The organism is Flavobacterium sp. 22659 (assembly GCF_052044235.1).
GTDB lineage: Bacteria > Bacteroidota > Bacteroidia > Flavobacteriales > Flavobacteriaceae > Flavobacterium > Flavobacterium johnsoniae.
In genome coordinates this window covers 1-57,671 of sequence record NZ_JBQEMU010000005.1, presented here as the reverse complement: position 1 = coordinate 57,671, position 57,671 = coordinate 1, and the positions used below count along the sequence as shown (strand labels likewise).

The window sequence follows — 57,671 nt, the reverse complement described above, 5'->3', positions numbered from 1 at the left end:
TCAGCAAAATTAGAGAAAGTAGCCGCAACGTATACTAAATATATGAAAGATTTAGGAATGGATACTTGTTGGAATAAAGCACATTTATTTGCTCAGGCAAGAGTTGAGTCCGGTTTAAGTTTAGAATTAAAAGAGGGGGAAGGGTTTAATTATTATTACGAGAGTTTATCAATTTTTAAAGCATTTCAAACCAAAGAAGGGAAAGAAAAAGCAAAATTATGGGGTAGACCAACAGTCAGGCCTAAAAAGCCGGGAGTTTCGTTAGAGGATCAAAAAAAAATAGCTAATTGGGCATATTCTCCTCCAGCAAAAAAAGCAAAAGAAATAGGGAATACTGAAGCAAATGATGGTTGGAATTATAGAGGTAGAGGATTAGTCCAAGTAACAGGAAAAGGTTTTTATGAGTATTGTAATTTATATACAAAAAAAAATAGTTTAGATGTTGTTAAAAAACCAGACTTAATAGGCGAAAGCATTGAGTTATCTATATTGAGTTCTATGATTTTCTTTAAATGGAAGAATTTAAACACGATTTCAAATAAAACACATGATGTTATAAACAAAATTTGCCCTAAAGTTGGTAATGATGTGGCTCTTAAAGATGAAAAAGGTAATCCTTCATCAAATCATAAAGAAAAGCAAAAGGCATTTAATGATATTACATCGAAAGCTTTTAAAATTGATAATTGTAAATGGGGAGAAAAAGTTGAAATTCCTAAAACAAAAGGTAAATTTTCAACATATGATAACGAATACTCGGCAGATTCAAAAACTGCATATATTAATGTTATCGTTCCTAAGGATAGAAGAACTGAAGGCTTATTCGTGTTCTTTGATGATACTGAAATAGTACTGAAAGGTTATGCATTAGCGATGGGAACTGTTAACGATAATTTTTTCGAAAGAAATGGAAAAGGAAGTACACCAACTGGACTCTGGTCTTCTTCTTATTCGAAAACTCATATTGGTGAAGCGAGTTATGGAGATAATGGTTTAATTCATATAAATGGAATTACTGGAGATGCAAAAAAAGCCACCGCGCCAGGAAAAAGAGATGGAATTGCTATACATAGTGGACATACAACGAAGGTTGGAATAAATGATAATGGTCCTTTGATGGTTACTTATGGATGTGTTAGAGTATATAATGCTGATATGAAAAAATTAGTTGAAAATTATAATACAATTAAAGGTAAAGGAAAAACAATTTATGTCTATGTTGAAGAAGTAGATTCTATGGATGATGTGTATAAAGATTATGATATGGTTGCTGATCCAAAAGACAAAAAAAGAAATTATAGTAAAAATGCAAAACAATAATGCAATGAAAAGAACAATTATTTTATTTATGATAACAATGCTAGTTATTAGCTGTAATTCTCAAACAAAGGAAAAAAAAATGGAAGTTAAAGGATCAATAAAGAAAAATGAAGATAAGTTATATTCTGAATATATGCCATTAATGAGAGATTTGCTAAAAAATAATAATTACAAGTTCTTAGAACATAGTGTATTTAAAAACAAAGTTGTTGAATATTTCGGAGTTGATATTGATAATGCAAAATTCAATGATGTTTATTTAGAAAGTGGCCTTGGATACACAGCTTTAAGTAATGAAGGATTTATAGATACTTATCAAGTTGATAGAGGTGTAATTGATGGAGCTGGAGATGCTTTTGCAGATATTTTAAAAGATGGACTGAATAATGATTATAATATTGATTTTATAAACTACAATAAGGTTTTATTTAATGATGATTTATCTGCAATATCAAAAGTAAACTTAGATAAAGATAAAGTTGAAGATATTGTTGTGTATTTAAATTATGAAAAAAACAATCTTTTAAATAATTCATTTGTAAAGAATATAAAGAAGGTTGACAATTATAATGAAAGTTTTAAATGGCATCTTTTATGGTATAATAATAAAACAAAACCAGATGTAATTAGAAAAAAAATATTGCAAGATATAGCTAATAAAAAGCCTGATTTTATTTTTGATTTAGCTTATTTTCTGAATAACAATTCTAATAAAATTAAAGAGAAAATAGATGGTTCATTGATTGATACCACACTAGCTTTTTTAATAGAAGTTGAATTACAGCATTATGAAGATAAGGATTTGAATGATAATAAAGGTTACAGCTTACTTAATAATTTTTATATTCAAAATCCTAAGATGTTAGACAGATTTAAATCTCAAAAATTTTATGGATATCCATTAATTGACAGTTATACTAAAAAGTACTTATTGATGTCAGAAGAAAATGAGATTTCTTATGGTAAAGTTATCGATCCTGATGGCTACACTAACGTGAGAAAAGATAAAAATAGTACATCAGCTATAATTGAAAAAATTAAATCAGGCGAAAGAGTTGAAATATTAGATGATTCAGAAAATTGGTGGCTGATAAAAACAAATTCTGGAAAGAAAGGATATGTTTATAAAACCAAAATTAAATCTGAATAATATAAAAAAGCATATATGCTCCTTGACATATTGAAAAGAAAAGCCCCAGCTAGTAGGAGTTTTACGCTTTTGTTAGCTGAGGGAATTAATAAATGGAAAATTTAATGAAAAAAATAATAAATCCTATTCTGCTTTTTTTTGTGTTATTTTTTAATTCTTGTAATTCAGAAAAGAAAGAAAACATAATAAAAGATCAAATGAAAAAGGGAACACTAATAGACGGGATAACTTTAGATAATTCTATATTTAGTAATAAAGACATTGACCTTAAGAAATATAAGTTCAATGGGATATTAATTGAAAACATTAATATAAATGATTTATTAGATAAAAATTATAGAGATGATTTTATTAAGTTTTTATTAATCACAAAAAATGAAGATGATAGTTTTAAATCGACTTTGGTTTCTCAGTTGTTGATTATTAGGATGATACAATTGTCTGATACTGATGCTTTTTACATATTATCTGAGATTTCAAAAAATGATAGCGTATCTTATAACGGAATAGAATTATATCAAGAGACTTTATTGAAATTCTTCATTGAAAATCCTATGTTCTATATTCAACAAGGAAGTAAATATAATGATTCAACGATTATTAAAAGTATTTCAAATTCATTAGATGAATTTATAGCAGATGAAAATTTTTTTAAAGATAATATTGCTAATATTAATTTAGAAAGTCAGCAGATGTTGTTGTATCCAGAAAAAGAAAAAGAATTTAATGCCAATTTCAAAAATACATTAAAAAAATTACCTAAAGTTGAAGCTATATTTTCGCCTTCTTCTTATACAGCCTGGGAAAGTAAGACAATTTATTTTACAAATATCTATTCTTTATTTACTAAGGCAGTTACTCAAAAATTGACAACTCGAGAAAATTTGTATTATAAGTCATATATATTACCTATTTTGAAAAAGTACACCAGTTTAGGCTATGTTATTAATGATTCAGATGGGTATACAAATTTAAGAAAAGACAAAAATGCATCTTCTGAAATTTTACAAAAAATAACTACGGGAGAAGAAATTATTGTGTTAGATAATTCTGGTGATTGGTGGTTTGTTGAGTCAAAAGATGGTAAAAAAGGGTATGTATATAAAACTAAAATTAAAGAAGAATAATTAGTAATAAAAAGAGAAAAAGCTCCTTGACATATTGAAAAGAAAAGCCCCAGCTAGCAAAAGTTTTAGGCTTTTGTTAGCTGAGGGAATTAAAAATTATAAAAAATAATTATGAGAAGTTTAATGATTTCCATTTTAGTTGTTTCTATTGTGAGCTTTAGCTCTTGTAATTCTCAGACAAAAGAGAAAGGAAATGAAAAAAATGAAATAGAGATGTTTATCAATGTTTTGAATAAATCGAATTATAAAAATACCAATGAAAATTTTGAAAATGTTAATAAAGACATTATTGGTATTGATAATCGTAATTTGAAAGAAGGTTATAATGACATTAACATTCTTGGTGAATCTATAGACTATCAAATATGTAAAGAAGGGAAATATATTAAAATAGGAGAAGATATTTTACCAGATATAGATAAAATCAAAGAAGATATGCTTATAAGTTATCCATATATGAAATCTCTAACAAATTTAAATAAAATTATATATTTAAATGATATGGCTTCTACTTTAGGGACTAGTCTAAAGGATATTGATTTGGCAAGAGATATAGTTGTATTATTTAATTACGAAAAAAATGAATCTTTAATAAAGAAAGTTTCTGATAATATTGGAGATTGGGATGATTTTTCAAATAATTTCAAATTATCAATGGTCTTTTATAATAGAGATCATACTATTAGAAAAAAAAATCTTAAATACCTTTCAAAAAAACAAGAACTTATATATCACTTAACTTTTTATTTAGCCGATAATAGAAAGAATATAATGAATACCAATAAGTTATCAACGGAAAAAATTGATGAAGCTATTGCATATTTATTAAATCTTGGTCTTGAAGGCAAATCAAATACTGATATAGATACAGATAATGATATGTCATATAGACTTTTAAATAATCTTCTTGTTTCTCATCCTAAAATTATTAATTCTTTCGAAAAAATAAATTATTACGGACATACTGACTTAGCTTTTTTTACAAAAGTATTTCGTACAACACAAAATAATAATGATCAAAATTCAGAAATAAAAAAATATTACATCCAAGATTCTGATGGTTACTCTAATATAAGGAAAGATAAAAATAGTAACTCAGAAATAGTTGGTAAAGTTAAATCTGGCGAAGAAATAGACGTATTAGATGATTCTGGAAATTGGTGGTTTATCCAATCTAAATCAGGTAAAAAAGGATATGTTTATAAGACTAAAATAAAATCGGAATAAAAGAAAATAAAAACAAGCTCCTTGACATATTGAAAAGAAAAGCCCCAGCTAGCAGGAGTTTTATGCTTTTGTTAGCTGAGGGAATTAATAAAAGATAAAAGAAGATGAAAAGAATAATTTTTCCTTTGATAATTCTATTACTGATTTCTTGTAAAAAGGAAGTAATAGTTGATAAGGCAGTAAACAAGACAAAAGATACTCTAAGTATTAAAGATATTAAGTTTGTATCATTTGGAGATAAAATAATTTCACAAGATGATTTTATTAGCCAGATAAAGAATAGTACAGATATAGCGTATACAAGAAAAAATCTATCGAAAATTAAATTTGATTATGATCAATTTAATGAGTGGGATTTTAATACTATTGAGAAGAAAAATATTGGAGATATTAGTTTACAGCTAAAAAAGGAAAAAGTAGATAATTCAGATGCCACTATTTGTGCTCACATTAGTCTGTCAATTTATAAAAACAATAAAAAAGCTGACAAAATTATTATTTATAAAAACGAGAATTATTCTGAAGCATTAGTTGTAATAACGCGTTTATTTTATATAAATTCTAATTTAGATTTATGGTTGTTGGAAATTAATGAAGATGAAGAAGGTATTAATTTTAATTCTTGGAATCAATATAGGATTGATAAAAAGAATGGGAAAATTAATTTAATTAAGAGTATAAAAAATAATGAAATTTATAATGAAGAAAGTAATATTTAATTTCTTAATGGTAATAATATTGATTTCTTGTAATGATAAAAAACCAACAAATCATAATAATGTTGAAAAAAGAAATTACTCTAATAGATCAATTGTAGATAATGATAAAGAGAAATTAAGTAACAATTCCTGTTTAATAGATTCATTGAATATGATGAGTACAGAATATGGAGGAATTAAATTTTATACTGAAAATGAGTTAAGAGGCGCTGGTGTAGTTCAATTATCAATTGATAAGGATTTTGAAATTTTAAATTTAGATAAGACTGTATATGGCAGTATAAAATTGAAAAATAACACAGAAGAACCTTTTAATATTAAATTCCCCAAAATGGTTATTGCTAGAGAAATAATTCCAAACATAGAATATAAAATATTTTGTTTCGATGCAGAACAGCCAGAAACTGATAATGATTTTTTAATTATTTATATAAATAACGAAAAAAGATTAGTTAGTAAGAAAGACTGTAAATATAAATTTCATTCATGGGAAGCATATATTAAAACAGCTTTTATTCATCTTACTTTAAAAGTTGAAAACAGTTCAAAAGAGGAACAAAGGTATTATTATGAAGCTTTGAAGATTAAAGGAGACTCTATGCAAATCAAATCAGTTGCAAAAACATCATGTGATTATATTCAAGAATATAAAGATGTTACAAAATGGATAAAGTGGAAAGAAAATTCATGTAAACTTATCATGTTTGATTTCTGTTACTAAATACAGAAAAACAAAAAGATAGCCATAAAACGTTTCTGGTTTAAAAATTTAGTCCATGATAAAAGCTTAAAATCCGGCTCAGTGCGCGAAATTGTTACTATTTAACCCGAAAAAGCTTGTTATAATTGATGAAATCAAAAGAATAGCACATAAAAAAACTAACCATACTAAAAGAGATAAACAAAACACTCTCAGTTCAAAATAAAAAATATAGAATTATGATAGAAAAATTAAATCATTTTCCCGTAAACTGGATTGATGGGATGAAGATAAATAAGAGTCATTTTTTATCTATTCAGGACAACGTTTCTGAGTTGGTAAATGATGCAATTGGTATTCATACCACGCCTATAAGTTATGGTCTGCTGGATTCTGGAAACCAAAATAAAGAGGCCACAAAAATCACCTTAGGTATTGATAATCACAAACTGCTTCGTGTTCGTGTAGAAGAATGCCACGCCATAACACCAAACGGATCCAGAATTGAAATCAGTAAAAGTAATACTGATACATTAGACCTTCAGGTTCCGTATCCGGAAGATACTTATGAAATAAAAGACGGCGAACAATTGGTTTTATTGGCTTGTATATCGGTTAATTCAAAAAAGAGAATCCCTTTTGGCGAACCTGATCCAGATGAAGTACCGCCAAGATATCCGTACACACAGCCAGAATATAAACTTCATTTAATTAAAGCCGAAGAATTCCGTTCAGGAATTGGATATGGAGGTTTCTATCTTGCTATTGGTAAAGTTCTTATTGGAGATACAACAGTTTTAGATGAAGATTATATTCCGCCTTCTGTAACAGTGGCTTGTCATCCAAAATTAGTAGATATACAAGCACAGATTGCACGTTCTTTTGGTCAAATTGAAATTTACTCGGTTCAGATTTCTCAAAAAATAAACAGAGGACAACAGGCAGGAGTTTTGCCTCAAACAGTAATGCAGCTGGCAGATAATACAGGATATTATTTAGGAAGCTGTTTAACGCAATTCCGCTGGTTTTCAATGCACCAGCATCCAGCTTCAATGTTAAGCACAGTTGTAGCGTTTGCCAGAGTGATGAAGAACTTTATCGATTCAAAATCGGGAGCTGGAAAAGAAGAGCTGCTAAATTATTTTGCCGAATGGTGTGATATTTCACAAGGAGATCTTGAAATAATGTTTACTACACTTATTAATGCAGGTTACGATCATGTACATATCGATAAAACTGCTACGCTTGTAATAAATGCTTTAACCAGAATAGAGAAACTATTCGAAACACTGAATAAACTGGATTACATCGGTAAGAAAAAAGAAAACATCGAATTGTTTGTTGCTGAAACAGAGAAAAAAGACATCGTTCATAATCCAAAACGTCACGGTTTCTTTATAAAAGATTAAAAAAATAAAATAGTAATATAAAATTATGGAAGTATTAAATAAACAAGAACGCCAGAAAGCATTTATCGCTTTTTTAATTGCCTTTACCCTGACATTCTGTGTTATGCTGATTGCAGTTTCGTTCAACTTTTATATGCCCGTGGCAGAAAATAAAATGTTGAAAGCAGAAAATGAAATGATGAAAAGAGAATACGATTATCAAACTAATTTTTCGGTAAAAATTGACAGTATCAGAATGACAATCGACTCAATCAATTCACCAAAAGTTGATAATGATTTTCAGCAGCGTCTGGCAAATGTTATGATTGCGAATATCTATCAAAAAGTCCCAAAAGACACAACTGAAAACAAAAAATTATATAACAATGTTATTCTAGCCTACAAGAATATTATTGATTATAAAAAACAAATTAGAAGCCTTACACACAATTCGCACTTAATAGACAGTTTGAACCAGTCGGCAAAAACATACAAAGAAGAATTAGAAAAAGTAAGCAGAGATCTGGATGTATGCCGTCAGATTTATCAAAATCAATAATTAGAAATTTAGAGTAAAGAAATCAATAAACTAATCATTTAAAAATTTGAAATTATGTTGTCAAACTATGGAATTGGAGGTAATGAAGTAAAAATTGATGCAGATGAAGCGATCACTGCAATCCCTCAGAACAGAACACTTGTTGCTCAAAAATTAACAGTAGATGCTCCTGTAAAACCAGAATTGGTAGAAGGAATTACAAGTATCGAAAAAGCATTTGAACATTTTAAACCAGAAGTAAAAGTAAATTTTGAAACTGCTGATGGTGCAACTAAAGTTGAGCCTTTAAACTTTAAAAACTTAGGTGATTTTGGTATAAAAGGAATTACAACACAAAGCAGTTTTTTATCTGATCTTGAAACAGAAAAAGATCAATATCAAAAAATTATCCGTCAGTTAAAATCAAATAAGATTTTAAAAGCGGCTTTAGAAGACGGAGAAGCAAAACAAGCTTTGTTAGAAAGTCTTGGAGCACTGATCAACGAGTTAAAAGAAAACAAATAAGAAATTAAAATATTTTAGATATGTCAAGCAAAGAAGCATATAAAGGTGATCTTGATACAGCAGTATTAGAACCAAAAGCAGTTAAAGGAATTTCAATTGAAAAAAATGTTGAAAAACTGGCTAAATACGGCGGTTTTGATTTATTAGAAATGGCAATTGAAGGAGTTCAAAATCTTAATCCGGATAGAAAAGCAAGAAGAAAAATCTTTTTGGGTGAAGTAAACAAAGCAAAAGAAAGAGAAACTCTTTTAAAGACTTTAGAACTTTGGTCTTCAGTTTTAAGCAATAATGAAGCTTTGACTGATATGGTGGCACAAAGTGAAGATAAATGCAAAGAATCTGAAGCTTTACTTCAAAAAAACCTTGCTAAAGCTGTTGAAGATACAAGAGAAATTGAAGCAGCTTACAGAACACTGGCCTTATTCTTTAAAAACACAGAATCTGACAAAGTAAAAAATGTTACGATTGTAAATGCAGAATTAGATCAGTTAAAAGATCTTGACAATACTCGTTTTATTGATGCAATTCACTCAGAATTAGTTGATAATTACGATCGTTTAGATCTTAAAAACAACTATGGTATTTTGGTAATTCCAGGATATTTAGGATCTAATAAAGTAATTGAAAAATGGGCAAAAATTGCGCATGAAAACAAAGTAATGTTAGTTACAGATTTCGAACATCTTGATGAACCGGATGATGTAATGGAAATGTTTGATGCGGCTTCATTGACTGGAGGAGATGTTTATCGTTCTAACGTAATCATGACTTGTAACTGGCTTGTTGGCCGCGGCAGATTTGATCAAATTGGAGAAAACGAAGATTTACACGTTGCGCCTTCGGCTGCATTAGCAGGAAAAATATACAAAACATTAATGTCTCAGGTTACTGCAGGTAAGAAATTTGGAGGAATTAATGAAGTTGACGGAGTGAAATTTGATCTTAAGAAAAGCGAAATCGCTAATCTTGAAAACTTAGGATTAGTTCCGATGGTAAATGAATACGGAAAAGTAATGGCTTTTTCTGCTAAAACATTATTCAGCGGAGATAATTTAGGATTGCAAACGTACTCTGTAGTTCGTGTTTTTGATTATGTGACTAAAGTATTAATGGATTTCCTTAATCGTCGTGCTTTCGAAAACTTTACTGCTAAAACGCGTAAAGAGATTATGAATCAGATCGTTGCTTTCCTTGACGGAATCACTGGTCCGGATAAATTAATTGAGAATTTTGAAATCCGCAGATTTGAACAAGATCCAATTCAAAAAGACAGAATTTATATGGATATCCATATGAAACCTTATTTCCCTGCTAAAAACTTCCTTATCAAAATGGATGGTCACAAAGGTGATGATGGAACTGAATGGGATACAGATTACGAACAAAAATAATTGTACAGTAAAATCAAAAAAAGGAAACACGCTATATGTGTTTCCTTTTTTAAACAAAACATTGATCTTTTGAATGATCAAACCAAATAATTCAAATTCATGAACGTACTTAAAATTTTACTTTTAGTCGGTTTGTTTTCAATTTCAAATTCGATTAAAGCACAAAAAGTAAATCAAATTGATACTTTAAGCTGCCCTATAACGCAAAACGATTTATTGCTTTCAGGAAAGTTATTTGCAAGTGCGGCACCAATTTTACTTCGTGTTTATAATGAAGATTATGAATATGCTGTTTTTCAGTTAGGAAAAAGAAGAGGCAGTATTTATTTATATTTTAAAATTTTCACAGATAATGTCTGTGTAAAACAAGAACAGCCGTTGGAACTCTATTTTAAAAATGGAGAAATGTATATTCTTAAAAATACTTTTAAGGTAAATTGTGATGGAATCGCAGCCCTTGAACTTACGCGAAGAGACATAAAAAAATTAATGTCAAATAATATCAATACCATAAAATTTTTCACATTAAAGAAGGACTATGAATTTAGCCCGACAGAAGTTGATAATCAAAATATAAAGTTTTATCTGCACTGTTTAAAACTCTATAAAGTGAGGAAAAAAAGATAATTTTTTAGTCGAAAGAAACTCAAACAACTCTCAAGTATAATATCAAAAAAATCAAAATATGCCATTTCCGGAACTAAACCTTTCATTAGGACTTACAGATAACGACGGTTCTGTTTTTTATGCAGGAAGCGGAGAAGGAAAAGTGATTGTAAAAACAGATTCTGCGCTAAAAAAACACAGTATTAATATCATTATCTCTGAACAGCAGATTGGATCTGTGTATTTGAAAACTCATTTTGAAGGTGCCGAAATTCCTGCCGAAATTGAAGTGCCGACTTATCAAATGATTGTTACAGATGATAAAACAAACGAAAAAGAAATTTATAAAGTAACCCGTGATACTTTTTTCTATAAACAGCAGACAAAGAAAAAAGGATTGTGGAGTTTTTTTGGTCTGAAATTTTTAGCACCTAAAAACTTTCTTTTTGAAAACATTCCGTTTGAACCCCTAAAAGAAGAAATGGAAACCTATGACATTTCCAGATATAGGAAATTAAATAAAGATGAACTCACTTACAGCTTTCAAAAAGACGAACAAAACATTCAAATTTTTGCTGGTGATATAAATACGCTGAAAGTAGAAAAAGGAATCAGCTATTTTGTAATTGTAGATGAAAAAAAGGGACAGCGTTTCATAGGCGACATATTATACAGAGAGAAATTTCTAAAACTTACGCCTTCGGTAAAACTGCATATCATTAAGCGCAAACAGGTTTCAAAAGAAATGGAAACCGATAAAAAGGGACGTACAGACAGATTGATTTATATTTAATAAATACCAAAATATGAAAGGAGCATTTTACAAACTGCCTATAGACTTTAACAGCGTCATGCAAAAAAAGGAGCTGGAAAAAACATCAATAGAACACTCTATCGCACAGCAGATTATTTTATTGGCTACAACCACATTTGGAGAATGTAAGTTTGATGAAACGTTTGGCTCAAAAATCTGGGAGATTGATTTTGATTTGCTGATGAATGAAAATACCCTCAAAGAAATCATTTCAAAAACAATGAAACAATCGCTTCTTTTTCATGAAAAAAGAATAAAAGTAAATGAACTGAAGGTAGAATTATCTGAAACAATGTATCTGGTTGATGATGTGAGCAGAGCTAAAAAGAAAGTTGATATTATAATTGAAGCCACTATTAAAAGTACAAACAGAGATTTTGATTTTAGAGGCTATTTTTTCGTTGGGCCTTTATCATATAAATAGATTTTTAGTAATATTTTTATATCATTTTATTTGAAAATCACAGTTTTTAATTTGTTAAATACTTGATAATTTGATTCTTATATATTGTAAATAAAATTTTATTAAATAAATTATTATAATAAGATTTTATTTATATATTTACAGCATAAATAAATAAATTAATAATTAAAAATTTTTCATTATGTCGTTTTTAACATCATTAACAGTAGCAGGAAAAGATTACAAAGTATTAAACGTAAGTTATGATTTAGCTCAAGAAACAGATGCTTCTGGGCGTCCATCTACGGTAACACGCGGAGGAAGAATCATGATCGAAGTTGAATCAACTGGAAGTACTGAATTATTTGAATGGATGACTAACAATTTCGAAAGAAAAGACGGGTCAGTAAAATTCATCAAACGTGATTCAAATGCTACTTTAAAAGAGCTAAAGTTTACAGAGGCTTACATGGTTAAGTACAAAGAAAACTTTGATCATAACAGTGAAAATCCATTAACTGAAACTTTTATGATTTCTGCTCGTAAAATTTCGATGGGTGGAGGAGAATTTGATAATGCTTGGGTATAATCCTTTGGACTTTATCAATCTTAATTAAACAAAAGGGAGTCCGATAACTGGACTTCCTTTTTTGTTTTCTATTTTGAAATATCCGGTCTTCAATTCGTAAAGCACTGGATTTTCGCACTTCCTAAATTAATCATCTAAACAAATCTACAAATGAGTTTTTTATCTAAATTACATATAGACGGAGAAGAATATAATGTTCTTGAATTTAATATTGGTTTTAAACAAGAAATTGATACAACAAGTAAACCTACCGGTAATGCAAAAGGCGGGGTTATAAGAATGATTATTGAAGCAAGTCAGAATAGCCATTTTTTATCATGGATGTTAAATGGTGATTTAACCAAAGACGGAAAAATTGTTTTTTACAGAAGAGATGCTTTAAGTAAAATGAAAGAACTTACGTTTACTAAGGCATTTTGTGTCGGTTATGATGAACAGTTTACAAGCACTACCGAAATACCAATGAGAATTACTATGGAGCTAGTAGCAAAAGAATTGACTTTTGGCGACGCTAAATTCTCAAACAATTGGATTGCTTTAGATTAATTGTTTAAAAGCTAATTAAAAACCCCAAGGACATCATTATGGCACATTTTTCAGAACAAGTACATATAACTATAGGAAGTTTTACCCAAAACGTTGTTTATTATGATTTAAAGCTATCTCAAAAAATGGCCGATCATCATCATTTTTCTTTTGTTTGGCAATATACAGGTAAAGCCGTAATTAACCCGGCAGATCAGGCTAAGGCTCTTAGAAGCTATCTTGGAGACGAAGTAATTTTTACTTTTAAAAGTCTTACCGGGATCAGATTAATGAGCAAAGGTATAATTACTGAACTTTCATCGATTGATGTTGATGGAAGCCCGGCAGGATTACACGTTTCTGGTGTAAGCCACAGTATTGTTATTGATGATATGAAAAAATCAAGAACATTTAAAGACCGCAGTATGGATGATATCGTATTGGGGATTTTTGCTGAAGGACCGGGAGAATTTTATCAAAGAGATTCTATTAAATCGACTTATCTTAAAGAATTTAAAAATCTTTTACAATATAACGAAACTAGTTTTGAATTTTTAAAAAGAATAGCAGCACGTTATGGACAATGGTTTTATTTTGACGGAATGCGTATGCAGTTCGGACAGACAAAAAGCAGCCAGACCAAGCTTATAAATGGAGCTTCATTACACAGCTTTAAGATACAAGCTAATATGGCTTCACATAAAATTTCGCTGAACGGTTATGATTATAAAAATGTAGCAACTTTTCGTGAGTCAGCACCTAAGACTTCATCAGGTAGTAAAGACAGCTTTGCCGCTATTGTAGGTTATAATCAGGGAACTGTAGCAAATTCTGATTTAAATAATGGGGCTTATACCGCAAATGCCACAAACAAAGACGAACTTGATGAAATGATAAAACTGCAGACTGCGGGCAGTGATGCCAACAGTGTTTATTACAGCGGTATTTCTTATTTTCCAATTGGTCTTGGACAGGTATTTACAATAGTAAACCAAACAGTAGCACATGAATTAATTGCTATTGAAGTTGTACATCATTCTCAGGTGCATGGAAATTATTCTTGTGAGTTTAAAGCAATTCCTGCAGATGTGTCAGCACCACACTATACAAATGTATTTGTTTATGGCAAAGCAGAAACACAGCCAGCACAAGTAAAAGATAATAATGATCCTGAAGGATTAGGACGTGTAAGAGTAGAGTTTTATGGTGCAAGCGGTACAGCAGTTACAGATTGGATAAGAATGGTGCAGCCTTATTCTGGTTCAGGAAAAGGATTTTATTTTGTTCCTGAAATTGGAGAAGAAGTTTTAATTGGTTTTGAAGGCAATAACGTGCAGAATCCTTATGTAATTGGTGCGCAGTATAACGGACAAGATTCAAGTGGTTATGCAGATGCACAGAATAATATTAAAGCGATTCATACGAGAAGTGGTCATGTAATAAAATTCACAGAAGATGAGAGCATCTTAATTGCTGATAAAAATGGTAATGAGATACTATTAGATACTGTTGGAGGCAACATAACTATTACAGCAAACAACACCATTAATCTAAACGCACAAAATATCAATTTTAATGCTTCTCAAAATATTACTGCTAATGCAGGAATGAATATTACAGAAAGTGCCGGAGCCGACAAAATGAGCATTGTAGGTATGATGCTTAATACTACTGTTGGAGGTGATCATATGCTTAATGTTACAGGAAACTTTATGGAAAACATCGAAGGAAATCTTGAATCTCATACGGCTAAAGAAAGGCAGGAAGTTGGAGTTAAAGGAATTGATACAAGCAGTGAAGGAGGGATAAATAAACACTCTAAAAAAGAAATGCAAATTAACAGCGCCGAAAAATCTAAATCTTACTAATGTATGAGCAGGGTTAGATTAGTTGGAGGTACTATAACAAAAACTACAGGCGGCGATCACAATATATATTCTGATGGTAATATTGTGTATAATTCTGGTAAAGTTGTTACCGAAACAAGTGATGCAGGGATTACTTACGGAGAACCTAAAAGTTCTCCATCTGTTTCAAAATTACATTTCGTTGACGGCTGGTGGGCTTTGGATAGAGAAGGACAGAAAAAAATAAAAAGAGCAGTACCAGGTATGATAGTTTTTTTTCATTTAAAAACTAAAGAAATCCCTAATGGTAATGCAGTATTTTTATCCTTGTTTGATGAAGACAATCATGAAAAAGAAGAAGGTCCAAATAAAGATGGCAGGAAAGATAAAGATGATGCGATTAAATTAATTAATACAAAATCAAAAAAACAAGTTCTTGTTGCCAAAGTAACAGATAATAAAATAGTACAAGAAATAAACTTAACAGGTTTAGGATCATTAATTGCTGAAGAACAGGATAAATGTTTAGAACTTTATTTTCGCTGCAGTTATAAAAGTGAAAATGTTCAATATCCAGCAGACAGGAAAAATTATCTGGAAGTAGGTTCCATAGTCATTGACCGCTACAAAATGCCGGGATTAAACAGTGATGGCTCAAAGATTGCTGACGATATGACCTACGGAAAAGGTGTAAAGCATATTGGAGAAGTATATTCTAATGATGTCCTTGAAAAATTTAAAAAAGAGTATGAAGAGGGAGGTTTTGATAATCAAAAGCATGCCTCTTTTTCACATCAGGACAATGTCGAAAATAAAGCCAAATACAGCAAAGAGGAATGCTATAAGACTAGTTACAAAGTTAATATTCCAATTATAAAGAAATTAATTCCGGAAATTTCAACAGGTTTAGATGTACGGTTATTTGATAAACTTTCTACAGAGAGTTTGTTTTGGGATTTTGAGCAGACAGCAACTTTATATTTTGCTTCTGGCGAGTTACAAGGAAATATTGAGCGTATGATTGCTAAATTCAAAAAAAATGAAGGTGGTGTTTATGAAGATAGAATATTAACTAAATATGTAAGTGATAATCCGAATACAAAAAAATATTGTATGAATGTTGAGGATTATATTGCAGAACAGTTAAAGCAAAATGTCGCTGATTTGAAAAAAGCAGAAGATGCTAAACCTTATTTCGGAAGTCCTGAAACCATAACGAGAAATCGAAAAACGAAGAATAAAGAGTATTTTACTAAACCAATGTATTCTTATGACAATTTAAGTAATGTAACAGGTGGTTTAACTATTGCTTTAAATGATATTTGGGCTGCAGAAGTACTTTTACAAGAATTAAAATTTGATAAAGACAACTATACAGGAAAATATCAAGTAACTCTATGGGATCATTTTGGACTTGATTTACCCGATATGGAAAAAGTTTTTAATATTATACCAAGTGTTGGAGAAACTTTTGTAACATGGTTTGTTTTACAGCATTTAAGAGGATACAAGCCTTTTATCACTAAAATGACTTTTGAAAGAACATTTTCTGGTAATATAAAGGAAGGTAAAAAAGAAAGAACAGACAAAAGGAAATCTGAAGAACGCGTAAAAGCACAAAAATGGGCAGAGGAAGAAAGAGCAAAAATGATGAGGGGGCCAAAATTTTAAAAAAGAATGAAAAAACTATTTTTTTTAATAATCATAACAGCATTTTTATCTTCTTGCCAGGAGAAGAAAGTTACGTTTGTAAATTTAGAAAAACACAGCGGAGAAGGTTTTTTTGACAGAGGAGATCGCGAAGGAGAAAAATTTATTTATAAAAGCATTTTAGTAGAGAATGCTCCTCATGGAGATAAAGAAATACTAGATATGCTTATTAAATATAAAAATCAAAATTTGAAAGATGCTGCTATAAACAAAGATGCTTATTCATTTACTGTTTTTCTTTACGAGAAAAATAATTCTACATCCTATTTCATTGAAAATGCAGATGATCCAGGCGGACTAACAAGTCAGGTTTTACAAGATTACTATTCAAAAAATGGTATTGGAGAAATTACGATTGATAAATGCGGAAATGACAAAGATTGGACAGCCAAAATTTCGTATTTTGATATGCAAAGAAATGTAAAAGATACTATTTTATACAATTGTAAGAATGATAAAAAGTAAAATCGTCCATGAGTTTTAATCACTTTTAAAATAATTAAATCTCCCCAAAGTAAATATTAAATTAATTGAATTAAAATTTCAGACAGATCCATTATGAGCAGAATAAGATTAGTTGGAGGTACTATAACAAAAACTACCGGAGGTGATCACAATATTTATTCTGAAGGTAATATTGTATATAATTCTGGTCAGGCTGTAACCGAGACGAGTGACACAGGAATTAAGTACGGAGATCCGAAAGATGCACCTGTAAAAGAAGTAAATGAAGCTGTTAAAGAAATTGAACTAATAACTAAATTAGATCAAGGTTCTGCAAATGATAAAACAGGTACATTTCAGGATGGAATGATTTTTGGCAAAGCATATCATTTTAAAGTTAAAAGTTATGTCAAGGATTCTCCCAAGAATAAATTTGATATAAAATGGATGTTAAGATATCATAGTTTAGCAGATAATTCATGGAAAGAAATTCCATTATCACAAAAGGGAGAGAGTTTAAAAATCACTATGAATGAAGAGGATATGTGTGGACGTTTTATATATATCCGTGCTTATGTTAAAGATCATAAAACTGAGGCTGAACTGAAAGTATGGAAACATAACAGATTTAGATGGTTTGACAGAATGCAGGTCGAAGAAGAAATAAAGGATAGAACTGATAATAATCAACCTTGGAAAATAGACCAGGCAGGTACATCTTTATGTGGAATGGCATGTATTTTTTATTTGTTTGCAAAGGAACAGCCAGCACAATATAAAAAATTTGCCAAAGAACTTTTTAGAACAGGTATTTCCTCAGTAAACAATTTCACAGTGAAACCTGATACTGAGATTTTAGAGAAAATGGTTAATAAATCAGGTTTTCCTATGAAAACATCAAATATGCCGGCAGTCGACTACATAACTATGGCTTCAACTAGAAATACAGATAATCCTAAATATAAGGGAGGAGATGAGGAATTTCAGGCTATTAATTGGCCTCCTTTAATGACTAAATTATCCGAAAAATTTCTTGGCTACAAAGATGTATATTCAAAAGGAATTTACAATCCGGTAAAACCTTTGGCTTATACAACTTTCGATATTCAAAAGAAAATTGATGATATCAATGAGCAATTTAATGCAGGTTATAAATTAATTTTAATGATAGATTCTGATCTAATTAGTGATGTGTGGGACGTTTCAGCACTAGACTTACATTGGGTAGTTTTAGAATCTCCAATAACATGGAATTATATTCCTGGTTTTTTTACTCCGAAGCAAGACGAAATAGATTTTAAAGTTTATACATGGGGAACAAATCCAAACGGAGCTTCTCGATATTTAAAAAAAGTAATATCTTCTTCCCATTTTATGAATAATTATAATGGTTATATTAAATGTAAATAAATGAAAAAAATAGTATCAATTTTATTAGGTGTTATTATTGTTTTTTTTGTTTTTCGCTACTGTTTTTTTAAAATACAAGATTATACAAATAGTAATCGTTGTAATTCATCTCAATTTATTGCAGATGGCGGAAGAATTTATATTTCTTTTTATAGAAATATAAGTAAAACGAAAATGGTAAAAAACTTTCAAATAATCTTAATTGGCAAAGATGGAAAAACTAAGAAAGTAGAATATAAAAGAATTAAAGATTCAGATAGTAAATATTACATCGAATCTAAAATTTTAAAATCGGATACTCTCATAATTGAAACAGAAGGAGATAAGAAATACAAATTTTTTGATTTTAAAAATACTGCATCAAAAATCAATGCAGGAAAGAATAGAGGCGAATATTATTGTAATCTTTATTATAAGGGTATTCCTTTTAACAAAGATTTTGAAGATAGTTCTGAGAATTTCGATACTATAAATGTTTTTCTGGAGTAGTTTTTATAAGAAATTTTTAAAAGCGGGCAGTGAAGGTTATAAAAAAATATCCCCGGCTGGTTCATTATTTATTTGGATTGTAATCATTATAGCGATTATATATATTATTTTATTAGCAATACTTTGGAATTCATCGACTGATAAAAGAGAAGATATTCAGCAGGTGAATGAATATCAAGTGCAAAACTTTAAAACAATTTTGTTTAATAATCAGTTTAATAAAAAAGTGTATGTAATTGTCAATTTCGAATACACTAAAGATGAGATAAAAAATAAAAATTTAAAAATTGTTGATTTTTATAATAAAACAGATTCTATACTATTAAAGCCAAACGAAAAGAACAGCATTTTCCTGCCAGTTTACAATAATACATTTGTTCGATTTCCAATAAATTTTAAAGTTACAGTCAAAGATTCAGTATTTAAGGTAATTAAAAGTTATGATGAAGAATTATTTTATAAAGAATCAAAATCAGAACCAAAAATTGAAAAAGTACAAGAAAAATACAAAGCTGACGAATGGGAATTAATAATTAAATAGTTGCTGATTGAAACAGAATCAAAAATATATACTACTGCCAGTTTTAATGATGCTGATAAATTGCAGCAAATTACAAAAATGTTATAGTGGATACGTGTATGATGAAACTTCAAGAAAACCAATAAACCGAGTATTTGTTAAGGAAAATTTCAGTCAGAATTTCAAATCTACATTTAGTAATGAAAAAGGATATTTTAAGATTGAAAATAATTTAGAGTCTATAGGGGACTTAATTTTTATTTGTGATGGTTATAAAACTGATACTATTGTTACAGTTTGGTCACAACATGGCGAAAATTTAAAGTATAGATTTATTAGAAAAGAATCTGACACATTGTATATGCAAAGAATAAAAAAATGAGACAAGATCGAATAAAAGACAGAGTGCTAAAAAGAGCGGCTAGATCATGGGGCTTTTCTGATGTTGAGATGGAAACATCATTTGATCCTGTTGTATCAATGATGCTTAATGCATTGTCTTACGAATTAGAAAAAGTAGCCCATGAACTCGAAGACTCTAAAACAAGAGTTGTAGAAAGAGTTCTGGAAATTATGTTTCCTGAAGTTACGGCAGGAGTAAAACCTGCAAGAGCCATTTTACATGCTTTACCAATAGAGAATGGTATGAAAGTTTCATTGCAGAACCAAATGTCGGCAAGTCGAAGAATTCATAATATTTACAATCCTTTAGCACCAATTACTAAAGAGATCGCTTTATCGCCAACGTTAGAAGTAAAGCTGTCTTCGGCAGAAATAAAATATGTAGCTTATGAACGCAATTTGTTCGAAATTTCGAATCTTTTTTATAAAGATGCCATACGAGATTACAAACATTCACTGCCTTCAGGTGTTGTGTTCTTAGGAATTGAATTAACGAATCCGAAAGTTGAAGAGATAGAAGATTTAATGTTGTATATCGACATTAAAAATACACATCAGAAAGAGATGTTTCATTACTATTTAAAGCAAATGAAATGCTTTCAGGATGATGTGCAGATTACAGTAGAAGAAGGCTATAATGTTCCTGTAAACAATATAGATATTGAGAATATTATCAACCGTAATTACACCCATTTGAGTGAAATTATGCAGGAGGTGAATGAATTCTATTTTGATAATTTCTATACCCTGAAAGGTTCTTTAAAGCACAAATCTATTAATGAATACAGCGAAGAATATAAATATTTTGAAGCTGTAACTAACAGAAATGACAATCCTATTATTTGGGTAAAAATGATTTTCCCAGAATCGCTGATTCCACAAATATTAGACAACGTTTCTTTTACAGCAAATTGCTTTCCGGTAATCAACAAAAAGAAACATATTATAAATAAAACACTTGGTAACTTCTTATCTTATATTGCATTAGAAACAGATAACAATATTTATCTTGATGTTGACACTGTTATCGATGGATTCAATAATCATTATGAGATAAAAGAATTTAAAGATGGTGTAATTGAAGAAGGGAATGCAGTATTACGAACAGGCGGAGTTTCCAGATTCGATTCCAGAAGCGCATCAGAATTGCTTCAAAATGTATTAGACTTACTAAAAGACGAAAGTTCTTCTTTTGCTGGTTTAGGTAAAGATTTTATGAACAGCTCTTTAGTCGAAATCAATCAGCTCTTAGCTTCTGTAGAACAGCAGGCAAGAGAAAGCAGCTTTTCTAAAAATAATGATCCTTATTTAATGATTAAGCCAAAGTTTGATGAATCTATAGGGAAATCATTTTCTATACATTACTGGTCAACATGTGCCGAAGAAGGAAATGATATAAAAGCAGGAACAGTTTTAGAGGCCAAAGATGACATGCTTTTTGTAAGCAAAGAGTCGGTGCTGATTACAAATACTGTTGGCGGTATGAACAAACAGAATAACAAAGACCGTATTTTAGCGTACAGAAATGCTTTGCTGACACGCGGCCGAATTGTAACATTTGCTGATATAAAAGCATTTGGATTTAATCATTTCAAAAGTTGTATAACAGACATTAGAATCGAAAAAGGTACACGAAAAGAAATCTCTGTAAAAGCTGGTTTCAGCCGTACAGTAGATATTCATCTGCAGGTAAACCCTGTTGAAAAAGATTATTTATCAGAAACAGAATGGGATTATTTATGTGATAGTTTTATGAAACAGCTCAAAAACAGATCCTCAAATGTGTTTCCTTATCGAATATTTGTAAATTAAAAAAAACGCTTCTCATTGAGAAGCGTTTTTTTGTTATTTTCTTTAATATACTTTCTCAATATTTTTTTCATCGAAAGAAATCCCGTCACAATTTTATTTAAACAAGAATTATCTTCATAATAAAAAATCCCTATTTCCTTGTTGTCAATATAAAATCAAGGCACTGTTATTTGGTGCTTTACTTTTTATGATATGTTAATATAATGTTTCATTTAAGAGGTGTTTTATTAATGTAAACGTAACCTTGCTGACCTACCCTCATTTCTAATTTTGGAGACATATTATTAAACAAACTACTGTTGTATATGTCATTCTTTAAAATTAAAAAACACCGTAAGAAAACCCTCCGCACAAGTTTTTCAGCCCCTATTTTTTTGCTCATCAATAATTCAAAAGAGAAGTATTATGTATAAAGGATATACAGACGAACAACTTGTCGAATTATTAAAAAAAGGCAAAGACAAAGCATTTGATGAATTGTACTTTCGATATAGAGATTTACTGGTTCGGTTTGTTTATGCAAGAATGAAATCGGTTCCAATATCAGAAGAAATTGTTCAGGAAGTTTTTACCACAATTTGGGAACGACGCACGACAATTCTAATTCAAAAAAGTTTTATGGCATACATTTATACTTCGGTACGTTACAAAACTTTAGATTACATAAAATCGCATTCTGTTACAGATCAGTACATACAGGAAGTTCTGGACAGAAATACCGTTACTCAAACTTATACCAATACTACAGAAGACTCTATTTACTATGAAGAGCTTCAGGATGCGGTTGACAAAGCTGCAGACTTACTTCCCAAAAAAGCAAAAGAGGTTTTTATTCTAAGTCGCATTAAACATTATTCTAATAAAGAAATTGCCGAAGAACTAAACGTCTCCATCGAAACAGTAAAGTATCATATAACCTATGCATTGAAATTTATGCGGACTTATTTAGGTGAATTTAATTGATACAAATTCTCGGACTCTAATCCAGTCAATTTTTCTTAACACAAGCGTAACCTGACGCGCCTACCCAAAATTTCAATTTCCAAGACATACTATTAAAGACATAAAGAAATTATAATGCCTGACAAATTACAAGAAGAAATAAAACATTTTTTAGACGGGAAATATTCTCCAAAAGGACAAGAAATGTGGAATAAATGGTACGATCGTACTAATGAATTTCCGGAGAATATAGAAATGATACAATCAGATCATTCCAAACTAAAAAAAGAATTAAAACAAATCAAGAAAACCAATACTAGAGTTTTTAATCTTGATTATAAAAACTGGACCGTTGCGGCCTCTTTAATTGCATTAATTGGGTTGTCAATGTTTTTTTACCAATCAACATTAGCAGTTGTAGAAACTAAACATTATGCAACAAAACCAGGCGAACGCGCAAAAGTAACTTTAAGCGATGGAACGCAGATATGGTTAAATGCAGGAAGCTTTTTAAAATATCCAAAAGAATTTAAAGGCAATACCAGAGAAGTGTATTTAACCGGAGAAGCTTTTTTTGATGTAGCCAAAGATAAAAAACATCCTTTTATAATTCATACTGATAAAATGGATACCAAAGTTCTGGGAACAAGTTTTAATGTTCAGGCTTATCCTGATCAAACCACGCAGGAAGTTTCGGTTTTAACGGGAAGAGTAAATGTAAAATCGACGGTAACAGAAGAAAATGTATATGTAACTCCGGGACAAAAAGTGGTTTTTAAATCAAAAAACAACAAGCTCCAGGCATTTAAGGATATTCCGGTAAACACCATTTCGTTATGGCGTAAAAACATTATGGTTTTTGAAGAAACACCTTTACCAGAGGTAATTGCAACTATAAACCGGAATTATAACGTTGCAATTGAAATTAAAAACAAGAACCTAAACACACTCAAAATAAATGCCTATTTCAAAGAACTCTCTGCAGATCAGGTAGTGGCTTTGGTATGCAATATTGTAAACGCCGAATACAAAGTAGAAGGCGGTGTGTATAAAATACAATAGGTTTTTGTAAAAGTAAAAAGTGAGAAATAAAAGTGAGAAAATCTGAAATCCAAAGTCTAAAATCTAAAATTAAAAAACTATGAATGAAAAACAAAAGCGGTACGTCGTAAAGTTTCAAAGCATTAAAAAAGCTATGTTGGCAAAAGTAATCTTATTTATTGCTTTGTTTTTTACCGGATTAATAAACGCCGGAAACATTGATTTCGATAAAAAACTAACTTTAAAAGTAGAAAATGAAAGTTTAAAGAATGTTTTTCAAAAAATTGAAAATCAGGCTAATGTACATTTTATGTACGAATCCAATCAAGTTAATACCAACCAAAAAATCAGTCTAAAACTTACTAATGTTACGCTTGAGCAGGCATTAGACAAAATATGCGGTAATTTTTCGCTTAAATATGAAATTGTAAGCAACAATATCGTTATCAAAAAAACACAGAAAATAGCTTCTGCAGATGATCAAAACAAAATTATAGTTTCCGGAACCGTTTATGGCGGAGACGATAATATGCCGCTGCCAGGTGTTGGAATTAAAGATAAAGGTTCTAATGCAGCGGGAACGACAGATTTCGACGGAACTTTTAAAATCGAAATCAACGCATCTGAAGCTAATTTAGTTTTCTCGTATGTAGGATATGTTACGCAGGAAGTAAAAGTAAGCCAGACAAGCACTATTACAGTAAAATTACCAGCCGATATGAAACAGCTTCAGGAAGTTGTAGTAATGGGTTATGGAAGTGTAAAAAAGAACGAAGTTCTGGGAGCTGTAGGTTCTGTTTCTATGAAAGAAACTTCTAGCAGAACTTACAATAGTGCAGCCGAATTATTGCAGGGAACTGTTGCGGGTGTTACGGTTATTAATGACGGTGGTGACCCAACTGCATCGCCAACAATCAATATTCGTGGTATTGGATCTTTAAATGCTGAAACTCCGCTAATCGTTTTAGACGGAATTATTTACAGCGGTTCATTGAATACTATTAACCCAAATGATATTGCTTCGATAAGTGTTTTAAAAGATGCGGCATCGGCGGCGATTTACGGGGCAAGAGCTTCTGGAGGGGTAATTTTAATTACTTCGAAAAAAGGAATCTCAGACAAAATTAATGTTGATGTCAATTTTCAGGGAGGTTTTCAAAATGTAGCAAAAAAACTGGAGGTTTTAAATGCAGCAGAATACGCTGATGCAATGAATACAGCTCGTGATAACGCAGGATTACCAAGAATTCCGGCTTTTGATCCCGCATTTGAACCAACTGCAAGAACTACAAAAACAAACTGGATGGATGAAATTTTCCGTACAGGACAAATAAACGATTTATCGATTTCTGTAAACGGAAGAACTGAAAAATCTAATTTCTTTCTTTCTGGAAGTTATAGAAAAAATGAAGGTATTTTGCTAAATACTTATGGAGAGCGTTATACAGTTAGAGCGAATTCATCTTTTAAACTGGCACCTAATTTTACAATTGGTGAGAATCTTTCGTACTCATTAACAGATGGACAGACAGCTAATACTTCAAGTTCGTATACAGGAGCAATTCAAGCGGCAATTTTGTATCCGCCAAACGCAACTATTTACAGAGAAGACGGTTCAGGACAATTTGGAGGAGTTCCTGAAAAATATATTGGTTCTTATGGAGACGTTATCAATCCGGTAGCGTATTTGAAAAGATTAGACAATAAAAATCCAATTTCTACTATTTTGATTAACCCTTATGCAGAATGGGAAATTGTTCCGGGCTTAAAAGTAAAATCTAACTGGGGATATACCAGAATTCAGGATAATGCAACAGATTTTACGGTAAAAGTTACAGAGCCGGGAAAAATATTTGATTTCAATAGGTTGACATTGAAAAACTTAACCGTTACGGATTTATTAAGCGAACAGACTATTTCTTATGAAAAATCATTTGGAAAACATAATCTTAAAGCTTTAGCGGGATATACATATCAGGAAACTAAAAAAGATTTTTATACTGTTGAAGGAACTGGTTTTGATAACGAAGATCCATCACAGCGTTATTTATTGAATGCAAAATTAATTCAGCAGACAGGAGCCGGAAGATCAGATGAAATTATTTCTTCTTATGTGGGGAGAATCAATTACGATTTCAATCAGAAATATTTAATCTCAGGAATTGTTCGTCGTGACGGAACTTCAAAATTATTAGAAAATAACCGTTGGAAAGTATATCCGTCAGTTTCGGCAGGATGGTTAATTTCTGAAGAAGAATTCATGAAAGGTCTAAACCCAATTGTAAGCAATTTAAAATTACGTGCAAGCTGGGGACAAATAGGAAATTTAGGAAACCTTGGACCCTATCAGTTTAGTGTGCCTTTGGTGCAGACTCAGGCTTTAATTGGAGCAGTGCCGTCAATTAATTATGGTTATGCTGAAAGCGAATTATCAAACCCGAATTTAAAATGGGAAAGTTCTGAACAGACCAATATCGGTTTAGACTTCACAATGCTGAATAATACTTTGGTAGGATCTGTTGATGCTTATGTGAAGAAAAACAAAGACATGTTGGTTCGTGACCAATTACCGGGAGTTTCAGGAACGCCGCAAGGAAGAATTGTTAACTCTGGAGATGTTGAAAACAAAGGAATTGAGGTTAGTTTAACGTACCAGAAAACCCGCGGAGAATTTAAATATGATGTTACTGCAAATGCCGGATTCTTAAGCAACAAAATTGTTTCCATTAAAGACGATTTGAATTCATTAGAGCCTCTGGGTTTAAGCAGAGTTCGTAGTTTACCATTAGCTAATATCTATCAGGTTGGAAGCCCGGTTGGTGCTTTCTATGGATATGAAACTGACGGTTTATTCCAAAGTAATGAAGAAGCAAAAGCGTATGTAAACAAAGATGGTGTGGCATATCAGCCAAACGCAGTTGCGGGAGATATCAAATTTAAAGATGAAAACGGCGACGGAGTAATCAATAACAGCGACAGAAAAGTATTAGGAAGTCCGTTTCCAAAAACAACTTACAGCTTAAATGCTAATTTCAGATACAAAGGTTTTGATATGAATATCTTTTTCAGCGGTGCTGCAGGAAACAGTGTTTTTAATGCTGTAAAACATACAGGTTTAAACGCTTCTTTCCCAGGGTACAACTTATTAGCTGATTCTAAAGATGCTTGGTCGCCAACAAACAGAGATACAAATGTTCCGGTTCTCTCATCGACAGATAACAATAACAACTTCGGGCGTATTTCAGATTTGTATATTGAAGATGCATCTTTCTTAAGATTAAAAAATCTTTCTCTTGGATATACAATTAAAGAAAGCTGGTTAAACGGAAAAGCAAAATTAAGATTCTTTATTTCTGGACAAAACCTATTTACAATTACTAAATATTCTGGAATGGATCCTGAAGTAGGACTTAAAAACTTTGGAATGGATTTAGGCAGATATCCGCTTTCACGTATTTATATGACAGGTGTAAACGCAACTTTTTAAAAAATAAAAACAACACACAATGAAAAAAATAAGTCTTTTATTATTGAGTTTTACGCTTTTAGTCGGCACAACGGCTTGCGAAAGCGAACTTGATGTTGTACCGCAGGGAGCACCTTCGAGCGGGAATTTCTGGAAAACTCCGGCAGACGCAAAGGCTGGTGTAAATTCTATTTACGCTTTGTATTCTGATGATAATATGTACGGCCGTGGTTTCTTTTGGCTGAACAATGCCAGCGATGACATCGGAACAAAACCAAGACAAAACGCAGAACGTATTAAAAACTTTATTGTTGACGGTGCAGAATCAGATACCAAAGATATCTGGAGAATTCACTACGAAATCATGAAACGATGCAACGACGTTATTCGTAACATTCCAAATATTCCTTTGGATGAAAAAACAAGAAACGGAATGTTGGGCGAGGCTTATTTCAATCATGCAGTAATGCATTTAGAATTGGCTTATCATTATGGAGACGATCGCGCGGGAATTCCAATTCAGGACAGAGAAAACCCAACAAACGTTTACGTGCCGCGTGCTAAAAACGTTGCAGAAAACTACGCATATATCGCAGCCGATTTAATTAAAGCTGCTGATTTACTGCCTTATTTTAATGAACTTTCAGCAGATAATTACGGGCGCGCTCATAAAACTGCCGCATGGGCTTATTTAGTTCGTACGTATTTGTATGCAAAAGACTGGGACAATGCTATAAAATATGCCAATATGATTGTAGCAAGCGGTAAACACAAACTGCTTGATAATTTTGAAGATGTATTTAAAATTAAAAACAACTGGTCAACTGAATATATCTGGTCTGTAACATCAAGTGCCGAAAATACCTCTTTGGGTTCTATTTTTCCGGGAGTTTGTTTAGAAGATAAAGGCTGGGGAGTTTACAACGGCTGGGGAAATTTTTATCCAACAAAAGAATTGTTTGATACCTATGATCCAACTGATAAAAGAAGAAGCGCTACAATACTTCAAAAAGGCGATAAGTTTGTTTATTTTGGAGAAGAAGTAACTTTTAACGAAGGTGCTCATATTGTAAGCTCAAGTAACAGAACAGGTTATCAGTTTAAAAAATACATGGAGCCGTTTAGTTATCCAAAAACGACTTCAGGAGGAATTGATATTCGTTATGTAAATGCCAACGGAGACAAACCTTCAACAGCTTTAAACGTACCGCTTTTGCGTTATGCCGATGTAATTTTAATGCTGGCTGAAGCAAAATTAATGAAAGGACAAAATGCCGATACAGAAATCAATATGATTCGTCACCGTGCCGGTCTTGGAGATCTTTCTGGAGCAACCATGACCGATTTAAAAAGAGAAAGAAGATGTGAGCTGGCAGGTGAGTGGACTGATCGTCATTTTGATTTAGTGAGATGGGGAGATGCTAAAGAAACTTACGCAAAACCATTGCATCATTACGATGGAAGTGTAATTTATCCGGCACGTAATTTCAATCCTGCAATTCACCACGTTTGGCCAATACCGCCAGATGAAATTGCAGTAAGCAAAGGCGCTTTGACTCAAAACCAAGGCTGGTAATTAACCAAAAGTAGTTTAGTTTGTTGTTTATTTTTTTTACGCTGCAGACTTGTTGTGGAGTCTGCAGGCAGTAAAAAAATATTGACAGCATTTAATATCATAAAAACCAGTCTTTTTTAAAGGACTGGTTTATGTTTTCGAATTAATTTCTAAAAGTTACCTACGGCTTTAGAAAAATAAAACCCATTTTCGATGAAAAAAATAATCACCCTTTTTTGCCTCCAGCTTTTTGTATTCGCGCAGGCGCAGGAATACACATCATCAAATATTCATTCTCATAACGATTATGCCAGTGCGCTTCCGTTTTACGGAGCTTATTCTCACGAAGCTGGTGTTATTGAGGCCGATGTATTTTTAGTAAACAACGAATTGTTTGTTGCTCATACATCAAAAGAAATTGCACAGCATAATACATTAAAAAGTATGTATTTGGAACCGCTTTCTGCTAAATTAAAGAATCTGGGTTCAAAAGCATATCCAGGCAATAAGCCTTTAATTTTAATGATCGACATTAAATCTGATGCCGATTTGACTTTAAAAGTAATTGCACAGCAGTTAAAAACTTATCCTGATATTACAGTAAATAAAAACATAAAAGTGGTTATTTCAGGAAACAGACCAAACCCTGCACAATGGAAAGACTATCCGGAATTTATTTATTTTGACGGAAGACTGAATGAAAACTATACTACAGATCAATTAGCAAGAGTTGAAATGATCAGTGAAGATTTGCATGAATTAACCGTTTGGAACGGAAAAGGAGTTCTAACACAAGCCGATTTAGAAAAAATCCAGTCAACGATTAGAAAAGTTCACAATCAGAATAAAAAAATACGATTTTGGGCTACTCAGGATAATGTAAATACGTGGATGACTTTAATGAACCTCAAAGTTGATTTTATAGGAACAGATAATGTGGCAGAATTAACGCATTTCATAAACAATATCAAATCGACATTTTATCAAAATACGGAGTTTCATGAAGCGTATATTCCTAAAAATACATTGGCTTTCGCCAAAAAGAAACCAAAAAATGTTATTCTTTTAATTGGAGACGGAATGGGCTTAACGCAGATTTACTCTGGTTACACAGCGAATAAAGGACAGTTAAGCCTTTTTAATATTCCAACTCAGGGATTTTCGATAACCAAGGCATCAGACAGTTATATTACAGATTCTGCAGCAGGCGCAACGGCAATGGCAACAGGGCATAAAACCAACAACAGATTTATCAGCGTTGACGAAAGCGGCAAACCATTAGAATTAATTACACAGCAATTAGCTAAGAAAAATTACAAAACCGCTATTATTTCGACAGGAAATATTACAGATGCTACTCCGGCCGCTTTTTATGCACATCAGCCGGAAAGAAGTTACAGTGAACCAATTGCTTTTGATTTCCTGAGTAATCCATCGGATATATTAATTGGAGGCGGAACAAAAGAGTTTAAGGCCAGAAAAGACGGAAAAGATTTGTCTAAAACCCTGATTGAAAAAGGATATACTTTCTCTGATAAATTCAGTTCTTTGGATACAATCAAAAACAGCAGATTTGTGGTTTTAGAAGATGCAGCAGTAGTTTCTATGAAAAACGGAAGAGGTGATTTTTTAACCAAATCATTTGCCAAGACAGTCAATACTTTTTCTAAAACAAAGAATCCGTTTTTCATTATGGCCGAAGGTGCTCAAATCGATTACGGCGGACACAGCAATAATGTAGAATATGTGGTTCGCGAAATGCTTGATTTTGACAAACTAGTAGGGCAGGCGATGGAATTTGTAGACCATAATCCAGAAACACTTTTAATTGTAACAGCAGATCACGAAACAGGCGGATTATCTTTAATTGACGGAAGTATCGAAAAAGGTTATGTTCACGGAAGTTTTAGTACAAACGATCATACAGCAGTTCCGGTTCCGGTTTTTGCTTACGGAGCAGGTGCTCAAAACTTTTCAGGAGTGTATCAAAACACAGCGATTTATACGAAGATTTTAGAATCGCTTTCAATAAAATAATTCAATATTTTTCAAATAAAAAGCCCTTGTTAATGCAGGGGCTTTTTGTTTATATTTTCGATAATAAGATCAATTCGCTGTTGAAGTGTTAAATCGCCTGAAATCTTTAAAACAGGGAAATCAATAGAATTTAACCAGTTTTCATGAGCTTGAAAATTTCTGCTGGCAATTCCGATGTTGTTATCATAATCTGCAGCCCATTCCATAAAGTCTTCAAACTGTTTTATGCGGTCAGGATTGGTATAAATTACATTTCCATATCGTTCAAATTCTCTTTTTTTCAGTCTTTCCATTCTAATTTGCGGCGGAATCCATAAATATACAACCAAATCAAAATCAGGAAAAACATTTTCTCCCCATTGAAAAATAGAACCGCCCAAAATCCAATTCTCAGAATTTTCAAGATCCGATTTTATTTTAGAATTTCTTTCTTCAGGATTTCTCCTTACAGTAAATGGAACATCTGATTTTTCCCAGAAATAGTCATCACTGTCAAAATATCTATAAGCAAGTTTTTCTGCTAATGCATTTCCTGTTGTGGTAACACCGCTTCCTGATGCACCAAAAATATGAATCTTCATTTTTTATAAATATTTAGCGGGTCAATATTACAAAACTTTTCAAAGCAGTTTAGTCAAAAAAATCATGTTTTGTATTAAAAAAATACCTTCAAAAATCGGTTGTAAATTAGCTTCTTCATTATACTATTTAGTTTGATTAAAAATTACCTGAATACAGGTAATTTTTTGTGTTAATTAATTGATAATTAAATTTTTAAGTTTTGTTGTTTTTGATTTAACAAAACAAAAGAAATGTTTTTCCTACTTTTATGTCGATTTTTTAACAAAAGGTATCTTCTTAAAATACTGGCACTTAAACATTAATCTATGAAGAGAAAACTACTTATTGGATTGCTATTTCTGTTTAGCAGTCTATCTTTATTATCGGCCAAAAACAATTTAAATATTCCCATTCCGGATTCAGAATATCAGGCTTTGGTAGATTTTTATAAAGCTGCAGGCGAAGCCAACTGGACCAATAAATGGAATACGAGAGAAAATAATCTGCATGAAGTGCCATGGTATGGCGTAACGGTAGAAAACGGACACGTTACTGCTATCGATCTTAACAATACCAGTAACATTTCTGGTTCTATTCCAGCTTCATTTGGTAATCTGAAATATCTTAAATCGCTTTCTCTGTATGGAGGCGGTTATGCAAAAGATTTCAGCACGACAGATTTAAATGTTTTTTCAGAATTAGAAGCATTAGAAACGCTGGATTTAAGATACACCAAGTTAAAAGGCATAATTCCAACATCGTGGTCAAAATTAAAAAAGCTTCAAACCCTTTATTTAAGTAATAATAACATTACTGGATTATCAGCAGGGTTTGGGCAGATGGAAAGTCTTGTAACTGTTGATCTTTCTCAAAACCAGATTACAACTTTAATTAAAGAACTAGAGAATTTAAAGGCTCTTAGAAACTTAAATGTAACCTATAATAAAATTGCCACAGTTACAGCTTTACTGCCTAATACAGTAAGTCTTAGTATACAGAATCAGACACTTGGTCTTGAAAATATAACCTATAGAGGAACCGACTTAAAAATAGACAATCTGCCTGGTGTTGTTTCATACAGCAGGGTAAAAAATGATTTTACCGCCAGGCCAAAATTTGCTGTTTATGTGAGAGGATATGAAATTGCCAATAATATTGCAATGTCTGCCGACGGAAGTATCACAATTTCGGCATCTTATCTTTCTTCTTTAAAAAACGGTGATGAGGTTTACCTCTATCAGCAATACGATTATGACACAGGAGCTGTATCGAATTACAGCCGAATTTATTTTACGAATGTACAGGTTAACCAGCCGGCGGTTTCATCAATAGAATATCAGGCATTAGTTGATTTTTACAATGCTATGGGCGGCAGTAACTGGAATTACAAATGGGATATTAACGAAAACAATTTGAATCAAGGTGCATGGACAGGTTTAAGTATCGAAAACGGACATGTTACAGGTTTAGATTTAGGAAATACAAGCAGTGTTTCGGGGTCAATTCCGGCTTCATTTGGAAATTTAAAGTATTTAAAAAATCTTTCGCTTTATGGTGGAAATTATTCAAAAAACCTAAGCACAACAGATTTAGGCGTTTTATCTGAATTGCAATCGCTTGAAACATTAAATTTAGAATATTGCAGAATTTCGAGTGCAATTCCGTCTTCATGGAGTAAATTAAAAAAACTAAAAACCATCATTATATCTGGTAACACTATTGCAGGACTGCCTGAAGAATTGGGCGAAATAGAAAGCTTAGTTACATTAGAGGCAAACAACAACCAGATAAAATCGATTCCTGCTTCAGTAGGAAATCTGGCGAATCTGGTTACCCTGAATTTATCCTACAACCAGATTACGACATTAGTAAAAGAACTGGAAAATGTAAACACGTTAAGAACATTAAACATTAACAGCAACAGTATATCGGTTATTTCTGCGTTGTTAAGCAGTACGGTTAATTTAAATCTTACTTCTCAAAACATAAATGTTGAAGGCATTATTTACACAGGTTCTGATTTAAAAATAGAAACACTGCCAAATACAACGTATTACAACAGAACCAAAAATGATTTTTCTTCCAGAAGAAACTACTATGTATACGTGGGAGGAAATCAGGTAGGAAATCTTATCACAGCAACGGCAGACGGAAGTGTTATAATTCCGGCATCTTATTTATCCTCATTAAGAACAGGAGATCAGTTTTATTTGTATCAAAATTACGATTATAACGAAGGAGGTACTGCCCATTATTCAAGAATCAATTTTGTAAATGTAAAAGTAGAGCAGCCACAAATCCCGGATGCAGAATATCAGGCTTTGGTTGATATTTACAATGCCATGGGAGGTGCAAACTGGAACAACAAATGGGATGTTTCATCAAATAATCTGCATGAAGGAGCTTGGTATGGCGTGAGCATTGAAAACGGACATATTACAGGATTAAGTTTTAATAATACCTGGAACGTCTCAGGAACAGTTCCGGCTTCTATAGGCAATCTTAAATATTTAAAAAACCTTTCATTCTATGCAGGAAGCTACAGCAAAAATTTAAGCACAACCGATTTAAACGTTTTTTCTGAATTAGAATCTTTAGAAACTTTAGATCTTCAATACAGCAGAGTAAAAGGTGATATTCCGGCTTCTTGGAATAAACTAAAAAAACTAAAAACAGCCTATTTAGGTTATAATACTTTAACTGCTTTACCAGAAAATATTGATGCTATGGAAAGTCTTGTAACTCTTGGAGTACAAGGAAACCAGTTAAAAAGCATTCCGGTTTCTATAGGTAATCTGACTAAACTTGTAACTTTAGAATTATCAGATAACCAGATAGAAGTTCTTATAAAAGAACTGGAAAATATTAGCACGCTTAGAACTTTAAATCTTCAAAGTAATAATATAAAAGATGTCAAAGCATTGCTAAACAGTAATGTAAGTCTAAATCTTCATTATCAAAATATAAATGTAGAAGGACTAATTTATACAGGCGTAGATTTAAAAGTCGAAACACTGCCTAATCCTGTTTATTACAACAGAACAAACAACGATTTTACAGCCAGAAGATCCTTTTCAGTATATGTAGGAGGAAATCAGGTGGGCAGTACAATTACTGCAGCCGAAGACGGAAGCATTGTAATTCCGGCATCTTATTTATCGTCTATTAAAACCGGCGATTTGTTTTACTTGTATCAGCCTTATGATTATTATAACGGAAGTGTTACTAATTATTCAAGAATCAACTTTGTAAATGTAAAAGTAGACCAGCCAAAAATTCCGGATGAAGAATATCAGGCATTAGTTGATTTTTATACTGTTATGAATGGTACAAACTGGACGAATAAATGGAATGTTGCCGAAAACAATCTTCATGAAGGTGCATGGTATGGGGTAAGTATTGAAAACGGACATATCTCAGGACTTAACCTTAACAATAACAGTTCGGTAAGAGGAGCGATTCCGGCTTCGATTAAAGATTTAAAATACCTTAAAACTTTATCTCTTTACGGCGGAAGTTACAGCAAAGACTTTAATACCACAGACTTGGCAGTTTTATCTGAACTTGAAAACCTGGAATATTTAGATTTAAGATATACCAAAATTAAAGGTGATATTCCTGCTTCATGGAACAAATTAAAAAAGGTAAATACACTTTATCTGGGTTACAACGCACTTACGGCTTTGCCGGAAGATTTTGGAGGAATGGAAAGTCTGGTAACAGTCGATTTGGCTTCAAACGAAATAAAAGTAATTCCGGCTTCGACAGGAAATCTGGCTTCTTTAAAAACTTTAGATTTATCGTATAATAAAATTGAAGTGCTTATTAAAGATTTGGAAAAAAACACAGCTTTAACGAGTCTGAATTTATCAAATAATAAAGTTGGCGTAATTCAGGGAATGTTGACAAACCGTGTAAGCTTGAATTTAAATTATCAGACTTTAAGCGTTGAGAACTTTTTATATGAAGGAACCGATGTTAAAGTAAGCAATCTTCCAAGCACTATTCTTTACAATAAATCAAGCAACGATTTTTCTGCACAAAGACCCTTTAGATTGTATGTAAAAGGAGAGCAGATAGGAAGTAATATTACAGTTGCCAGCGACGGAACAATTACAATTCCGGCAGATTATCTGGCAACTTTAAAAACCGGAGATGAATTGTATTTATATCAGCCTTATGAAGGATCTGAAGCTTCTCCAAACTACTCCAGTGTATATTTTACGAACGTAAAAGTAGATCAGCCAAAAATTCCAGATGCAGAATATCAGGCTTTGGTAGATTTCTATAATACCATGAATGGGGCAAACTGGAACAATAAATGGGTAACGGCAGAAAACAATCTGCATGAAGGAGCGTGGTATGGCGTAAGTATTCAAAACGGACATATTACAGGATTAAACCTAAACAATAATTCGAATGTTTCTGGAGCAATTCCGGCATCGTTTACCAATTTAAAATATTTAAAAAACCTTTCTTTATTTGGAGGAAATTATACAAAAAATCTAAGCACAACTGATTTAGGAATTATTTCAGGCCTTGAATCTTTAGAGATTTTAGATCTTAGATATACAAGGTTAAAAGGTGTTATACCATCGTCATGGAGCAAACTGCAGTCTTTAAAAACGTTGTATTTAAGTAATAATAACATTGAAGATGCAGATGAAGCTCTGGCACATTTACCGCTTTTAAAAACAGTAGATTTTAGTTATCAAACCATTACAATTCCAACTATCGAGGTAGGAGCAAACGAACTGGTTATAAACCTGCCGGTTTTATCAACATTTTTGTTTAATTCAAACGGAGGTGTTATTAATAATAAAAACTATTTTACACTTTACATCAATGGTGTCAATAAAGCTTCGAATTATTCTAACAGTGAAGGAAAATTAATTTTCAAAGACATTGCTTTATTTGGAATTAAACTGACTGACAAAATCAGCATTCAGCAGAATGATGGTACAGCGCAGCAAACTACTATTAATTATACTCAGGTAGTTTTTGGAAAACCATTAACAGATGAAGAATTTGAGATTTTGAAAAAAATCTACGCGAGTACAAACGGAACACAATGGACTCAGAAATGGGATATTTCACAAAATAAACTTCATGAAGTAAGCTGGTACGGAGTAGGAACAAAAGACGGACACGTTGTTTCGTTGAGTTTATCTGCCAATAATCTATCGGGATCCCTTCCTGCTGAGTTGTCTGATTTAACATACTTAGAAACTTTAAACCTGCAGTCGAATGCCATTGAAGTTTCTCTGCCGTCTGATTTAGGAAGACTTACAAACCTGAAAACACTTAATTTACAATCGAACAAATTTACAGGAACACTGCCGGTTTTATCGGGAATTTCAGGATTGAAAAAACTTTCAATTGCTGGAAATGCTTTCAAGGGAACAATTCCTGGACATTTCAATGATTTCGAAAATATCGAACAAATTGATCTTTCAAACAATGGTTTTGATGCTTTAGAAAGACCATTTACTTACGATCTGGCTAAAGTTTACATTAATTTAAGAGGACAGGTTATTGCCAAAGATGAATATCTTTATTTAAAAGGCGACGAAATAGTTGTAGATCTTCCAGCAATTACAACTTATAATGAAACCACTCAGGATTATTCAGGACAATACCAGTTTGAACTGCAGGCTAATAATTTCAAAATTTCTGAAGCCACAGTTTCAGGTAATACCATAACATTCCCAAATATTTCTGTGGCGGGTATTCCTGCGGGTGCAAAAATTGCGATTTGGCAGAAAAACGGAACTTCGCAGGGAACTTATGTTCAGTTTAAAGGAATTGCCGATGGTTCTGAAACACCTTTAATTGTTGAAGAATATGATGCTTTAGTGGCATTTTTCCAAAGTGCAGGCGGAACAGGATGGAAAGAAGTCTGGGATACATCATTAAATAATCTTCATGAAAAGAAATGGAAAGGTGTAACGACAAACGACGGACATGTAATATCGATTAATCTTCCTGATAACAACTTAACTGGAAATATCAGCCCGGAAATTGGAAAATTCAGCGAACTGCAAAACCTAAATCTGGCTAAAAATAAACTAACAGGAACAATTCCTGAAAGCGTATCAAAAGTAACCAAACTAAAAACAGTTGACCTTTCAGAAAATGAACTGACTGGAATTGATGATGCGTTTTTACCAGCAGTAAGTTTTAAAATCGACCGTCAGAAAATTAATTTGGGAGAACTGCCTTTAACATTAAATGCTGTTTTAAAAGATCAAAAAATCAACCGTTACGATCATACCAATTCGATTTTTAATACCACTCAGTCGTATAACATGACTTTGAAAGATTATTTCCAAATGGTTACAGTTACTGAAGACGGCATTAAACTGACCAATATTTTAAGCGAATGGAATGTGCCAAACAACCAGACTTTAGAATTAAGACAAATCGCCGGATCTGCCAGAAACAGTGTACTAACGTATACCATAACGTACAGAGAAGGAGATTCTAATTTAGACGGAATTGTAAATATTCTGGATATTCAATCGACTTTGAATTATACATTAAGCCAAAAACCAAAATTCTTTAATTATGGTGCTGCCGATATCAATAAGGATAAAAACCTAAACGTACTGGATATTATTTCATTGATTAATAAAATCCAGTCCGGAACACTCGAAAATCCAGCGAGCGCAAAACGTATGGCTTTTACGGGCAATGAAGATGTTGTTTTAAGTATTGAAGATAATACGCTTTATATCGACAATCAGTCAGTTTCGACAGCAGCATTTGATATTCGCTTAAAAGGCGGCAGCAAAGCACAGACAGAAGAGCTTCTTTCTGGTTTGGGTTACACGGTTTCAGTCGCAGAACGTCAGGGCGAAATTAGTATTGTAGGTTTCTCTATGGATAAATCACTTTCAGGAAAACAGGCCATTGCAAAAGTATCGGCTCAAACAGAAATTTTATCTGCTATGATTTCAAATACAGAGGCAAACGCATTGACCTATAAAATTTCGAAAAATTTAGGTGTTGACGATAGTAATAAAGACAATGCAATTGCGCTTTCAAATTATCCAAATCCATTTACGGATCAAACTGTAATTCAATATCATTTACCTGAAAATGCAGACAAAGCAACACTAAAAGTTTTTGATACAGCCGGAAGAACTGTTTACATACAGTCTGATCTTGATGCATCACAAGGAAATCATGAATTTACTTTTCAGCGAAGAGATCTTGCATCGGGAATCTATTTCTATACCATCGAAGTACAAAATGGAGCAAAACCTGCCATTTTTAAAGGAAAAATGTTAATACAATAAACTCACCAAAATGATATCTAACGAATTGAAAACAATGAAAATAAAACCTTTTTTGGTCTTTATCTTCCTATTTTTAGGAACATTCATGCAGGCGCAGAATAGTTTAAAAGTATTAAACGCATCTGCCGGACCTGGCGAAAAATCAGCTGTTGTAATTGATTTGGCTAATGCCGATGAAGTAGTAGGAGCTGAGTTTACGCTGACTGTTCCGCAGGGATTAATTGTAAGCGAAAAAGACACTAAAATTATTGAAAGCCGTAAAGGCGATCATGCCATTTATGTAAATATCGAAAAAAATAATCCGCGAAATTATCACTTTATAGTTTTGTCGCTTACAAGCACATCTTTTAAAGGAAACAGCGGTGCTTTATTAGAAATTCCAATCGAAATCCCGTTAAATTATACATCGGGACAAACACACAATTTAGATTTATCTGGCGTTGTTTTAAGTTCTAAAAATGCGGTTGACATTGGTTCAAATCACGTAAACGGAAAACTGACAATCGCAAATGCACAATATCCGGATTTAACGATTTCCGGAATCACTACGGCCGAATCTAACATTACTCCAGATGGAAAAATTAATGTTTCATGGAAAGTTGACAATATTGGAGATCGTGTTGCTTCTGGCGGATGGATCGAGCAGGTAAGTATTGTTTCTGATCAAACCGGATTAGAATACAATCTGGGAACTGTATCTTATAATGAAGATTTAGATAAACAAAAATCAATAAGCCGAAATGCAGCATTTAACCTTCCTAAAGTTTTAGGGATTGAAGGAAACGTTAAAGTCAAAATTAATATTATAGCAAATACCGCAGTAAAAGAACCTGAGTCTTTAAAAACAAATAATAAAGCTACTGCGGCAAGTTCAATTTTACTTGAAAAGCGTTTGTTTTTAACTTTAGATAAAAAAACTATTGATGAAAATTCAAATGAAGTTATCAGAGCAACGCTGACGCAAAGCGGTGACAGAAGCAGTGATAAAACGTATACTTTAGTGGCTTCTCTGGCTTCACAGCTTCAGTTTGATGCATCAATAAAAATAGTAAAAGACCAGTCGTCGGTTGTTTTTTATATTAAACCAATTGACAATTCAGATAACGACGGAAACAGAACGGTATCTTTAACTATTTCAGGAAATGAGTATCCTGTCGTTTCAGATGCTATTGAAATTATCGATAACGAATTTTCAACGATTACTTTAACGCCGTCGAAAATTACAGCAACAGACGGCGAAACAATTACGGTTACTTTAGAAACGGGTTTTGCTAAAACAAAGGATGTAAAATTTACCATAACAGCAGATCAAAGCTCTCGCTGGACCGTTCCGGCAGAAGTTACGCTTCCTGCAGGAAGCAAAACAACTTCGTTTACGATAACAGTAAAAAATAATAAAGTTCCTGAACAAACGGTAATCGGAAAACTAATTTTGAGGGCAGAAGGATTTCAAGCAGGAAATTCAGAAGTTATTTTAAAAAGCTCAAATGTTCCGGCTTTTGAATTGGAAATTGCACCGCAGACTATTTCAAAAAGCGATGGCGTTTATGCAACTTATGCCACATTAAAACGAATTAATAAATCAGAAATCAGCACTGCAGTACGCTTAAAAGCAAGTATTTCCAATGCGTTGATTCTTCCAGATGTTATTGATTTTCCAGCCAATGTAAACTCGAAAAGATTTAATATTGGAGCTGTAAACAATGGCATTGTAGATGGAACAAAAGTGGTTAATGTAACCGCAGAGGTTTATTCTTCAGCTTGTAACTGCAGCTTTCCGGCAGGAGAAGGAAGCAGTGCCGTTAAAGACATTACGATTCTGGACAGCAACGGACCAGCCTTAATTGTAAAAGCCAATCCTGCAACAGTAAAAGCCGGAGTACAAAAAGCAGCAAAAATTACGATTTCAAGAAATACGGTTGATACTTCTAAAGCCATTTTAGTAAAGTTATCATCTGATTCTCCTACAATCGTTTCAATTCCGGCAGAAATTTCAATTCCGGTAGGACAAGAAAGTGTTGAGGTAGAAATTAATACGATAATTGATCCATTGAAAACGGGAGACCAAACCGCGCGTATTCAGGCTGAAGCCGATACTTTCAGTTCAGGATTTGCCTGGATTCTGGTTACAGATCAAAACAAACCAGATGCTGTTGTTAATTCGGTTAAAACAGTTGCTCAAGCCAATGGAGAAGATACAATTGAAGTAACAACTTCGATTACCAATCAAGGGTTTGCAGTTTTAACTAAAGGTTCTAAAATAGAATATTTTCTATCTAAAGATAAATTAACTAAAAATGCAATTCTTGTATTTACATCGCAGATTGATACTGATATAGAAGCAGGAAAAAAACTGGATCTTGTAAAATCGATCAAATTACCACAGCAGGCAGGTGACTATTATTTGGTAGCGGCTGTAAATTCAGATCAAAAATTAAATGAGTTATCATATACCAATAACGAAGCATATTCTGCAATAAAATTATTCTCCAGTTACAGTGCCACAAGTACGGTTTCTAAGCCAATCCACAAATCAGGAGAATTGGTTGCCATTACAGGATCGGCTAAAATGGCAAATAACAGTCCGGCAGTAAATAAGGAAGTAGAAATTATCGTTGCATCTGGAAGCTTTACACGTTCATTTAAAGTTAAAACCAATGCATCGGGAAATTTTGCTTACGATTTTGAACCTCTGCAGGCAGAAAGCGGTCATTATACCGTAAGCGCAGGATATCCGGGAACTCAAAATGCAGTTCAGGCAGAATTTGATATTGTTGGTTTTGAATGGATGAACAAACCTTCAGATTATTTGAAATGGGAAGTAGTAACCAAAGTTCCGTACAAAGGAGAATTTGTATTAAAAAACAACAGTAAAACTCCTTTAACCAATATTAAAATAGAATTACCGGCAGATGCAGGATTTACAGTTCAAACAGATGCTTTAACATTAGCATCAGGACAAGAAGCCGTTTTAAGCTATACTATATTGGCAGAAACAGCATCGGCGGAACAAAAATATTATGAAATCAATTTTAATGTAACTTCAAATGAAGGTGCTAAACTTCCGGTTTTAGCGTATTATCATGCAAAAGCGCAGACACCAAAATTATTGGCAAATCCGGTAAGCATCAATACCACGATGATAAAAGGAAGCTCTCGTCTTTATGAAGTAACAGTTTCAAATACAGGAGCCATAGACGCAGAAAAAGTAAAAGTTGATGTTCCAAATCTGGAATGGATGAAATTAAAAAGTGCGGCTGTTATTGACAAAATTGCGCCAAACGAGTCTGTAAAAATCATTCTGGAATTGGCACCAACAGACAAACAGCAGTTAAACGTTCCGTTAAGCGGTAACTTGGCTTTAAATCCTTTAAATGGAGGAGGAGTAAGCATACCTTTTAAAATTGAAACCGTTTCAGAAGCAACAGGTTCTTTATTGATCGATGTTGTTGATGAGTACACGTATAATACAGAAAAAGCGCCTCACGTAAAAGGAGCAAAAGTAGTCGTTCGTCATCCGTTTTCTGGCGCAGTTGTAGCAGAAGGATTTAGTGATGATAACGGTATTTTTACCACGCCGCAAATTCCGGAAGGATATTATACGGTAACGGTAACGGCAGATAAACACGCTTCTTACCAAAATAACTTATTGGTAGATCCGGGTAAAGTAACGACTCAAAGAGTATTTATTTCGTATCAGGCCGTAAGTTACGAATGGGTTGTAAAACCTACAGAAATTGCAGATGAATACCAGTCTGATTTAGTTGTTAAATTCGAAACAAACGTACCAAAACCGGTAATTGTTATCGATATCGACAATCCCGTTTTAGATTTAAATACTGGAGAAAGCAGAATGAGTTATGCAACTGTAACTAATCACGGTTTAATTGCCCTTTCAAACGTAACTTTTAATGTAGACAGTCAGGGAGATTACAAGTTCAAACTGATGATTGATAAAGTTGATGTATTAAATGCTAAATCGACTATCATTGTACCAATATTGATTACAAGACCGGCATCAACTGGAAAAAGTGCTGCTGCAGGACAAAACTGTAATTATAATTTAATAACAAAAGGAACGTATGTCTGCGAAACAGAACAAAATCTGGCGGCATTTCAGCCTTATTATGTAATAACTTGTACAACACCAACTACACCAGTTGTTGGAGGTGTGCCTAATTTTAATGGAGGAGGTTTTGGACCATTAATTCCTATAGGTACAGCTATTGGAAATATTATTACTGAACTGCCTACTATTTGTACAAATCCTTGTATAACTTCGACTATTAGTGCTGCAATGGGTTGTACGCCATTTGTTCCTTTAACACTTGCGTCATGCCTACTTTCTCTTGCGACTGTTGATAATGATGTAATAAATATAACTTTAGCATTAGGAAGCTGCATTCCAGGTAATGTAGGATGTTATTTTGGACTTGCGTCAATGGCTAAAACTTGTATAGAGCAATTTATGAGTGGTAAAAGCACTCAAAACAGTTTCTTGCAATCTAAATATGAAGACTTTCAGGCAATGGCAGATGCTGAAACAGCCTTAACTAATAGGATAAAAGCATATTTAGGCAATGACAGATTATTAGAAAGCCCTAACTTTCAAAATTTCATGAAAGAAACAGCTTCAAATCTGGATGCTGGAAAACCATTTTCTGCATCAGATATTGCGCTAATTAAAACGAATCTTTCAGGTACAGATATTACAAGTCAGGAAATTGACAGCTTCTGTAATAGATGGAACACTACTTTAGAAGCATGGGGTAAAAATATAAAAGCTCCTAATGCAGAATATCCAAACATTATTAATAAAAATGATATTGAGAACTATGACAGAACCAGAAAAGCATTAGTTGAGCTGACTGCAAAAAGAGGTTTCGTTTCTGCAGCAGAATTGTATCAGAACGATCTGAAAGAAATGGAAGAATATGGTAAAGAATTAGCTTCTAAATCATCTGTTTGCGCCAGCGTTACGGTGAAATTTTCTCAAAAAATCACGATGACAAGAGAAGCATTCGAAGGAACCCTTACATTAAATAACGGAAGTGACGCCAATACAATTAAAGATCTAAACTTAGATTTATTAATTAGAGATGAGGCTGGAAACGATATGACGCATTTGTTCCAGATCAATAAAGATGCTTTCCTTAGCGGAACAGGACTTGTAGGACCAAACAGCAGTCAATCTGGAACTGTAATTTTTATACCAACAAAAGAAGCTGCTCCAACTGTAGCTAAATCATATTCTTTTGGAGGAACATTATCGTATTTAGATCCAAATACAAGTGAAAGAGTAACGGTGCAATTATATCCTGTGACTCTTGAAGTAAATCCAAGTCCGGATTTGGTAATGCATTATTTTATGCAGCGAGATATTTTAGGAGATGATCCGCTGACAGATAAAATCGAGCCGATTGTTCCGGCAGAAATGGCTTTATTAATTAAAAATGAAGGTTACGGAGTTGCTAAAAATGTTCAGGTAGAATCAGTTCAGCCGGAAATTATCGAAAACAAAAAAGGCCTGTTAATCGATTTTGAAATTATAGGAAGCAACTTTAACAACGAACCAAAACAATTAGGTTTATTAAATGTTGATTTCGGAAATATTGAACCACAAAAATCTGCACTTGGGCAATGGTGGTTTACCAGTACTTTATTAGGACATTTTGTAGAATACGATCTTAAAATAAAACATCTAAGCAGTTACGGAAACAAAAACCTAAGCCTGATTAAAGCTTCGTATGTTCATGAATTAATTAAGAGCGTAAAAGCGTATGGTGCAGGTCAGGATAACATCAACGATTTCCTTGTAAATGATATTGTAGATGCTAATGATACTCCAGATGCCATTTATTATTCAAACGGAGAAAGCGATGAAGTTTATAAAGTCGCTTCAGGAACAGTTTCAAATACTATTTCGCCAAGTCTGCTTACGACAACTTTAACCATGAATTCATCTAGAACAGGATGGAATTATGGAAATACAGCTGATCCTGGATCAGACAAATACAAACTGGAAAGAGTAGTGAGAATAAGCGACAATCTGGAACTGCCAATAGAAAACTTCTGGCAGACACACGTTACGCTAAAAGACGGATTAGAACCTAAGTATGAAAACAAACTTCATTTCCTTGATAAAATTTCGGGATTAGAAAGATATACTTTATACTACAGCGTTATCAATACGAATGTGCCAAAAGTAGTTTCTTTTGAAAGTCTGCCGTCAACTACTACAAAACCAGTAGAATCTGTTCAGGTAAACTTTAACAAAGCAATCAATCCGGCTACGTTTACAGCGCAGAATGTTACTTTAATTCATCAGGGAACTAAAGTTCCGTTTAACGATAGTTTTATTGGTAAAGTAAACGATTCTACTTATGTTTTAAATATCAAAACACTGTCTCTTGCTTCCGGGTATTATGAATTAACAGTTCAATGTGCCGGAATTAAAGATTTAGAAGATAATGAAGGAGTAGAAGGAAAAAGCGTTTCATGGATTCAGATAATCGGCGAACTGGGAATTGTTCAGTTTAAAACAGATCAAATAGAAGCACAGGCGGTAAATAGTGTTGAAATTCAGTTTAATAAATTCGTAAAACCGGTTCAGTTTACAAAAGACAAACTGACGTTAAACGGAAAAGCGCTTGACAACGTTTCAATTGTGACCGAAGATAATCTGAAATACACCATTGTAGGACTGAACGAGTACAACAAAGAAAACGGTCAGTATGAATTAGCGGTTGATTTGCCATCAATAAAAGCAGAAGACAATACTTTTGGTTTAGTGGTTCAAACACAAAAATGGAAAGTAGATATAAGTATTCCTGAAATTGATGCCTTTACGCCGAAATATCAGGGAGCAGTTCACAGCCAGAATGTAACCGATGTTGTAATAACTCTGAATAAACCAATAAGTAGTTTTGATAAAAACTGGGTTACGCTTTACAAAGGAAGTGTAAACTTAAATGCAAATCTAAATGTCACGAAACAAGACGATTTACATTATTTAATTTCAGGTTTAGGAGATTATACACAAGCAGAAGGCGGTTATAAAATTGTAGTAGACCAAACGAGCTTTAAAGACCTTTCGGGCAACTTTGGAACAGGAAATTCGAGTACTATGTGGGAAGTGAAGTTTGGAAAACCTTCGGCACCATCAAACCTTCGTATTACGCCGGATAGAGGAACATCTGCCGCAGATAATATTACTTCTGGTAATGATTTATCGATTGCTTTAACCACAAACGGAAACAAACAAACGGTAGAATTATACGCTGTAACGCCAACCGGAAAAACTCTGGTTAGCAAACAAAATCAGGAAACGGCAAAAGAAGTTTTAATTCCGATAAAAGGATATATTGGTAAAAATACTTTTGAAGCAATAGTATATGATGAGTTTGGAAATGCAAGTGATGCAAGCAGAGTAGAAGTATATATTGATATTGTAGATCTTAATTGTACAGTAACTCCGTTAAGTTCGGCAAACAGCGATTGTTCTGAAAAAGATATTATAAAAGTTGAATTTGCTGATGAAATTATAGCTTCGGCATTAACGAAAAATGATGTTATTGTGAAGTCGGGCGGAATCTCAGTTTCTAACGAAAATATCACTTTAACAAAAGTTTCAGATAAAGAATTTGAAATTGGAAACATCGAAAAATTTGCTGGAGATCATTCATTTGGAATTGATTTAACAAAACTGAACAAGAAATCAAGCGGTTTACAAGGAAAAGGAATTGTTTCTGCCAATGTTGAGGTTGGATTAAATAATACAGCCGATATTACAGGTGATATTTTGATTACCAATGCTAATACAACAGTAACTTATACCGCAACGCAGTCAATGCAGGCGTATACATGGAATGTTACTGGTGGTGAAATTATCGATCAAAGCAACAACACTGTAACAATTAAATGGACAGAAAAAGGAACTCAGACTTTGTCTCTGAATTATCTGACTCAGGCTTCATGCAGTAAAACAACTACGTTAGAAGTAAAAGTCGATGCGACGTTATCTGTTGATAATCCGGTTTCGGGTAAAAACGGTTTCTTTATTTCTCCGGTTCCAAATGACGGAAACTTCACTTTACATTTAAATGGCGACGAAGGAACATTTGATTTAGTTATTTTTGATACCAATGGAAAAGCGGTTTACAAACAGCCTAAATTGGAAATCAACAGTAATTTTAGCAAAGAAATTAAAACACATTTAAGAGCTTCGGGAGTTTATTTCTTAATACTGCAAAATGCAGATAAGAGTTACAAAGCCAAGTTTTTAATTAAATAAATTTTTAAAAAGAGATGTCTTAATTGGCATCTCTTTTTTTTTCGCTTATTACTCATACTTGACAACAAGGGTTTTATACCCAAAAATAACCGTTAGATGACAATTTAATTCTTCGCAGCACTCAGGTTCTATAAATTTATTGTGTAAAAAGACCCAATACAAACTACTAAATCAAAGAGTTATGAGTAAAATTATTATTTTAACAGTTGACGGAGGCGGTATAAAAGGAATTATACCTTCTTATTTTCTTTCGCAGATAGAAGCAGCGCTGAATAAATCATGTTATGAAATGTTTGATATAATAGGAGGTACATCGACAGGAGGTATTATTGCCACTGCTTTATCTTCTCCGGTAAATAACAAATTGCCATTAACAGCAAGTGAAATCTATGAAATTTACACAAACGACGGCTCTCAGATTTTTGTTTCTCAACCGTCAATTGTACCAGATTATTATTCTTTGTATTATGCCAATGATGGAAACGGAAATGGAGTAGAACCCTTTTTACAGCAGAAATACGGAAACTATACTTTGAATGATGCCAAACAAAACATGGCAAGTTTAGAAAATGCAAGAACAAAACATGTTTTTACAACTAGTTATACTATTAACAGCAGCGGTAACAGTATTCAAAATCCAACTCTGGGACAAGATTACGGTCCCTATTTGTTCAATTGGTATGATGCGGCAAATCCTGGAGATGATTATCAGGTATGGGAAGCAGCAAGAGCAACAAGCGCAGCGCCAACTTATTTTCCAGTTGGGAAATTAGGCGGAGGAAGCGCTCCAAATTCGAATGCCAGCGAAAGATGGGCCCTTGATGGCGGCGTAATGTCAAATAATCCTGCAGTTTGGGCAGTGAGCGAAGCCTTTAGAACAAAATTGGCTTCTTCATTAGATGATATAATTCTAATATCTTTAGGAACAGGTTCTTACCCAAGCGGAGCCGGATTGGTTACAAATCATCAGGGACTTCCTGATCCTGATTACGGAAATTGGGGTTTTACACCATGGCTTGCGAGCGATTTAGATGATTTATCGGGAACAGAAAACGGACGCGGTGCTATTGTCAATATCATTACTGAATCGGTTCAATTGGTATCGAGCCAGCAATTATCCGGATTTCAAAAAGGCGGACTTACGTATTTTAGATTAGAACCTGCTATTACAAGAGAGCAATCTAAAATGGATAATATAGCGCAGTCAAATGTGGATTCGCTGATTGATACAGCAGCAAATTTTTTAAGCGGAGAAGGAAGCGATATTTTTCTCGATATTGTAAACGTATTAAAAGAGAATACTTAAAATTAGAATAAACCAACATCCAAAAAAAGAGTCTTGCAAAATTACTTTGAAAGACTCTTTTTTAATTTTTAGAATAAAACTCAAAATTGTTTCGATGTGTTTAATTTAAATTGGTTTTTAACCAAAGATTTACATCATCAAACATTTGTTTATTGACCGTATGACCTTCTTCATAAGAATGAAATTCAGGATTTAGGTTTTTTGTTTTCAAAAATTCTGAAGCATCTAAAGCATATTGATAATTTAAAACAGCGTCTTGTTTTCCGTGTGAAATGAAGATTTTAAGTTTTTCAAGACGTTTGTCATCTGCAATAAAGGGTTTGATTTCTGGCAGAAGTCTGCCGCTCATAACTGTAATTCCTTTTATTTTTTCTGGAGCCGTAAGCGAAACGCTGTAACTCATAATACCGCCCTGACTGAATCCCATTAAATAAACCTGATGAGAATCAAAACTGATTTCAGTTTTTAAATCGTCAATAAAATCAATAATCATTTTTCGTGCATTTTCAGCCTGTTCTGCATTTATTTGAGGTTTTCCGGTTGAAAAATCTACCTGAAACCACGCAAAGCTGTTTGGACCAAAAGTGAGCGGACCTCTTGCTGAAACCACAACAAAATTATCCGGTAATTCTGGAGCAAATGAAAACAGATTTTGTTCATTACCGCCTACGCCGTGCAGTAAAATAAGCAGAGGCGGATTAGTTGTTTGAACTTTGGGCTGTCTTACTACATAATGCAGTTTAGTATTTTTAGTATTCGAATTCATGATGGTAAAACTGAAAATTGAAATTAGAAAAAGGATTTCAAAAGAAATCCAAACCGACTTTTTTATGCTCATGCCTTATCTATTTTGACAGACATCATGTTGAGCGATCCCGCTACAATAGCATCATTAAAAATGGTCGCTTTTTCATCTTTTTCCCTAAGAGATAAAATGTACAATAACGGCATATAATGCTCAGGCGTAGGCACCGCAAGCTGGAATTCTTTTCCTTGTTTATCAAAATTGACTAAAGATTGATGATCTTCTTCAATAATCATTTTTTTCATTTTTTCATTGGCAATATGAGCCCACTCAAATGCATACCCGGGAAGCATCATTTTGTCCCACGCTGCCAATCGCAGATTATGAACCGAGTTGCCGCTTCCTACAATAAGAACACCTTTGCGTCTTAGTGCAGCAAGTTCTTTTCCTAATTCGTAGTGATAAGAAGCAGGTTTAGTATAATCGATACTCATTTGTATAACCGGAATATCGGCATTTGGATAAAGGAATTTAACAACCGTCCAGCAGCCGTGATCCAGACCCCAGTCATGACTCAGTCCAACAGAAGTTGAAGTGATAATTTTTTGAGTTTCCAGAGCCAGTTCCGGGCTTCCAGGTGCCGGATACTGCACATCAAATAAAGCCTGAGGGAAACCTCCAAAATCATGAATCGTTTCTGGTTTTTCCATCGCCGTTACAAAAGTTCCTTTTGTTTCCCAATGTGCAGAAATACAAAGAATCGCTTTTGGTTTAGGTAATGTTTTAGCAACGTTTTGAAAACCCTGTGTAAAGTTGTTATCGGCCAGAGCATTCATCGGATTACCGTGCCCAAGAAAAAGAACCGGCATTCTTTCAGTTGCTGCAAAAGAATCAGAAACAGTTTTAAGAGAACTGAGTTTCATAGCTGCAGCTCCAATTGGTAAAATTGCCATAGTTTTTAAAAAATCTTTTCTGTCCATTTTATATCGTTATTAGTCGCGTAAAGAGTATCATTTTAAAGAGATACAAAGTTCTGTTTAATAACAGCGGCAACGGTAACGATTTTCGGAAGAATGGTTGTGTTTTTAAGAAAGCAGCTTTTGCATTTCGTCTCTAAATTCAGTTGGAGTCATGCCTGCTTTGCGTTTAAAGGCGTGAGTAAAATACGTTTTTTCGTTGAATCCGAGTTCATAACCTATTTCAGCAACATTTTTATCAGTAGTCATTAATAGGTTTTTAGCTTCGGTAAGTTTTCTGGTTTCTATGATTTCTGAAACACTCTGCTGTAAGATATTCTGGCAGATGAGGTTTAAGTTTCGTGAAGTCATAAAAAGTTTTTTGGCATAAAAATTTACATCTTTAGATTCCTTATAATGTTCTTCTAACAATCTTAAGAAGTTTTTAAAAGTCGAACTCTGAATTTTCTTAGATTCGTCATTATCCAGATTCAATTTACGTCGTTCCGATTCGATAATCGTAAACAAAGTACTTAACAGTTGTTTAATTACAGAGAGATCCGGAGATTCCTGTACATATTCATCATAAGTCATTTTGCACAGTACATCCAGTTTTTCAAAACACTGATTACTCTGTAAACTAATATTGGCTTTATCATGAAAAGAAGCATACAGGCTAAAAGTAGTTTCGGCAATAAATTCACTTTTAAATCGTAAAACCCACATATCACATTCGCCGTTTTTTATAAGCGGTTTTACACGATGAATTTTGCCCTGTGTTACAAAACTTATAAAAGGTGCGTCTATTAATTTGGAACTAAAATCTATAAAATGCTCCAGCTGGCCTTTACTGCCAATAATCAGCTCTTCAAAATTATGTGCATGCGGTTCGTTTACAGACTGCATTATTTTTTCAGACTCTGCGGCTGTAACACGAAACATTTTGAAGATTTCTGTCATGGGATTAAATTTTGATGGTTAAAGATAATTTATATTTTTTTTATTGTTGATTTAATTATTTCATTTTGATGGTAGTTCAAAATTTGTTGTAGTATAAACATTCCTACTTTAAAATTTCTAAGCAGAACTGATTTAGAATATTTTTTTTATTTATATTTTGAACACTATGAATCCCAGTCGCTTTATTTAATAGATTTCTTAAATGAAGAAAGTTTTTTTCTAAGTACTTGTTTATTAGTAGTGTTTTTTTACTAAAATGAAACAGTAAAATTCTTTCACCTTTTTTGTTAATTTGCAATCATTAGAATAGATTTCTAAACTCATGTTAGATCTAATAGAAATGAGGAAAACCGTAAAAAAAATGATGTAGAATTATTTAGATTTGCTAACCAGAAAAATACTTAAAAAGTAACTTTACTTAATTTAATCTATTTCAGAAATGTTTTCTTCAAAAGATATACGAATTAATTTACAAACATATTCTTTCATTTTATCCTTGTCAAATTGTAAGTTACATTCTTTTATTTAAAATAGTCGAAATTAAAACATAATATACTAATATTCATACGAAGTTTAGTGGTCGTATCTGAAAAATAACTATAAGAAAACTTAACCTATAATTAAATAGACATCGAAATGTATATTATGAAACACAAAATTGGGAGCTTAATTAAAATTTTCTTTTTAATATTTATTTCTAACATTGCTTTTGGGCAGACTGAAAATGATCCTAGCAAATTTATTCCTAATATTATACCGCCTTCACCTAATGCTTACGGATTGGGGACTTATGGAAATACACCTATTGGCTTATTTACGGGATCTCAGAATGTAAACATTCCGCTTTATACTTACAAAACTGCTAATTTGGAAGTTCCTATTACAATGTTGTACAATTCTAATGGTGTTAAAGTAGATGAAATATCTTCAAACGTTGGGCAAAGCTGGAATTTAAGTTTTGGAGGAGTAATTACCAGAGTTGTTAGAGATAAACCTGATGAAGACAGGGGAGAATATCCAATTCCCATATCAATTACCGAAACTATGGGACGTTATTCTCCTCCAGCTTTAGAATTCTATCAATACATAGCAGAAAATGATGTAGATACTGAAGCGGATCTTTTTAGCTTCAATTTTGGTAAATATTCTGGAAAATTTGTGTTTGATAATGAAGGTAAGGCAATTTTTATGCCGGCGCAAGACTTACAAATTGAACAAAATATTACTTCGGAAGGATTTAATTTTATAGTGACAGCACCGGATGGTGTCAAGTATTTTTTTAATGATAAAGAGGTTACTTCTCAAAGAATTGTTGGATCTGGCCATTCTATTCCTAATATCACAGTTTCATCTTGGTATTTAAGTAAAATTATTCATCCTAAAGGGGATGTTATACAGTTTGTATATGATGATGCAGTAACAAATTATATCGCTTCAAAATCACAAACATTTAGAATGTTATATCCTAGGATACAATATGATGCAGCTGGAAAACTTGAAAATTATTCTCCATCATTAAGTTCAGTTTGTGATCATACTATTACTTTAAGTGGTAAATCGATCAAATCCATTAAAAGCTCTAACCCTGAACATGGTGAAGTTTTATTCAGTAATCTTTCTTCTTCGAGCGCAGACGTTACATCTGGTAATAGAAAAATAGATCAAATCATGGTAAAAGATAAAACTGGAAATATTATAGAAAATATTGGGTTTACCTATGCAACTACAACAAATAAAAGGATTTTTCTTGATAAGATACAATTTAAGGATGTCAATCAAAATTACCAATTTGAGTACGAAGACAGAAATAGTTTGCCACAAAGATTATCATACAGCCAAGATCATTGGGGATACTTTAATAATAAAAATAATGTGAATATTGTACCCAAAGGCACTAATAATTTTGAATTGGAATCAGTAAATTATAATGGGGCAGACAAAGAACCGGCAGAAAGTTATGCAATAAAGGGCATGCTGAAAAAAATTATTTATCCAACAAAAGGATATACCGAATTTAATTATGAATCTAATACTTATTATGGTACAAAAAAAGTATATCCGTCTAAAACTTACAAAAGTTTAAGTGCTGTTAATACAAGTGCAACGAATACTACTAAAACATTAACTTTTATAAATTTATACACGCAAGATATTCCGTTAGTAGCTGGTGTCAGTTTTGACTGTTTGGATCAGGATCTTAATATTGGAAAAAATCAGGCATATGTCAGTGTATATGATAATACTGCAAAAAGATATACAAGTCTTAGAAGATCTGATAATAATGCAGTTATAAGTGATGGAAGTATGTATACAATAAGGCCGAATACAGAATCTTATGCTAAAAATCTTCTTTTTTCTGCTGAACTTAATCACGAATATATTATTACTCTGCAGGCTGTTTTTAATTGTACAGCCTCATCTGTAAATTTAAATTATTATCCAACTCCACCCGTTGACGTACAGTCAAATATTATAACTGGTGGTGTCAGAGTGTCTCAGACATCTGATTATTCTATAAATAAATCAGAGCCAGTAATCAAAAAAATTTTCTATGCAAAAAAAGATGATTTAACTAAATCAAGTGGAAATAAAGGACAGGACCCGTATTATCTTGATCGTTTTAGGGTAGACAGAATTATGGAATCTCCTTCAGCAGGAGTTTTTGGAGTAGTTACTAGTAAAACATTTATAAATTTATCTTCTAGCAGTTTAACATCTTTATTTGATACAGGAAATTCTAATATATATTATAAATATGTGACAATTTCATATGGTTCAGGTGATTTCTTAAATGGAGGAGAAGAACACGAGTTTATTGTTCATCGTGATGGTGGTGATGGTTTTGTAGTGGGTAATTACGACATAAGAAATACTCCTTTGTCTAATTTAGGCTGGGATAATGGCTTATTGAAAAAAGTTGTCTATTTTAATAAGAATTTATTTGTGACTAAAGCGGTTGTAAATGAATATGAGGAGAGACCTGAGTTGAGAAAAGAAGCTATATCTTACAATGCAAGAAAAAATTACGAAAAAATTTATTCTGGACCAGTTGTATATGAATGTACAGAGGCTGATCTAACCAAAAGAACGCCCTATAGGAGATGTGTGGCAGATCATAAACATTTAAAATTGGTAAACAGCTTATTCATTGGGTATTCTTTTCGTTGTATAGCGCCTGGTAATGACAATCAAACAATATATATCCAACATCCTTGTTATGGAGAACAATTACCTAAAACAATTACTAATCTTGAAAATATTGATAATATTAGTATAGTTTCTTATAAAAATATTGGTTTTTGGCATTACTTGAAATCGAGCCAGGAGGTTACATATGATTCAAAGGGTGAAAATCCAGTAAGTACAACAACTACTTATAATTATAGAGGAATTAATCATGTTCAACTATCATCACAGACGAGAACTAATTCTAAAAATGAAATAATCGAAACAAAATATTTTAATGCTAAAGATTTCGAAATGTCAAATAAACCATTTGTTACAGAACTAGCAGATAGAAATATTCTTTCTCCTTTGGATAAACAAACTTTTAATGCAGATGTAAAATTATCAGAACAATTAACCATATACAATAATTTACTGCTTGCAGAAACAGTATATAGCGCTAAATTTCCTAATACATTTACCTCTATTGATAAAGTTGGAAATCTTGAGAAAAAAATCACTTACGACCAATATGACGACAAAGGCAATCTATTACAATACACTCCAGAAAATGGTGTCCCAGTGTGTATTATTTGGGGGTATAACAAAACCCAGCCTGTTGCCAAAATCGAAAACGCTTCATACAGCCAGGTATCACCTTATGTTTCAAATATTCAGGATCTTTCCGATACCGGAAGTGAAACAGTACTGTTGAGTGCCTTAAACACTTTACGCGCTAATCTGCCCAATGCCATGGTTACTACCTATACCTACATTCCGCTTGTAGGGGTAAGCACCATAACTGATCCGAAAGGACAGACCACAACCTATACCTACGACAGTTTTGGAAGACTTGAATTTGTAAAAGACAACAAAGGGAATATCCTTTCTGAGAACCAGTACAATTACAAACACTAAACCAAAAGCATCATGAAAAACTTCTTAAAACTTCTTTTGGTTTTGTTTCCTTTATTGGTAAAAAGCCAGACACAAAGCGAGAATTACATTAAAGCTGTAAAATACAAAGTGCCCAGCACCACACCTATAACATCACCTTCCATTTCTCAGGCTTCGCAGGACATCACCTATTTTGACGGACTGGGCAGACCCGTTCAGCAGACTGCCTCACAGCAGTCCAAATCCGGCATGGATATCATCACTCATATCGAATACGACGGTTTTGGAAGACAGGCTGAAGAATACCTGCCTTTTAAAGCAGAAACCTCCAATATGACTTTTGACCCTTCGGCCAGAGCAAAAGTGATGTCTTATTACGGAAATCCTAACCCGGCTCTTAACGGAAACCCAGCCCTTGAAGCCACCTCTTATCCTTTCAGCAGAAAAGAGCTTGAAGCCTCTCCTTTGAACAGGGTGCTCAAACAGGCCGCTCCAGGAAATGCATGGTACTCTGGATCAGGACATGAAATAAAAATGGACTATCAGACTAATGCCTCTGCAGAGGTAAAACTCTTCTCTGCCAATACACAGTGGAATGCGGCATCAGGATTATATGATATTACCCTTTCTCTTAACGGCCATTATACTGCCGGGGAGCTTTATAAAACCGTTACCTATGATGAAAACACAGCTTCTGTTCCACTTGAAACAGACGGTTCAACGGTTGAATTTAAAAACAAAGAAGGACAGGTGGTATTAAAAAGGACTTATGATGTCCAGGTAAAGCACGACACTTATTATGTTTATGATATTTACGGAAATCTCACCTATGTTATTCCGCCTAAAGCGGTTGATTTAATAGAAGGCTCAGCAGGCCTGCAGGCAGATCTAACCTCAAATATTACTGTAACTCGGGAAACTTCCCTGCATTTAACGGCTTCAAACTCTATTAGATTAACAGATGGTTTTCATGCTCAGGCAGGAAGTACTTTTTCGGCTGTGATTAACAACGGCGCTCAGGCTGTTTTAAATAATTTATGCTATCAGTATAAATATGATTACCGCAATCGTCTGGCTGAGAAAAAACTGCCGGGAAAACAATGGGAGTTTATTGTCTATGATAAACTTGATCGTGTTACGGCCTCAGGACCTGCCTATTCCCCGTTTTCTGATTTAAGCTCTGCAGGATGGATCATTACCAAATACGATGTTTTTAACCGCCCGGTTTATACCGGATGGACGGCCTCTGCAATAGTAAATTCTGCACAGAGGGCCTCCATGCAGAATGCTCAGAACAATGCCTCTGTAATTAACGAAACCAGAGCGGCTTCTGGAACCTTGGACGGAATACCGGCTTATTACAGCAATACGGTGTCTCCTTCTGATTTTAAGCTTCTCTCGGTTAATTATTATGATAATTATGTCTTCCCGGGCGCCCCTGCTGTACCGGCATCCATAGAAGGACAGGATATATTAAACAGCACGCAGGTCAAAGGACTTGCCTCGGGTTCATGGACAAGGGCACTGAATTTGAGCACTGAAACGCAAGGTGAAACTGCTGTTACTCTTTATGACGACAAGGCAAGACCTGTCAGGGCATATCTGCAGAATCATTTAGGAGGTTATACCTATACCGATACCAAACTCGATTTTTCAGGAAAAACACAGTACAGTATCACCAGACATAAAAGAACAGCAGCAGATGCTGAATTCACTGTCAAGGATGCTTTTACCTACTCGGCACAGGACCGATTAATGACCCAGACCCATCAGATAAACAACGGACCTGTTGAGCTTATTGCCGATAACACCTATGACGAGCTGGGACAGCTTATCTCTAAAAAGGTTGGAAACAACGCCCAGAATATCAATTATACCTACAACATCCGCGGATGGCTCACAGGTATTAATAATGTATCTTCTCTCGCACAGACGGACGGACCCAAAGACTTGTTTGCCTTTAAGATCAATTATAATGCCCCTTCTTCTTTCAGCGGGGTAAACGGACTCTATAACGGAAACATATCTGAGACCCAGTGGGCCACAAACTCAGATAATGGTATTGTAAGATCTTACGGCTATAAATACGATAACCTGAACCGTTTAAAAGAAAGTATTTCTGCTAAAGCAGGCTCAGTAAACAATGCTTACAATGAAAATTTATGGTACGATAAAAACGGAAATATTACCGGTCTTATCCGTAACGGAAACAGTGAGAGTGCCCAGCAGATCGACAATTTAATCTACACTTATGCCAATGCTGATAACAGCAACCAGCTGGCTAAAGTAACAGACAGCAGTAACAAGGCACTTGGTTTTACTGATGGAGCCAATACAGGAGATGATTACAGTTATGATCTTAACGGAAACATGGTATCTGATGCCAATAAAAACATCACCTCTATTACTTACAACCATCTTAATCTTCCCGCAAAAGTAACCTTTGCCTCTGCAGGAAATATTGTTTATATTTACAATGCGCAGGGACAAAAATTAAAGAAGATTGTAAGCGAGGCAGGAAAAACGGTTATCACTACTGATTATCTTGGAGGGTACCAGTATGAAAACGGCGTACTGAAGTTTTTCCCAACAGCCGAAGGTTATATCGAGCCTTCTGCAGGTTCTTATAAATACGTGTACCAGTATAAGGATCATCTGGGTAATATCCGTTTAAGTTATGACAAAAACCTTGTCATTCAGGAAGAAAACAATTATTATCCGTTTGGTTTAAAACATATAGGATATAACAGCGGGATTAACTCAACTAATACTGCTTTAAAGTATAAGTAC

The 57,671-nt window shown here is 33.1% G+C and carries 37 protein-coding genes (1 of these 37 running past the window's edge); 33 read left to right on the top strand and 4 right to left on the bottom strand.

The window, feature by feature from the left end; translation table 11 throughout:
- The 28 genes from ACTJIW_RS07095 to ACTJIW_RS06960 form a co-directional block, all read left to right on the top strand.
- A protein-coding gene (locus tag ACTJIW_RS07095) for a L,D-transpeptidase family protein (RefSeq protein ID WP_440715913.1) crosses the window boundary here: on the top strand, positions 1 to 1,320 show its 3' portion. It extends 1,302 nt beyond the left edge of the window; only the last 1,320 of its 2,622 coding nucleotides appear in the window; its start codon lies beyond the left edge, outside the window; the stop codon is at positions 1,318 to 1,320.
- A 4-nt stretch (positions 1,321 to 1,324) separates the two neighbouring features.
- Positions 1,325 to 2,470, top strand: a complete 1,146-nt coding sequence (locus ACTJIW_RS07090) for an SH3 domain-containing protein (RefSeq protein ID WP_440715912.1) — start codon at positions 1,325 to 1,327, stop codon at positions 2,468 to 2,470.
- Positions 2,471 to 2,574: 104 nt separating this feature from the next.
- Positions 2,575 to 3,597, top strand: a complete 1,023-nt coding sequence (locus tag ACTJIW_RS07085; protein ID WP_440715911.1) for an SH3 domain-containing protein — start codon at positions 2,575 to 2,577, stop codon at positions 3,595 to 3,597.
- Between the two features lie 111 nt (positions 3,598 to 3,708).
- Positions 3,709 to 4,824, top strand: coding sequence for an SH3 domain-containing protein (locus ACTJIW_RS07080; RefSeq protein WP_440715910.1), 1,116 nt, complete (start codon positions 3,709 to 3,711; stop codon positions 4,822 to 4,824).
- A 104-nt stretch (positions 4,825 to 4,928) separates the two neighbouring features.
- On the top strand, positions 4,929 to 5,543 hold the full coding sequence (locus tag ACTJIW_RS07075; protein WP_440715909.1) for a hypothetical protein: 615 nt from the start codon (positions 4,929 to 4,931) through the stop codon (positions 5,541 to 5,543).
- Positions 5,524 to 6,264, top strand: coding sequence for a hypothetical protein (locus ACTJIW_RS07070; RefSeq protein WP_440715908.1), 741 nt, complete (start codon positions 5,524 to 5,526; stop codon positions 6,262 to 6,264). Before ACTJIW_RS07075 ends, ACTJIW_RS07070 begins: the two co-directional genes overlap by 20 nt.
- A gap of 218 nt (positions 6,265 to 6,482) precedes the next feature.
- Positions 6,483 to 7,652, top strand: a complete 1,170-nt coding sequence (locus ACTJIW_RS07065) for a hypothetical protein (RefSeq protein WP_012025254.1) — start codon at positions 6,483 to 6,485, stop codon at positions 7,650 to 7,652.
- Between the two features lie 25 nt (positions 7,653 to 7,677).
- Positions 7,678 to 8,190: a type VI secretion system TssO gene (tssO, locus tag ACTJIW_RS07060; RefSeq protein ID WP_012025253.1), complete on the top strand. Its 513-nt coding sequence runs from the start codon at positions 7,678 to 7,680 to the stop codon at positions 8,188 to 8,190.
- Between the two features lie 54 nt (positions 8,191 to 8,244).
- Positions 8,245 to 8,694, top strand: coding sequence for a hypothetical protein (locus ACTJIW_RS07055; RefSeq protein WP_012025252.1), 450 nt, complete (start codon positions 8,245 to 8,247; stop codon positions 8,692 to 8,694).
- 20 nt (positions 8,695 to 8,714) lie between these two features.
- A complete protein-coding gene (locus tag ACTJIW_RS07050; RefSeq protein ID WP_012025251.1) occupies positions 8,715 to 10,085 on the top strand; it encodes a DUF5458 family protein in 1,371 nt (456 codons plus the stop codon).
- Between the two features lie 99 nt (positions 10,086 to 10,184).
- Positions 10,185 to 10,712 (top strand): hypothetical protein, encoded by a 528-nt coding sequence (locus tag ACTJIW_RS07045; RefSeq protein ID WP_012025250.1) that lies wholly within the window; start codon positions 10,185 to 10,187, stop codon positions 10,710 to 10,712.
- A gap of 58 nt (positions 10,713 to 10,770) precedes the next feature.
- The gene (locus ACTJIW_RS07040) at positions 10,771 to 11,484 is read left to right on the top strand and encodes a hypothetical protein (RefSeq protein WP_440715907.1); all 714 of its coding nucleotides are present in this window, start codon (positions 10,771 to 10,773) and stop codon (positions 11,482 to 11,484) included.
- Positions 11,485 to 11,497: 13 nt separating this feature from the next.
- On the top strand, positions 11,498 to 11,929 hold the full coding sequence (locus ACTJIW_RS07035) for a GPW/gp25 family protein (RefSeq protein ID WP_012025248.1): 432 nt from the start codon (positions 11,498 to 11,500) through the stop codon (positions 11,927 to 11,929).
- A gap of 181 nt (positions 11,930 to 12,110) precedes the next feature.
- A complete protein-coding gene (gene tssD, locus ACTJIW_RS07030) occupies positions 12,111 to 12,497 on the top strand; it encodes a type VI secretion system tube protein TssD (RefSeq protein ID WP_012025247.1) in 387 nt (128 codons plus the stop codon).
- Positions 12,498 to 12,647: 150 nt separating this feature from the next.
- Positions 12,648 to 13,043, top strand: coding sequence for a type VI secretion system tube protein TssD (gene tssD / locus ACTJIW_RS07025; RefSeq protein WP_012025246.1), 396 nt, complete (start codon positions 12,648 to 12,650; stop codon positions 13,041 to 13,043).
- Between the two features lie 38 nt (positions 13,044 to 13,081).
- The gene (locus ACTJIW_RS07020; RefSeq protein WP_440715906.1) at positions 13,082 to 14,890 is read left to right on the top strand and encodes a type VI secretion system Vgr family protein; all 1,809 of its coding nucleotides are present in this window, start codon (positions 13,082 to 13,084) and stop codon (positions 14,888 to 14,890) included.
- 3 nt (positions 14,891 to 14,893) lie between these two features.
- Positions 14,894 to 16,540, top strand: coding sequence for a DUF3289 family protein (locus ACTJIW_RS07015; protein ID WP_440715905.1), 1,647 nt, complete (start codon positions 14,894 to 14,896; stop codon positions 16,538 to 16,540).
- A gap of 6 nt (positions 16,541 to 16,546) precedes the next feature.
- Positions 16,547 to 17,044, top strand: coding sequence for a hypothetical protein (locus ACTJIW_RS07010; protein ID WP_440715904.1), 498 nt, complete (start codon positions 16,547 to 16,549; stop codon positions 17,042 to 17,044).
- Between the two features lie 93 nt (positions 17,045 to 17,137).
- Positions 17,138 to 18,433 (top strand): hypothetical protein, encoded by a 1,296-nt coding sequence (locus ACTJIW_RS07005; RefSeq protein WP_440715903.1) that lies wholly within the window; start codon positions 17,138 to 17,140, stop codon positions 18,431 to 18,433.
- Positions 18,434 to 18,922, top strand: coding sequence for a hypothetical protein (locus ACTJIW_RS07000; protein WP_440715902.1), 489 nt, complete (start codon positions 18,434 to 18,436; stop codon positions 18,920 to 18,922).
- Entirely contained in the window at positions 18,906 to 19,463 is a 558-nt protein-coding gene (locus tag ACTJIW_RS06995; protein WP_440715901.1) for a hypothetical protein, read from the top strand. Before ACTJIW_RS07000 ends, ACTJIW_RS06995 begins: the two co-directional genes overlap by 17 nt.
- A gap of 7 nt (positions 19,464 to 19,470) precedes the next feature.
- Positions 19,471 to 19,824 carry a hypothetical protein gene (locus ACTJIW_RS06990; protein WP_440715900.1) on the top strand — a complete coding sequence of 118 codons (354 nt, stop codon included), beginning with the start codon at positions 19,471 to 19,473 and terminating at the stop codon, positions 19,822 to 19,824.
- Positions 19,821 to 21,656, top strand: coding sequence for a type VI secretion system baseplate subunit TssF (locus tag ACTJIW_RS06985; protein WP_149207576.1), 1,836 nt, complete (start codon positions 19,821 to 19,823; stop codon positions 21,654 to 21,656). The genes ACTJIW_RS06990 and ACTJIW_RS06985 overlap by 4 nt, the downstream gene beginning before the upstream one ends.
- Before the next feature lie 405 nt (positions 21,657 to 22,061).
- Positions 22,062 to 22,619: an RNA polymerase sigma-70 factor gene (locus ACTJIW_RS06980; RefSeq protein ID WP_012025238.1), complete on the top strand. Its 558-nt coding sequence runs from the start codon at positions 22,062 to 22,064 to the stop codon at positions 22,617 to 22,619.
- Positions 22,620 to 22,733: 114 nt separating this feature from the next.
- The gene (locus ACTJIW_RS06975; protein ID WP_149207574.1) at positions 22,734 to 23,660 is read left to right on the top strand and encodes a FecR family protein; all 927 of its coding nucleotides are present in this window, start codon (positions 22,734 to 22,736) and stop codon (positions 23,658 to 23,660) included.
- Positions 23,661 to 23,739: 79 nt separating this feature from the next.
- Positions 23,740 to 27,126 carry a SusC/RagA family TonB-linked outer membrane protein gene (locus tag ACTJIW_RS06970; protein WP_440715899.1) on the top strand — a complete coding sequence of 1,129 codons (3,387 nt, stop codon included), beginning with the start codon at positions 23,740 to 23,742 and terminating at the stop codon, positions 27,124 to 27,126.
- Positions 27,127 to 27,145: 19 nt separating this feature from the next.
- Positions 27,146 to 28,681: a RagB/SusD family nutrient uptake outer membrane protein gene (locus tag ACTJIW_RS06965; RefSeq protein ID WP_440715898.1), complete on the top strand. Its 1,536-nt coding sequence runs from the start codon at positions 27,146 to 27,148 to the stop codon at positions 28,679 to 28,681.
- A 192-nt stretch (positions 28,682 to 28,873) separates the two neighbouring features.
- Positions 28,874 to 30,697 (top strand): alkaline phosphatase, encoded by a 1,824-nt coding sequence (locus tag ACTJIW_RS06960; protein WP_440715897.1) that lies wholly within the window; start codon positions 28,874 to 28,876, stop codon positions 30,695 to 30,697.
- Between the two features lie 29 nt (positions 30,698 to 30,726).
- On the opposite strand, the gene ACTJIW_RS06955 is transcribed toward ACTJIW_RS06960, so the two are convergent.
- Positions 30,727 to 31,278 carry an ATP-binding protein gene (locus ACTJIW_RS06955; protein WP_440715896.1) on the bottom strand — a complete coding sequence of 184 codons (552 nt, stop codon included), beginning with the start codon at positions 31,276 to 31,278 and terminating at the stop codon, positions 30,727 to 30,729.
- Positions 31,279 to 31,584: 306 nt separating this feature from the next.
- Here ACTJIW_RS06955 and ACTJIW_RS06950 point away from each other — a divergent pair, with 306 nt between their 5' ends.
- The 3 genes from ACTJIW_RS06950 to ACTJIW_RS06940 all read left to right on the top strand — a co-directional run bounded on the left by ACTJIW_RS06950 (position 31,585) and on the right by ACTJIW_RS06940 (position 48,158).
- Complete coding sequence (locus ACTJIW_RS06950; protein ID WP_440715895.1) at positions 31,585 to 38,559, top strand: leucine-rich repeat domain-containing protein; 6,975 nt, start codon at positions 31,585 to 31,587, stop codon at positions 38,557 to 38,559.
- A gap of 10 nt (positions 38,560 to 38,569) precedes the next feature.
- Positions 38,570 to 46,852 (top strand): T9SS type A sorting domain-containing protein, encoded by an 8,283-nt coding sequence (locus ACTJIW_RS06945; protein ID WP_440718444.1) that lies wholly within the window; start codon positions 38,570 to 38,572, stop codon positions 46,850 to 46,852.
- A 181-nt stretch (positions 46,853 to 47,033) separates the two neighbouring features.
- Entirely contained in the window at positions 47,034 to 48,158 is a 1,125-nt protein-coding gene (locus ACTJIW_RS06940; RefSeq protein ID WP_440715893.1) for a patatin-like phospholipase family protein, read from the top strand.
- 100 nt (positions 48,159 to 48,258) lie between these two features.
- On the opposite strand, the gene ACTJIW_RS06935 is transcribed toward ACTJIW_RS06940, so the two are convergent.
- The 3 genes from ACTJIW_RS06935 to ACTJIW_RS06925 form a co-directional block, all read right to left on the bottom strand.
- Positions 48,259 to 48,996, bottom strand: a complete 738-nt coding sequence (locus ACTJIW_RS06935) for an alpha/beta hydrolase (protein WP_440715892.1) — start codon at positions 48,994 to 48,996, stop codon at positions 48,259 to 48,261.
- Positions 48,993 to 49,883, bottom strand: a complete 891-nt coding sequence (gene ygiD, locus ACTJIW_RS06930; protein ID WP_440715891.1) for a 4,5-DOPA dioxygenase extradiol — start codon at positions 49,881 to 49,883, stop codon at positions 48,993 to 48,995. The genes ACTJIW_RS06935 and ygiD overlap by 4 nt, the downstream gene beginning before the upstream one ends.
- Before the next feature lie 105 nt (positions 49,884 to 49,988).
- Positions 49,989 to 50,819, bottom strand: coding sequence for a helix-turn-helix domain-containing protein (locus ACTJIW_RS06925; RefSeq protein ID WP_440715890.1), 831 nt, complete (start codon positions 50,817 to 50,819; stop codon positions 49,989 to 49,991).
- Positions 50,820 to 51,464: 645 nt separating this feature from the next.
- Between ACTJIW_RS06925 and ACTJIW_RS06920 the strand changes: the two genes are divergently transcribed.
- A complete protein-coding gene (locus ACTJIW_RS06920) occupies positions 51,465 to 54,902 on the top strand; it encodes an RHS repeat domain-containing protein (RefSeq protein WP_440715889.1) in 3,438 nt (1,145 codons plus the stop codon).
- Positions 54,903 to 54,914: 12 nt separating this feature from the next.
- Positions 54,915 to 57,671 (top strand): DUF6443 domain-containing protein (locus tag ACTJIW_RS06915; RefSeq protein ID WP_440718443.1); only part of this gene is annotated, 2,757 nt, incomplete at its 3' end.

Bases quoted from the DNA above. Each gene is read 5' to 3' on its own strand.
- ACTJIW_RS07090 (WP_440715912.1), top strand. From the start codon at position 1,325: ATGAAAAGAACAATTATTTTATTTATGATAACAATGCTAGTTATTAGC.
- ACTJIW_RS07085 (WP_440715911.1), top strand. From the start codon at position 2,575: ATGAAAAAAATAATAAATCCTATTCTGCTTTTTTTTGTGTTATTTTTT.
- ACTJIW_RS07080 (WP_440715910.1), top strand. From the start codon at position 3,709: ATGAGAAGTTTAATGATTTCCATTTTAGTTGTTTCTATTGTGAGCTTT.
- ACTJIW_RS07075 (WP_440715909.1), top strand. From the start codon at position 4,929: ATGAAAAGAATAATTTTTCCTTTGATAATTCTATTACTGATTTCTTGT.
- ACTJIW_RS07070 (WP_440715908.1), top strand. From the start codon at position 5,524: ATGAAGAAAGTAATATTTAATTTCTTAATGGTAATAATATTGATTTCT.
- ACTJIW_RS07065 (WP_012025254.1), top strand. From the start codon at position 6,483: ATGATAGAAAAATTAAATCATTTTCCCGTAAACTGGATTGATGGGATG.
- tssO (WP_012025253.1), top strand. From the start codon at position 7,678: ATGGAAGTATTAAATAAACAAGAACGCCAGAAAGCATTTATCGCTTTT.
- ACTJIW_RS07055 (WP_012025252.1), top strand. From the start codon at position 8,245: ATGTTGTCAAACTATGGAATTGGAGGTAATGAAGTAAAAATTGATGCA.
- ACTJIW_RS07050 (WP_012025251.1), top strand. From the start codon at position 8,715: ATGTCAAGCAAAGAAGCATATAAAGGTGATCTTGATACAGCAGTATTA.
- ACTJIW_RS07045 (WP_012025250.1), top strand. From the start codon at position 10,185: ATGAACGTACTTAAAATTTTACTTTTAGTCGGTTTGTTTTCAATTTCA.
- ACTJIW_RS07040 (WP_440715907.1), top strand. From the start codon at position 10,771: ATGCCATTTCCGGAACTAAACCTTTCATTAGGACTTACAGATAACGAC.
- ACTJIW_RS07035 (WP_012025248.1), top strand. From the start codon at position 11,498: ATGAAAGGAGCATTTTACAAACTGCCTATAGACTTTAACAGCGTCATG.
- tssD (WP_012025247.1), top strand. From the start codon at position 12,111: ATGTCGTTTTTAACATCATTAACAGTAGCAGGAAAAGATTACAAAGTA.
- tssD (WP_012025246.1), top strand. From the start codon at position 12,648: ATGAGTTTTTTATCTAAATTACATATAGACGGAGAAGAATATAATGTT.
- ACTJIW_RS07020 (WP_440715906.1), top strand. From the start codon at position 13,082: ATGGCACATTTTTCAGAACAAGTACATATAACTATAGGAAGTTTTACC.
- ACTJIW_RS07015 (WP_440715905.1), top strand. From the start codon at position 14,894: ATGAGCAGGGTTAGATTAGTTGGAGGTACTATAACAAAAACTACAGGC.
- ACTJIW_RS07010 (WP_440715904.1), top strand. From the start codon at position 16,547: ATGAAAAAACTATTTTTTTTAATAATCATAACAGCATTTTTATCTTCT.
- ACTJIW_RS07005 (WP_440715903.1), top strand. From the start codon at position 17,138: ATGAGCAGAATAAGATTAGTTGGAGGTACTATAACAAAAACTACCGGA.
- ACTJIW_RS07000 (WP_440715902.1), top strand. From the start codon at position 18,434: ATGAAAAAAATAGTATCAATTTTATTAGGTGTTATTATTGTTTTTTTT.
- ACTJIW_RS06995 (WP_440715901.1), top strand. From the start codon at position 18,906: ATGTTTTTCTGGAGTAGTTTTTATAAGAAATTTTTAAAAGCGGGCAGT.
- ACTJIW_RS06985 (WP_149207576.1), top strand. From the start codon at position 19,821: ATGAGACAAGATCGAATAAAAGACAGAGTGCTAAAAAGAGCGGCTAGA.
- ACTJIW_RS06980 (WP_012025238.1), top strand. From the start codon at position 22,062: ATGTATAAAGGATATACAGACGAACAACTTGTCGAATTATTAAAAAAA.
- ACTJIW_RS06975 (WP_149207574.1), top strand. From the start codon at position 22,734: ATGCCTGACAAATTACAAGAAGAAATAAAACATTTTTTAGACGGGAAA.
- ACTJIW_RS06970 (WP_440715899.1), top strand. From the start codon at position 23,740: ATGAATGAAAAACAAAAGCGGTACGTCGTAAAGTTTCAAAGCATTAAA.
- ACTJIW_RS06965 (WP_440715898.1), top strand. From the start codon at position 27,146: ATGAAAAAAATAAGTCTTTTATTATTGAGTTTTACGCTTTTAGTCGGC.
- ACTJIW_RS06960 (WP_440715897.1), top strand. From the start codon at position 28,874: ATGAAAAAAATAATCACCCTTTTTTGCCTCCAGCTTTTTGTATTCGCG.
- ACTJIW_RS06955 (WP_440715896.1), bottom strand. From the start codon at position 31,278: ATGAAGATTCATATTTTTGGTGCATCAGGAAGCGGTGTTACCACAACA.
- ACTJIW_RS06950 (WP_440715895.1), top strand. From the start codon at position 31,585: ATGAAGAGAAAACTACTTATTGGATTGCTATTTCTGTTTAGCAGTCTA.
- ACTJIW_RS06945 (WP_440718444.1), top strand. From the start codon at position 38,570: ATGATATCTAACGAATTGAAAACAATGAAAATAAAACCTTTTTTGGTC.
- ACTJIW_RS06940 (WP_440715893.1), top strand. From the start codon at position 47,034: ATGAGTAAAATTATTATTTTAACAGTTGACGGAGGCGGTATAAAAGGA.
- ACTJIW_RS06935 (WP_440715892.1), bottom strand. From the start codon at position 48,996: ATGAGCATAAAAAAGTCGGTTTGGATTTCTTTTGAAATCCTTTTTCTA.
- ygiD (WP_440715891.1), bottom strand. From the start codon at position 49,883: ATGGACAGAAAAGATTTTTTAAAAACTATGGCAATTTTACCAATTGGA.
- ACTJIW_RS06925 (WP_440715890.1), bottom strand. From the start codon at position 50,819: ATGACAGAAATCTTCAAAATGTTTCGTGTTACAGCCGCAGAGTCTGAA.
- ACTJIW_RS06920 (WP_440715889.1), top strand. From the start codon at position 51,465: ATGAAACACAAAATTGGGAGCTTAATTAAAATTTTCTTTTTAATATTT.